Annotated in this window: 57 protein-coding genes (2 of these 57 running past the window's edge); 51 read left to right on the top strand and 6 right to left on the bottom strand. The window is 34.8% G+C overall.

Annotated elements, in window-relative coordinates; genetic code table 11:
- From D0817_RS11255 to D0817_RS11020, 48 genes are all read left to right on the top strand, one after another.
- Window positions 1–136: the 3' portion of a hypothetical protein gene (locus D0817_RS11255; RefSeq protein ID WP_127338494.1), read on the top strand. Its footprint begins 1148 nt before the window's first position; 136 of the gene's 1284 nt are visible here — the last part of the coding sequence; its start codon lies beyond the left edge, outside the window; it ends in the stop codon at window positions 134–136.
- 4 nt (window positions 137–140) lie between these two features.
- Window positions 141–1565, top strand: coding sequence for a lipopolysaccharide biosynthesis protein (locus tag D0817_RS11250; protein ID WP_127338493.1), 1425 nt, complete (start codon window positions 141–143; stop codon window positions 1563–1565).
- A gap of 7 nt (window positions 1566–1572) precedes the next feature.
- A complete protein-coding gene (locus D0817_RS11245; RefSeq protein WP_127338492.1) occupies window positions 1573–2670 on the top strand; it encodes a glycosyltransferase WbsX family protein in 1098 nt (365 codons plus the stop codon).
- Between the two features lie 4 nt (window positions 2671–2674).
- Window positions 2675–3793: a non-hydrolyzing UDP-N-acetylglucosamine 2-epimerase gene (gene wecB, locus D0817_RS11240; RefSeq protein WP_127338491.1), complete on the top strand. Its 1119-nt coding sequence runs from the start codon at window positions 2675–2677 to the stop codon at window positions 3791–3793.
- Complete coding sequence (locus D0817_RS11235) at window positions 3783–4862, top strand: glycosyltransferase family protein (RefSeq protein WP_127338490.1); 1080 nt, start codon at window positions 3783–3785, stop codon at window positions 4860–4862. Before wecB ends, D0817_RS11235 begins: the two co-directional genes overlap by 11 nt.
- A 47-nt stretch (window positions 4863–4909) precedes the next feature.
- Window positions 4910–5899, top strand: a complete 990-nt coding sequence (locus D0817_RS11230) for an EpsG family protein (protein WP_193555359.1) — start codon at window positions 4910–4912, stop codon at window positions 5897–5899.
- Between the two features lie 36 nt (window positions 5900–5935).
- On the top strand, window positions 5936–6775 hold the full coding sequence (locus D0817_RS11225; RefSeq protein ID WP_127338488.1) for a glycosyltransferase family 2 protein: 840 nt from the start codon (window positions 5936–5938) through the stop codon (window positions 6773–6775).
- A 40-nt stretch (window positions 6776–6815) separates the two neighbouring features.
- A complete protein-coding gene (locus tag D0817_RS11220) occupies window positions 6816–7523 on the top strand; it encodes a glycosyltransferase family 2 protein (protein WP_127338487.1) in 708 nt (235 codons plus the stop codon).
- A 10-nt stretch (window positions 7524–7533) separates the two neighbouring features.
- Complete coding sequence (locus D0817_RS11215) at window positions 7534–8106, top strand: acyltransferase (RefSeq protein WP_127338486.1); 573 nt, start codon at window positions 7534–7536, stop codon at window positions 8104–8106.
- A 13-nt stretch (window positions 8107–8119) separates the two neighbouring features.
- Window positions 8120–9253: an NAD-dependent epimerase/dehydratase family protein gene (locus tag D0817_RS11210; protein ID WP_127338485.1), complete on the top strand. Its 1134-nt coding sequence runs from the start codon at window positions 8120–8122 to the stop codon at window positions 9251–9253.
- Complete coding sequence (locus D0817_RS11205) at window positions 9253–10278, top strand: WaaS/CpsH family glycosyltransferase (RefSeq protein WP_127338484.1); 1026 nt, start codon at window positions 9253–9255, stop codon at window positions 10276–10278. Before D0817_RS11210 ends, D0817_RS11205 begins: the two co-directional genes overlap by 1 nt.
- A gap of 12 nt (window positions 10279–10290) precedes the next feature.
- Window positions 10291–11181: an NAD-dependent epimerase/dehydratase family protein gene (locus tag D0817_RS11200; protein ID WP_127338483.1), complete on the top strand. Its 891-nt coding sequence runs from the start codon at window positions 10291–10293 to the stop codon at window positions 11179–11181.
- 23 nt (window positions 11182–11204) lie between these two features.
- Window positions 11205–11753, top strand: coding sequence for a dTDP-4-dehydrorhamnose 3,5-epimerase (rfbC, locus tag D0817_RS11195; RefSeq protein WP_127338482.1), 549 nt, complete (start codon window positions 11205–11207; stop codon window positions 11751–11753).
- Window positions 11753–12601 (top strand): dTDP-4-dehydrorhamnose reductase, encoded by an 849-nt coding sequence (gene rfbD, locus D0817_RS11190; protein WP_127338481.1) that lies wholly within the window; start codon window positions 11753–11755, stop codon window positions 12599–12601. The genes rfbC and rfbD overlap by 1 nt, the downstream gene beginning before the upstream one ends.
- Window positions 12602–12634: 33 nt before the next feature.
- Window positions 12635–13504, top strand: coding sequence for a glucose-1-phosphate thymidylyltransferase RfbA (gene rfbA, locus D0817_RS11185; protein WP_127338480.1), 870 nt, complete (start codon window positions 12635–12637; stop codon window positions 13502–13504).
- Window positions 13505–13600: 96 nt separating this feature from the next.
- A complete protein-coding gene (locus D0817_RS11180; RefSeq protein WP_238160853.1) occupies window positions 13601–14506 on the top strand; it encodes an MraY family glycosyltransferase in 906 nt (301 codons plus the stop codon).
- A complete protein-coding gene (locus D0817_RS11175; RefSeq protein ID WP_127338478.1) occupies window positions 14506–14931 on the top strand; it encodes a cupin domain-containing protein in 426 nt (141 codons plus the stop codon). The genes D0817_RS11180 and D0817_RS11175 overlap by 1 nt, the downstream gene beginning before the upstream one ends.
- The gene (locus D0817_RS11170; protein WP_127338477.1) at window positions 14924–16060 is read left to right on the top strand and encodes a DegT/DnrJ/EryC1/StrS family aminotransferase; all 1137 of its coding nucleotides are present in this window, start codon (window positions 14924–14926) and stop codon (window positions 16058–16060) included. Before D0817_RS11175 ends, D0817_RS11170 begins: the two co-directional genes overlap by 8 nt.
- A gap of 191 nt (window positions 16061–16251) precedes the next feature.
- Entirely contained in the window at window positions 16252–18219 is a 1968-nt protein-coding gene (locus tag D0817_RS11165; RefSeq protein ID WP_127338476.1) for a polysaccharide biosynthesis protein, read from the top strand.
- Between the two features lie 178 nt (window positions 18220–18397).
- Window positions 18398–19264, top strand: a complete 867-nt coding sequence (locus D0817_RS11160; protein WP_127338475.1) for an ABC transporter permease — start codon at window positions 18398–18400, stop codon at window positions 19262–19264.
- Between the two features lie 33 nt (window positions 19265–19297).
- Entirely contained in the window at window positions 19298–20572 is a 1275-nt protein-coding gene (locus tag D0817_RS11155) for an ABC transporter ATP-binding protein (RefSeq protein ID WP_202866475.1), read from the top strand.
- Window positions 20573–20629: 57 nt separating this feature from the next.
- Window positions 20630–21574 carry a glycosyltransferase family 2 protein gene (locus tag D0817_RS11150; RefSeq protein WP_127338473.1) on the top strand — a complete coding sequence of 315 codons (945 nt, stop codon included), beginning with the start codon at window positions 20630–20632 and terminating at the stop codon, window positions 21572–21574.
- Window positions 21575–22426, top strand: a complete 852-nt coding sequence (locus D0817_RS11145; protein WP_127338472.1) for a glycosyltransferase — start codon at window positions 21575–21577, stop codon at window positions 22424–22426. It begins immediately after the preceding gene.
- A gap of 1 nt (window position 22427) precedes the next feature.
- Window positions 22428–23369 carry a glycosyltransferase family 2 protein gene (locus D0817_RS11140; protein ID WP_127338471.1) on the top strand — a complete coding sequence of 314 codons (942 nt, stop codon included), beginning with the start codon at window positions 22428–22430 and terminating at the stop codon, window positions 23367–23369.
- Entirely contained in the window at window positions 23345–24400 is a 1056-nt protein-coding gene (locus D0817_RS11135) for a hypothetical protein (protein WP_127338470.1), read from the top strand. Before D0817_RS11140 ends, D0817_RS11135 begins: the two co-directional genes overlap by 25 nt.
- Window positions 24397–25314, top strand: coding sequence for a glycosyltransferase family 2 protein (locus D0817_RS11130; protein WP_127338469.1), 918 nt, complete (start codon window positions 24397–24399; stop codon window positions 25312–25314). The genes D0817_RS11135 and D0817_RS11130 overlap by 4 nt, the downstream gene beginning before the upstream one ends.
- Entirely contained in the window at window positions 25315–26238 is a 924-nt protein-coding gene (locus D0817_RS11125) for a glycosyltransferase family 2 protein (protein ID WP_127338468.1), read from the top strand. It begins immediately after the preceding gene.
- Window positions 26235–27110, top strand: coding sequence for a glycosyltransferase family 2 protein (locus D0817_RS11120; RefSeq protein WP_127338467.1), 876 nt, complete (start codon window positions 26235–26237; stop codon window positions 27108–27110). The genes D0817_RS11125 and D0817_RS11120 overlap by 4 nt, the downstream gene beginning before the upstream one ends.
- Window positions 27103–27786, top strand: coding sequence for an acyltransferase (locus tag D0817_RS11115; protein ID WP_127338466.1), 684 nt, complete (start codon window positions 27103–27105; stop codon window positions 27784–27786). Before D0817_RS11120 ends, D0817_RS11115 begins: the two co-directional genes overlap by 8 nt.
- A gap of 26 nt (window positions 27787–27812) precedes the next feature.
- Complete coding sequence (locus D0817_RS11110) at window positions 27813–28847, top strand: glycosyltransferase family A protein (protein ID WP_127338465.1); 1035 nt, start codon at window positions 27813–27815, stop codon at window positions 28845–28847.
- A complete protein-coding gene (locus D0817_RS11105) occupies window positions 28840–29952 on the top strand; it encodes a glycosyltransferase family 4 protein (protein ID WP_127338464.1) in 1113 nt (370 codons plus the stop codon). The genes D0817_RS11110 and D0817_RS11105 overlap by 8 nt, the downstream gene beginning before the upstream one ends.
- A 3-nt stretch (window positions 29953–29955) precedes the next feature.
- A complete protein-coding gene (locus tag D0817_RS11100) occupies window positions 29956–31011 on the top strand; it encodes an acyltransferase family protein (RefSeq protein WP_127338463.1) in 1056 nt (351 codons plus the stop codon).
- Between the two features lie 35 nt (window positions 31012–31046).
- The gene (locus D0817_RS11095; protein ID WP_127338462.1) at window positions 31047–32114 is read left to right on the top strand and encodes an acyltransferase family protein; all 1068 of its coding nucleotides are present in this window, start codon (window positions 31047–31049) and stop codon (window positions 32112–32114) included.
- An 11-nt stretch (window positions 32115–32125) separates the two neighbouring features.
- Window positions 32126–32791, top strand: a complete 666-nt coding sequence (locus tag D0817_RS11090; protein ID WP_127338461.1) for an acylneuraminate cytidylyltransferase family protein — start codon at window positions 32126–32128, stop codon at window positions 32789–32791.
- A 20-nt stretch (window positions 32792–32811) separates the two neighbouring features.
- Entirely contained in the window at window positions 32812–33852 is a 1041-nt protein-coding gene (neuB, locus tag D0817_RS11085; protein WP_127338460.1) for an N-acetylneuraminate synthase, read from the top strand.
- Complete coding sequence (locus tag D0817_RS11080) at window positions 33845–34636, top strand: glycosyltransferase family 2 protein (protein ID WP_127338459.1); 792 nt, start codon at window positions 33845–33847, stop codon at window positions 34634–34636. The genes neuB and D0817_RS11080 overlap by 8 nt, the downstream gene beginning before the upstream one ends.
- A 42-nt stretch (window positions 34637–34678) precedes the next feature.
- Entirely contained in the window at window positions 34679–35800 is a 1122-nt protein-coding gene (gene neuC, locus D0817_RS11075; RefSeq protein WP_127338458.1) for a UDP-N-acetylglucosamine 2-epimerase, read from the top strand.
- A gap of 65 nt (window positions 35801–35865) precedes the next feature.
- Window positions 35866–36507: a CatB-related O-acetyltransferase gene (locus D0817_RS11070; RefSeq protein WP_127338457.1), complete on the top strand. Its 642-nt coding sequence runs from the start codon at window positions 35866–35868 to the stop codon at window positions 36505–36507.
- A gap of 57 nt (window positions 36508–36564) precedes the next feature.
- Window positions 36565–37998, top strand: a complete 1434-nt coding sequence (locus tag D0817_RS11065; RefSeq protein ID WP_127338456.1) for an MBOAT family O-acyltransferase — start codon at window positions 36565–36567, stop codon at window positions 37996–37998.
- Entirely contained in the window at window positions 37998–38882 is an 885-nt protein-coding gene (locus D0817_RS11060; RefSeq protein ID WP_127338455.1) for a hypothetical protein, read from the top strand. Before D0817_RS11065 ends, D0817_RS11060 begins: the two co-directional genes overlap by 1 nt.
- A 69-nt stretch (window positions 38883–38951) precedes the next feature.
- Complete coding sequence (locus tag D0817_RS11055; RefSeq protein WP_127338454.1) at window positions 38952–40331, top strand: CDP-glycerol glycerophosphotransferase family protein; 1380 nt, start codon at window positions 38952–38954, stop codon at window positions 40329–40331.
- 16 nt (window positions 40332–40347) lie between these two features.
- Entirely contained in the window at window positions 40348–41493 is a 1146-nt protein-coding gene (locus tag D0817_RS11050; RefSeq protein ID WP_238160852.1) for a glycosyltransferase family 4 protein, read from the top strand.
- A 79-nt stretch (window positions 41494–41572) separates the two neighbouring features.
- Window positions 41573–42577 carry a hypothetical protein gene (locus tag D0817_RS11045; RefSeq protein WP_127338452.1) on the top strand — a complete coding sequence of 335 codons (1005 nt, stop codon included), beginning with the start codon at window positions 41573–41575 and terminating at the stop codon, window positions 42575–42577.
- A gap of 11 nt (window positions 42578–42588) precedes the next feature.
- Complete coding sequence (locus D0817_RS11040) at window positions 42589–43713, top strand: glycosyltransferase (RefSeq protein WP_127338451.1); 1125 nt, start codon at window positions 42589–42591, stop codon at window positions 43711–43713.
- On the top strand, window positions 43703–44566 hold the full coding sequence (locus tag D0817_RS11035) for a class I SAM-dependent methyltransferase (RefSeq protein WP_127338450.1): 864 nt from the start codon (window positions 43703–43705) through the stop codon (window positions 44564–44566). Before D0817_RS11040 ends, D0817_RS11035 begins: the two co-directional genes overlap by 11 nt.
- Entirely contained in the window at window positions 44567–45637 is a 1071-nt protein-coding gene (locus D0817_RS11030) for a glycosyltransferase (protein ID WP_127338449.1), read from the top strand.
- Between the two features lie 3 nt (window positions 45638–45640).
- Window positions 45641–46990, top strand: coding sequence for an O-antigen ligase family protein (locus tag D0817_RS11025; protein WP_127338448.1), 1350 nt, complete (start codon window positions 45641–45643; stop codon window positions 46988–46990).
- Between the two features lie 61 nt (window positions 46991–47051).
- A complete protein-coding gene (locus tag D0817_RS11020) occupies window positions 47052–48446 on the top strand; it encodes a sugar transferase (protein WP_127338447.1) in 1395 nt (464 codons plus the stop codon).
- Window positions 48447–48448: 2 nt separating this feature from the next.
- Here D0817_RS11020 and D0817_RS11015 read toward each other — a convergent pair whose 3' ends face one another.
- Complete coding sequence (locus D0817_RS11015) at window positions 48449–49582, bottom strand: lipoprotein N-acyltransferase Lnb domain-containing protein (protein WP_127338446.1); 1134 nt, start codon at window positions 49580–49582, stop codon at window positions 48449–48451.
- A gap of 37 nt (window positions 49583–49619) precedes the next feature.
- On the bottom strand, window positions 49620–50687 hold the full coding sequence (locus tag D0817_RS11010; protein ID WP_497756095.1) for a putative type IX sorting system protein PorV2: 1068 nt from the start codon (window positions 50685–50687) through the stop codon (window positions 49620–49622).
- A gap of 191 nt (window positions 50688–50878) precedes the next feature.
- Here D0817_RS11010 and D0817_RS11005 point away from each other — a divergent pair, with 191 nt between their 5' ends.
- On the top strand, window positions 50879–51589 hold the full coding sequence (locus D0817_RS11005) for a CDP-alcohol phosphatidyltransferase family protein (protein ID WP_127338445.1): 711 nt from the start codon (window positions 50879–50881) through the stop codon (window positions 51587–51589).
- A gap of 11 nt (window positions 51590–51600) precedes the next feature.
- Window positions 51601–52458, top strand: a complete 858-nt coding sequence (locus D0817_RS11000) for a glycoside hydrolase family 25 protein (protein WP_127338444.1) — start codon at window positions 51601–51603, stop codon at window positions 52456–52458.
- An 85-nt stretch (window positions 52459–52543) separates the two neighbouring features.
- On the opposite strand, the gene lptB is transcribed toward D0817_RS11000, so the two are convergent.
- The 4 genes from lptB to D0817_RS10980 form a co-directional block, all read right to left on the bottom strand.
- Window positions 52544–53284, bottom strand: coding sequence for an LPS export ABC transporter ATP-binding protein (gene lptB / locus D0817_RS10995; RefSeq protein ID WP_026982881.1), 741 nt, complete (start codon window positions 53282–53284; stop codon window positions 52544–52546).
- Between the two features lie 227 nt (window positions 53285–53511).
- Window positions 53512–53862, bottom strand: coding sequence for a carboxymuconolactone decarboxylase family protein (locus tag D0817_RS10990; RefSeq protein ID WP_113676464.1), 351 nt, complete (start codon window positions 53860–53862; stop codon window positions 53512–53514).
- Window positions 53855–54670 carry a twin-arginine translocase subunit TatC gene (gene tatC, locus D0817_RS10985; RefSeq protein ID WP_127338443.1) on the bottom strand — a complete coding sequence of 272 codons (816 nt, stop codon included), beginning with the start codon at window positions 54668–54670 and terminating at the stop codon, window positions 53855–53857. The genes D0817_RS10990 and tatC overlap by 8 nt, the downstream gene beginning before the upstream one ends.
- Entirely contained in the window at window positions 54670–55635 is a 966-nt protein-coding gene (locus D0817_RS10980; RefSeq protein ID WP_167470940.1) for a KpsF/GutQ family sugar-phosphate isomerase, read from the bottom strand. The genes tatC and D0817_RS10980 overlap by 1 nt, the downstream gene beginning before the upstream one ends.
- An 86-nt stretch (window positions 55636–55721) precedes the next feature.
- Here D0817_RS10980 and recQ point away from each other — a divergent pair, with 86 nt between their 5' ends.
- Window positions 55722–57671 carry the 5' portion of a DNA helicase RecQ gene (gene recQ, locus D0817_RS10975; RefSeq protein ID WP_127338442.1) on the top strand. 246 nt of this gene lie beyond the right edge of the window, so 1950 of the gene's 2196 nt are visible here — the first part of the coding sequence; its start codon is at window positions 55722–55724; its stop codon lies off the right edge, out of view.

Below are 57671 nucleotides of genomic sequence, written 5' to 3'. Positions count from 1 at the left end.
AAAAAAGATAATGCAGGCAAATGATGAAGGGGAATTGATAAAATTGCTAAAATTTAATGCTGTAACAGAGTACGGTCTGTTACATGATTACATACAAGAATTTGATTTATCAATTTTAAAGGAATTGATAAAATAATGACATGAAAGAGAATAAACAGTTAATTAAAAATACTACAATTTACGCTTTAGGAGACATCGTTCCCCGATTACTTGGATTTATAAGTTTCCCTATCCTTACCCGATATTTATCTCCTGCAGATTATGGTATTGTAAATTACGTAGGCACACTAACAACTTTTATGTTAGCCTTAGGTTTTTTATGTATAAATACTTATTATTTAGTTTTTTATTATAGATGTGAAGATGACATAACAAGGAAAAAGTTATTAGGAAACCTTACTTCTTTTGTCATTTTATTTAATGTGTTCATTGTAGTGCTGTTTGTGCTATTTGGACCCTATTTTTTTTCATTGCTTGGAAGTAATATTTCTTTTTATCCTTTTATATTAATAGGTGTTTTTACCAATTTTTTTAATATTTTTTCGATACTTCCTTCAGCACTGTATAGACTTTTGGAAAAGCCTTTAATGCTTACAATAATAAATATTTCAAGAGGAGTAATAACACTTGTACTAACACTAGTATTGGTAGTCTATTTTAAGTATTCTGCATTAGGAGTTTTATTGGCGGGACTGTTGGTTAATTTTATATATGCATTTGTTTTTCTCTATATTTCCAGAAAACATATCATATGGAATCTTTGCCTTAAACAAATAAAGGAAGTTCTGTTATTTTCTTTACCACTTGTCCCGGGTACTTTAGCTTATTATGTTACAACAATTTCTGACAGGATTTTGATAGACAAATATCTTAGTTTAAATGATTTGGGTATTTATAGTACAGCATCTACATTGGCATTGATCCTTAATATTTTCGCCTATGGAGCTTATAAGGCGTTTGAGCCTTTTATATTTAAAACCTGGGGGACTGACGGATTTATTAAAACATTTGAAAATATAAGGAATGGCTTTGTCTACGTTTTACTTATTGGCGTATTATGTTTAAGTGTGTTTTCAAAAGAGTTTTTTCAAATAATGTCAAATCCGCAATTTCATGGAGCATATTGGTATGTTCCAATGATAATAATTGGAGTGTACAGTTCTTCTTTGAGTATGTTATACGGCACTATTATTACAGCACAATCCAAAACCAAGATAAATTCCCTTATTAATATTATTGGTGCTGGTATCAGTATTGTTTTAAATATATTTTTATTGCCTTTGTATGGCCTTGTGGTTGCAGCTCTTGTCTCTAGTTTTTCTATGACTGTAATGTTATCCATCTCAATGTGGTATTCACGATTACAAATTAGTCATATCAGGCCATTCATTAGCATCCTGGTGATCTCAACTGCTATATTTATTTTGGTATATATTATCGATATTGATAATATACTACTTTCTATATTAATTAAATCTATTGCGATATTAATAGTAATCGCAATTTTATCATTAACTCTTGCCATTAATCCGATTAAGAGCATTATTGGATTCTATAAAAAATAATTAATTTATGATAACAAAAGCCCGTTTAATTGCATTTTATTTACCACAATTTCATCCAATACCCGAGAATGATGAGTGGTGGGGAAAAGGGTTTACAGAATGGACAAATGTAGGAAAAGCCAAGCGTTTGTTTCGAGGACACGAACAGCCTAAAATTCCTGCAGATTTAGGCTATTATGATTTACGTTTAAAGGAAACCAGAAAAGCTCAGGCAGATTTAGCAAGAGAACATGGTGTTGAAGGATTTTGTTACTGGCATTATTGGTTTGGTAACGGCAAAAGATTAATTGAGCAGCCCTTTAATGAAGTCGTAAATTCAGGAGAACCGGATTTTCCATTTTGTCTGGCTTGGGCAAATGACTCATGGATGGCTAAATTATGGAATAGTGAAGGCACATGTGTAAAAGAAACACTGCAGGAACAACTTTATTTAGGAGACGAAGATTATATTGAACATTTTAATGCGCTTTTGCCTGCATTTAAAGATAAAAGATACATACGTGTAGAGGATAAACCACTCTTTATGATTTATAAACCGTTAGAGTTTCCTGATGTTACCCGCTTTATTGAATTGTGGCAGGAGCTGGCCAAACAAAATGGACTTAAAGGAATTTATTTTGTCGGACAAACTCCAAACATAAAAAAACGGGAAAAGATCTTATCAAAAGGATTTGATGCTGTTAATGTTGTAAGATTATTTGAATATGTAAGGTATGGCAGAAGCCTGACAAGAAGAGCTTTTGATAAAATTAAAAGAAAGGTATTTAGGCTTCCATTTGTTTTTCAATACAAAGACGCAATGAAAAATTTCGTTGGAACAGAAGATTCTGATTTAAATGTAATGCCTTCGATCGTACCCAATTGGGATCACACACCGCGTAGTGGCCTAGGAGGACATGTTTATCTTAATTCTACACCTGAACTTTTTGGAAAACATGTTGAGCAGGTATTAGAAAAAATAAAAGATAAACCGGATGACAAGCGTATCGCTTTTATCAAATCATGGAATGAATGGGGAGAAGGTAATTATCTTGAGCCAGATTTGAAATATGGCTTGTCTCATCTTGAAGAATTGAAAAAAACCTTAAATGCCTTTGAAAAATAGACGTATGAAAAAAATACTCATCGTTTTTGGAACCAGACCAGAAGCTATAAAAATGGCACCATTGGTAAAAGAGTTTCAAAATCATAAGGATAAATTTGAGACAAAGGTTTGTGTTACTGCTCAGCATAGAGAAATGCTGGATCAGGTTTTAGATTTTTTTGAGATTGTTCCGGATTTTGATCTCAATCTCATGAGACCAGGTCAAAATTTATCTCAATTAACATCTGATGTAATTTTAGGATTAAAACCAATACTGGAAAGTTTTACGCCCGATTTTGTTTTTGTTCATGGAGATACTACAACATCTACTGCTGCTGCTTTGGCATCATTTTATGCAAATACAAAAGTTTGTCATATAGAAGCAGGTTTGAGAACTCATAATAAGTTGTCTCCGTTTCCGGAAGAAATGAACAGACAGTTAACCGGTCGTTTGGCTGATTTGCATTTTGCTCCGACGCAACAAGCGAAAAAGAACCTGCTGGATGAAGGAATTAGTGAAAAAGCAATCTTTGTAACAGGTAATACCGTAATTGACGCTCTTTTATTGGCAAAAGATAAGGTTGAAAATATTGAGGATAGTCAAATAAGTTTTTTAAAATCAATAATTGACCCTTCAAAGGAATTAATTGTTGTCACAGGGCATAGAAGAGAAAATTTTGGTGAAGGTTTTATAAATATTTGTCACGCTTTAAGACAACTTGCATTAGAACAGAATGTACAAATAGTGTATCCTGTTCACTTAAATCCAAATGTTAAGGAACCTGTATTTTCAATTCTGGGTAATATACCAACTATAAACCTAATAGACCCTTTAGCTTATCCGGGATTTGTTTGGTTAATGAAACAATCTAAAATAATAATTACTGATAGTGGAGGCGTTCAGGAAGAAGCGCCAAGCCTTGGAAAACCGGTACTTGTGATGAGGGATACCACAGAAAGACCAGAGGCAGTAGCTGCCGGAACTGTCATTCTTGTAGGTACTAATACCGAAGAAATTGTTAAACAGGCTACCGCTTTACTGACAGATGAGAATTTATACGAAAAGATGAGCAAAGCACATAATCCGTACGGCGATGGTTTAGCAAGCTATAATTGTGTTAAAATATTTTTGGATGGAAAGTAAACTGCTGATTTTAGCACCATATCCGACACCCGAGAATAGTAAGGACGGAATGATTAGCCGCGTAAAAGCTATTGATACTTTACTCGAAAACATACCACGGACATACTTATATGTTTCATTAAGGAATTTTAAACAAAGTAAAAATTATAAGGAAGGAATAGTAGATGTATATTCCCTGAACCTTTTGTCAGATTTCAGGACAATATTAAAATTAATAAAAGGTCATAAATATATCTATTCGCATTCTATTTACATGTTGAGTTTTTTATGGATTCTGATTTCTAAAAAAAATAATTCTTTGACTCTTGATTTACATGGAGTTGTTCCGGAAGAAGAAAAATATTTTAATAAAAGTAAAATTAGAGCTTCGTACTATAAATTTGTAGAATCTCAGGTTTTTAATCGGTTGGAGAATGCGATTTGTGTTACAGATACTATGAAAATTCATTACCAAAAAAAGTACAAATCGTTTAAAGGTGCTTTTTTGGTTTATAGTATTGTGCCAGATAATTTACAGGTAAACGATCCGTATATAACAAGTGGTATAAAAGAGAAAAATAAAGAGAAAATTCAGGTTGTATACAGCGGCGGTGCGCAAGCGTGGCAAAATGTTGATTTAATGATTGAATTTATTAAAAGAAATCAATCACCACGCATTCATTATACAATTCTTACTGGTGATAAAAAGACTTTTGAGGATAAATTAACGGTAAACAATATAAATTTAGATTCTATTACAATCACTAGCAGGAATCCTTCTGATTTATGGAAAGATTACATAGCTGCAGATTACGCTTTAATATTAAGAGATGAAAATATAGTGAATAAGGTAGCCTGTCCCACTAAATTAATAGAATACTTATATTATGGTTTAATACCAATTGTTTTATCCGAAGAAATAGGAGATTATAAAAAAATGGGATATGACTTTATTAAAATAAATGATTTTGATAAAAATACCATTGAAAAGCCATTAGAAGCGAGTTCAAATAATATTAATATAGCTAAAAAACTTATAGAAATAAACCAGTCTGTTGATTTGTGTAATTTTATATTGAAACAACTTTAAGTCGTCAGATGATTTTAATACTGCTTTTTACATTTTTTACATTTTTAATGATTTCTCTCTTTCCTCCGGAAGATAGAATGGTAAAAAATGCAATGTTCATATGTCTGGGCCTGATTTTAATTTTCATTGCAGGTTTTCGGGGAGAAGGCGTTGATAGGGATTATAATAATTATGTAGAAATGTTTCATCAGCGGGAGTTTATTGTGATGGAACCTTCTTTTGTAGCTATCTCAATGGTTATTGAGACTGTTTTTGGAGACAACCCTTTATTTTTGTTTTTAATTTTTGCCATACTGGGGGTCTCAATTAAATTAATTGCCATAAAGAAATTGACTAGTTTATGGTTTTTATCCGTATTGGTATACCTAAGCAATTTTTTCATATTGCATGAAATGACTCAGATTAGGGCAGGGATAGCCTCTTCTTTTTTACTGTTGTGTATTAAACCAATATATGACCGTAATCTGAAGCTTTTTTTGCTGTTTGCAATGCTTGGACTTTCCTTCCACTATTCTGCTTTAGTAATTTTGCCCTTATGGTTTTTAGGAAATGAACCTCGTAAAAAATGGATGTTTTTTTCAATGCCTTTTGTCTATTTAATCTATTTTTCCGGAATAAATTTGATAGGTATTATTCCGATACCGGGAGTACAGGAGAAAATTCAAATGTATCAGAAATTGCAGGAAATTGGTGATCAGGAATCAACAGCAATCAATGTTTTTAATCTTGTTTTTTTATCTAAAACTGCAATATTTTATTTCTTGTTATTTAAATACGATCTAATACTTTATTACAATAAGTATTTTACAATTTTAATGAAAATTTATTGCATAGCCTTAATGGTGTACCCTTTGCTTTCAAGTGTCCCGGCAATTGCAGTTCGTATAAATGAATTATATGCCATTGTGGATATTATATTGATTCCATTATTATACTATGCATTTAAGCCAATTTACTTTTCAAGGATGATAGTGATTTCTATAGGATTTACGCTTTTACTTGTTGTACTGTTTTACGTAAAATTGATTACAAATTAATATCTAGAAATCTTTTTAATCCATAATTTTAATAATATGCTTGCTGCAGTTGTAGTCTTATATAACCCTGACGATACCATTCTAGAAAATATTGATAGCTATTTTAATCGGGTAAACTTTATTTATATTATTGATAATTCAGATAAGCCAAATGGCCATAAATTTTCTGGTTTAGGTCCCAAAATTGAATATGTTTTTAATAACGGAAATCTTGGTATTGCCCAGGCTCTTAATATAGGCTGTAAGAAGGCCCTGGCAAGTGGTTTTGAATGGATTATTACAATGGATCAGGATAGTAAGTTCCTCAATTTCACGGATAATGTAAAGGATTTGATTTCAAATAATACAAATAGAAATATTGCGCTCTATTATCCGGATTACATAATTGATGGTAAATTATATGATAAATCTATAAAAGAAGACAATGAGCCTATCATTGTAATGACATCGGGAAACATTGTAAACCTAAAAATTCATGAAAAAATAGGTGGATTTGAAGAGAAATTATTTATAGATTATGTTGATATAGAGTATTGTTTGAAACTTAAAAAAGAAGGATATAGCATTGCCAATTTACCAAATGTATTGTTACAGCATGAACTTGGAGATTCAAAACGCACTTCTTTTCTTTTTGTAAAAGCAATTGTGACAAATCACTCGAGTATTAGGAGATATTATATAACAAGAAATAGATTATATGTTAGAAATAAGTATAAAGATGTCTCAAATACCTTTGCAAAGATAGAAACAAGAGTTTTTATAAATGATATTTTGAAAATTCTGATGTTTGAGAGCCATAAGATGTCAAAAATCAAAAGTATAATTAAAGGTTACCTTGATTATCGTAACAATTGTTTTGGGATTTACAATAAATAATTAAGGGTATTACTACTAACTATACTAAATTTAAGATGAAATGATATCAGTATGTATTGCAACATATAACGGAGAAAAATACATTAGAGAGCAGCTTTTATCTATACTATTTCAATTAGAATCAGATGATGAAATTATAATTTCAGATGATCATTCAACTGATGAGACGATTTCAATTATTAAATCGTTAAATGATAACAGGATTAAAATCTTTTTCAATGTAAAAAAAGGATATACAAATAATTTTCAAAATGCTATAATGCAAGCCTCGGGAGATCATATTTTTTTATCTGATCAGGACGATGTCTGGGAAAAAAATAAAGTTAAGATAGTATCAGGATTTTTAAAGAATCATGATTTTGTTGTGAGCAATGCAAAAATTGTTGATGAAAATTTAGTACCGACCGGCTTGACTTTTTTTGAAATGCGGGGTGGCGGTAAGAAGGGTTTCTGGAGTAATTTAATTAAGGCAAAATATTTGGGCTGTTGCATGGCTTTTAATAAAAACATACTTCCTAAATTGATACCATTTCCTGAAAAAGTCAAATTATGTCCGCATGATTTATGGCTGTCTTTGATTTCGGAATTTTACTATAAAACGTATGTAATTAGTGAACCTCTGGTTTTATATAGAAGACACAATCAAAATGTATCAACAGGAGCTGCAAAAAGTACAAGTTCTTTTTTGTTTAAGGTTAAGTTCAGAGTGTATTCCTTTTTTAAAGTAATTTGTAGAGCTAAAGCATAATTTTAATAACATGATTTTTAAAATATTTTGGATTATCAGAGCTTTGATTTATAAAGCTTTCATAGGAAAAATTGGTTTTCCGTCATACATAGGGAAACCTGTTTATCTGGGAAGAATTAATCGGGTTTTTATCGGTAAGAAGGTGCGTATTTTTCCAGGTGCAAGAATTGAAGTAATTGATAATTTATCTTCAATTGTTTTTGAAGATGATATTTCTGTTGGCCAAAATCTTCATATCATTTCTGGTGGGAACCTTATTATCAAAACCAGGACAACGATATCAGCGAATGTTTTTATAAGTAATCTTGACCATGATTATAAAGCAATAGAGGTGCATATCTTAGAGCAGCCCAATATAATCAGGGAGACCTTAATTGGCGAGAATTGTTTTATTGGTTATGGTGCAGTAATTCAGGCAGGCACTATATTGGGAAATCACTGCATTGTTGGATCAAACTCTGTTGTTCGGGGAAGTTTTCCAGATTATTCTGTAATAGTAGGAGCGCCGGCAAAAGTTGTTAAAAGATATAATGCAGATAAAAAACAATGGGAAAAAACAAATCCCGAAGGAACATTTATATAAATAAGTATTAAATATGAAAAATATTTTGATTACTGGAGGTGCTGGATTTATAGGCAGCAATCTTTCTTTAGAATTAATTAATAAAGGTTATTCAATAACAGTTTTAGATAATTTATCAACACAAATACATGGCGAAAACCCTAAAGTCACTTCTCCTCTTTACAAAAGCATAAAAGATAAAGTTACGTTTATTGAAGGAACAGTAACTTCTCGCGCAGATTGGGAAAAAGCCTTAAAAAATCAAGATGTTGTGGTACATTTTGCAGCCGAAACAGGAACCGGACAATCAATGTATTGTATTGAAAAATATACAGAAGTTAATATTCAGGGTACGGCCATTATGTTAGATATTCTGGCAAATACTCCCCATCAGGTAAAAAAAATTGTAATAGCTTCATCCAGATCAATCTATGGAGAAGGAAAGTATATCCATCCTGAATTGGGAGCGATTTATCCAGGCTACAGAAATGAAAAGGATATGCTGGAAGGAAAATTTGAATTGAATTATGAAGGCAGTTCAGATTTAGTATTAGTAGCAACAGATGAAGAATCAAAAATTCATCCATCATCTGTTTATGGTATTACAAAACAGAATCAGGAACAAATGATTATGACGGTTTGCCCCACTATAGGAATTGCTCCGGTGGCGTTTAGATATCAAAATGTATATGGTCCTGGACAATCACTTTCTAATCCTTATACTGGGATACTATCCATATTTTCGACCCAGATTAGAAATAATAATCCTATTCAAATATTTGAAGACGGAAAAGAATCAAGAGATTTTGTTTTTATCGACGATGTAATTCAGGCTACTGTATTAGGGATTGAAAAAGAAGAAGCAAATGGTCATGTATTTAACGTCGGGACAGGAATACCAACAGATGTTGTTGAAGTGGCTAATTCGTTGATAGAGGCGTATGCTATTAATGTTCCTGTAACTATTACAGGGAGATTCAGACTAGGTGACATTCGCCATAATTATGCTGATTTAACGAAAATTAAAACAAAACTGGGATTTGAACCCAAATTTACTTTTAAGGAAGGTATTAAGAAATTTTCGGCGTGGGTATTAGAGCAGGAAATTCAGGAAGATAAATTAAGTAAATCTCTGGACGAGATGGTAAAAAAAGGTTTGTTGAAATAATGGAGGATAAATATTTTGATAATAAAAAGATACTTTTTCTTTCTGTAAAATTATTCAATTATGAGAATATTATTGCTGAAAAACTAAGATTCCTTGGTGCGGAAGTAGATTATTATGATGAAAGACCAAATAATTCAATTTTTAGTAAGGGTATAATCCGATTAAAAAGAAGTCTTTATAACCGGATAATAACTAAGTACTACCATGAGATTTTAGAAAAAATTCGCAAAAAAAAATATGACTATTTCTTTTTGATAAAAGGAGAAGTAGTTCCTCAGTTTTTTATCGACAGGGTAATTGAATTAAATCCCAAAATTATATTACTTTATTATACGTTTGATTCATTTGAAAATAACCCTAACGGTATTGCCATTTTAAAAAACTTCGATAGGAAGTATACATTTGATCCCAAGGATTCTGCAGTTTATAATTTAAAATTTAGGCCATTATTCTTTTCGGATGATTATTACAAACTGGATAGTCAGCAGAATCCTGTATACGATTTGTTATTTATTGGTACAGCACATTCTGACAGGTATATTATTAGCGAAAAAGCCAGTGTATGGTGTCTGAAAAATAAACTTAAAAGTTTTGCATTTTATTACTCACCCAGTAGAATTGTGTTCTTGTTTTTTAAATTGTTTGATTCTTCTTTCAAAAAATTCAATTACAATAAAATTTCTTTTTCCAGTTTAAAACATGAGCAAATAATAGAATTATACAAACAATCAAAAGTTGTTTTAGATATAAATCATCCAAATCAGATAGGTTTGACAATGAGAGTATTTGAAGCACTGGGCAGTGGAAAAAAAATAATTACAACAAACGCTGATATAAAAAGATATCCATTTTATAATGAAAACAATATTTATATCATTGATAGAAATAATATTGAATTGAATTATGAATTTTTCAATTTAAAATTTGAAGAGATAGACGAACAAGTTTACGAAAAAATGTTTATTTCCGGATGGCTTAAAGAATTATTTTTTGATGATTTTTCTTTTAATTGGTTGCAAAAATAGATATACAATTTAATGAATATACTTTTAACGGGTGCAAATGGTTTTTTAGGTTCAGCTATAAAAAAAGAATTAGCGGAGAATTATAATATTATTACTTTATCCAGATCAAATTCTTTCTATAACGTTTCATTAGAAAAAGAAATTCCTGATTTTAATCAGGAATTTGATTTAATTATTCATGCAGCGGGTAAAGCACATAGTATTCCAAAAACAGAGCCCGAAAAAAAACAATTTGAAGATGTAAATTTTTCAGGAACATTAAATATTTTAAAAGGTTTAGAGAAATCCGGTATACCAAAGCAATTTATTTTTATTAGTTCCGTTGCTGTTTATGGCCAGGAGAAAGGTTATGATATTAATGAAGAACATGCTTTGCTCGCCTCTGATCCCTATGGATTAAGTAAGATTAAAGCAGAAAATCTGGTGATTGAATGGTGTGAGAAAAATAATGTTACTCATACAATTTTGAGATTGCCGCTTTTAGTAGGGGAAAACCCTCCCGGTAATTTAGGAGCTATGATAAAAGCGATTAAAAAAGGATACTATTTTAATATTGGAAAAGGACAGGCCAGAAAAAGTATGGTCTTGTGTAAAGATGTTGCAGTATTACTTCCTATTGTAGCACCAATAGGTGGGATTTATAATCTTACTGATGGTTTTCATCCTAATTTTAATGAACTAAGTCTGGCTATTTCAAAAGGTAAAAAACAAATTTCTTTACCAATGGCTCTAGCCAAAATTATTGGAAAAACTGGAGATATAATTGGAGATAAAGCTCCTGTTAATTCGTTAAAAATAAAAAAAATAATTTCAGATCTGGTTTTTGACGACTCGAAAGCCAGAAAATTACTGAATTGGAATCCGGAACCAGTTTTGGTTTTTTTTAAAAATGAAAAGTTATAAAGTGATAAAAAATAATATTTAATATGAACATAGAAAAAACATTTATAAAAGATTTAGTAGTAGTAGAACCAATTGTTTTTGGAGATGAGAGAGGTTACTTTTTTGAATCTTACAGCAAAACTAAATTTTCAGACTTAGGGATTGAAATTGAATTTGTTCAGGACAATCAGTCTTTTTCTAAGAAAGGTACTTTACGCGGACTTCATTATCAAAATCCACCCTTTGCCCAGACTAAATTAGTTCGTGTTTTAGAAGGAGAGATTATTGATGTTGCTGTAGATTTGAGAAAAGATTCACCAACTTATGGTAAAGCGTTTAGTGTTTTGTTATCGGCAGAAAATAAAAAGCAGTTATTAGTACCGCAAGGTTTTGCACATGGTTTCTCAGTAATAAGCGAAACGGCTTCTGTAATGTATAAATGTGATCAGTTTTATAATAAAGCCTCTGAGGGCGGAATTAAATTTGATGATCCGTCTCTAAGTATTGATTGGGGAATGGATTTGGAGAATGCCATTGTTTCTGAAAAAGATAAGATACTTCCTTTTATTGAGAACTGTAATAGCTTATTCTAATGGAAAAAATTTTAGTAACGGGCTCAAATGGTCAATTAGGTTCAGAATTAAGAATTTTATCAGAAAAGTATCCCCAGTTTGAATGGATTTTTGCTGACAGAACACAACTTTCTTTAGACAATTTGTCTATTCTTGAGGATCAGCTAGATGCAGACAGTCCGGATATAATTGTTAATTGTGCTGCTTACACAGCGGTAGATAAAGCTGAATCTGAAGAGGAACTAGCAGATACAATTAACCATTTAGCGGTTGGTATTCTGGCAGACTGGTCTTCAAAAAACAATTCTAAGTTAATACATGTATCTACTGATTATGTGTTTGATGGAACATCATCTACTGCTTTGACAGAGAATGCACCAACAAATCCAATAAATGTTTACGGAGCAACCAAACTGGCAGGGGAACAGTTATGTCTGCAAAAAAATCCGGAAGCAATAATCCTTCGAACATCGTGGGTGTATTCAGGTTTTGGAAACAATTTTGTAAAAACCATGTCACGATTAATGATCGAAAGAGATACGCTTAGTGTGGTAAATGATCAGATAGGAAGCCCTACTTATGCTGCTGATCTCGCACAAGCTATTATAACAATAATTACACATTCGAATTGGACGGGTGGAATTTATAATTTTTCTAATGAAGGAGAAATTAGCTGGTACGAATTTGCATTAGCTATAAAAGAAATTGGAGGTTATACTTGTGAAGTAAGCGGAATTCCTTCTTCTTCATATCCTACTCCTGCAAAAAGACCGGCGTATTCTTTATTGGATAAATCTAAAATTAAAAAAGAATTTCAAGTTGCTGTTCCAAATTACAAAGAGAGTTTAAAAGTAATGATGAGTTTATAAAATTTAAATATCATTTGATTTAATAAAAAAAATATGAAAGGAATTATATTAGCAGGAGGTTCAGGAACAAGATTACATCCTTTAACATTAGCTGTAAGTAAACAGTTAATGCCAGTTTATGATAAACCGATGATTTATTACCCGCTCTCCACTTTGATGATGGCAGGTATTAATGAAATATTAATTATATCTACACCGCATGATTTACCTCATTTTAAGAAACTATTAGGGGACGGAAGTGCTATTGGATGTAAATTCAGCTATGCGGAACAACCCAATCCAAATGGGTTAGCACAGGCTTTTGTAATTGGTGAAGAGTTTATTGGTAACGATAAAGTAGCATTAGTTTTAGGAGATAATATCTTTTTCGGAACCCATATGCAGCAATTATTAAAAGAAAATGCGAATCCGGAAGGAGGAGTAGTTTTTGCCTACCACGTTTCAGATCCTGAACGTTACGGAGTTGTAGAGTTTGATGATGATAGAAAAGCAATTTCAATTGAAGAAAAGCCAATAGCCCCTAAATCGAACTTTGCTGTTCCGGGATTGTATTTCTACGATAATTCAGTTGTTGAAATTGCTAAAAATATCAAGCCAAGCGCAAGAGGTGAATATGAGATTACCGATGTAAATAAAGTATATCTCGAACAGGGAAAATTAAAAGTTGGAATCCTGAGCAGAGGAACAGCGTGGCTGGATACCGGAACTTTTAACAGCTTAATGCAGGCCGGACAATTTGTTCAGGTGTTAGAAGAACGCCAGGGACTAAAAGTAGGCTGTATCGAGGAAATTGCCTGGAGACAAGGTTTTATTACTTCTGAACAGTTAAGAAATTTGGCAGAACCTTTAAAGAAATCCGGGTACGGTGAATACCTTTTGAATATTTTAAAATTTAAAATTTAACCTGCGAAATTCATTCTTTTTGAAGTTCTTATTTAGCTTATGATTTACACCATAATATTTCTTATCTTATTTATAATTGAGTTGTTATATTTTAAAGTGGCCGATCGCTTTAATATTATTGATAAACCAAACTTAAGAAGTTCTCATACCGAAATTACATTAAGAGGCGGTGGCATCATTTTTTGGTTCGCAGCATTGCTCTATTTCGCTCAAAATATACCGTACAATTATTTTTTCTTTACAGGAATTACACTCGTTACCTTGGTAAGCTTTTGGGATGATATTCAGAGTTTGTCCACTAAAATCAGAATATCGGTTCACTTTCTGGCTATTAGTTTAATTTTTTATGATTTAGGGGTGTTTGTTAATTTACATCCGATCGCCATTGTTTTGGCCTATATTTTTGCTATCGGAATTATCAATGCATATAATTTCATGGATGGTATCAATGGCATAACCGGTTTGTATACCTTAGTGGTTATGGGATCTTTATGGTATGTAAATAAAAATGTGCAGCTTTTTACCGATGCAAGTTTCATAATTTATGCCATGCTGGCTAGTATGGTTTTTCTGTTTTTTAATTATAGAAAAAAGGCAAAATGTTTTGCAGGTGATGTTGGGAGTATTGCCATCGCTTTTTGGGTTATTTTTCTCATTCTGAAATTGATTTTACTCACCAATTCGATTATCTGGCTTTTGTTTTTAGCAGTCTATGGAGTTGATGCAATTTGTACAATCTTGCATAGGTTGTACCTGAAACAAAATATTTTTGAGGCGCACAGGCTTCATTTCTACCAGATATTAAGCAACGAATATAAAATCCAGCATCGTATTGTATCCTTAATTTATGCCATAACGCAAAGTATTATTTCAGGCATAGTTGTATTCTTCTACGATAAACTGGAAACAGTTACACTTTTTGTTGTAATTATCTCGCCACTCATTTTGGTATATTCATTGAAATTTTACCTGATTCGTAAAGCAAGTTTAAAAATAAGCTAATGGAACCCACAATAACTCAGGGAGGAAATTTTTCAGACCATAGGGGAACTATTTCATATGTCAATGATTTTAGTTTTAAAGACATTGAAAGATTTTATATCATAAGTAATTCTGATGCAAATCCGATCAGGGCCTGGCAGGGACATAAACTGGACGCTAAAAATTTTTATTGTTTAAGCGGATCTTTTAAAATTCATTTTGTGAAAATTGATGACTGGGAACAGCCCTCAAAGGATTTGGTTATTGAAACGGTATTTGCAAGTGCTTCAGACAGTAAAATTATCCACATTCCTGCCGGATATGCCAATGCTATAGAGTCTTTGGAAAGCGACTCAAAATTAATTTCATTTTCGACTTTACCTTTATCAAATGTAAGTGAGGATGATGTTAGGTATGATTCAAATTATTGGAAAATTAATGACTGATAAAAGAATTTTTTTGTCATTGCCACAATTAAGCGGCGAAGAACAAAAGTATATTCAGAAAGCTTTAGATGATAATTGGATTACCTCCGGTGGCCCAAATGTGAATGATTTTGAAAATGATTTACAGGAATTTTTGCAGGATGATGTTTCGGTAGCGGCTTTAAATTCAGGTACGTCTGCAATTCACTTGGCATTAATCTTACTCGGTGTTAAAGCCGAAGATGAGGTAATCTGTCAAAGCATGACATTTTCTGCATCTGCGAATCCTATTTTATATCAGAAAGCAATTCCTGTTTTTGTGGACAGTGAAGGGGAAACGTGGAATATTTGTCCGCAAAACCTCGAAATTGCAATAAAAGACAGAATAGCCAAAGGCAAAAAACCAAAAGCAATTATAGCAGTACATTTATACGGAATGCCTTATAAAGTGGATGAGGTTCATGCCGTGGCAAATAAATATGAAATCCCTGTTATTGAAGACAGTGCCGAAGCACTGGGAAGTCATTACAAAGGTAAAAAATGCGGTACTTTCGGAACCTTTGGAATTTTCTCCTTTAATGGGAATAAAATCATTACAACCTCCAGCGGCGGAGCCCTTATTTCGCACGCTAAAAATCTCAAAGAAAAAGCGATTTTTTATGCAACCCAGTCCAGAGATGAGGCGATTCACTACCAGCATAGCGAAATAGGATACAACTACAGAATGAGTAATGTTTGTGCCGGAATTGGAAGAGGACAAATGAAAATTCTGGACGCTAATTTAAAAGTTAAAAAACAAATTCACGATTTTTACGTTAGCGTATTTAAAGATATAAAGGGAATAACTGTTTTCGAAAATTTAAATACCGACTATGATTCAAACTATTGGCTGACAACAATCTTAATAGAACCCGGTCAAAATAGGAACAGGACTATTTTGCTCCAGGCTTTTGAAGAAAAGAACATAGAATCCAGGCCATTGTGGAAACCCATGCATTTACAACCTTTGTTTTCTCAATATCCTTACTATGGCAGTACTGTTTCTGAAAATTTATTTGAAAAGGGTTTGTGTCTGCCATCCGGTACCAGCTTAAGTAGTTCGGAAAAAGCAAGAATTAAAGAGGTAGTAAATCAATTATTTCAGATTTAAGAATATAATGAAGGAATTTTACAGGATATATAATACTATTTACTTTTAATTATAAAAACACGCTTTAATGCAATTTTTTATAACATATAGTAAGAACTACACATGTTATTTTTAAATGAAAAGAAAATTTTAATATCTTTAATTTGTATTTTTGTAATAATTACAATTAAGATTATCAAAGCAAAACCAAATTGAATACAGATAAACAAACCAAAGTCACGGATTTCCTGCATACTTTTCTTTCGCCAAGAAATTTAAGAGCCAATATAAATAACCTTAGCTATTTGCCAAGGTGGATTATTGTTGGAATAGATGTAATGGTCCTGATTTTTTCTTTTACTTTTACCTATATGCTGTTTGAAGGTACTGCATTAGGCTATATTATAACTTCACATCATTTTTATTTCGTAGGCAGCCTCATTTTTGTAAATGTATTTTTCTTTTGGTTGTTCAGGACCTATTCCGGTATTATAAGGCATTCCTCTTATATTGATGCGATAAAGCTACTGTTTTCGCAGATGTCCGTTTTAGTGTTTTTCTTGTTTTTAAATTTAGTTTTTGAATTATATTTCGGGCACAAAGCCTTCTTAAATACAGCCCTTTTTATTAATCTGGTGCTGTCTTTTTGCGGATTGTTTCTATATCGCGTAATTGTAAAACAAACTTTCGAATTATATTTCTCAGAGAAAACAAATTCTAAGCTAATCAGGACTGTTATTTACGGAACGGACGCCAATGCTATATCAGTAGCCAATGCTTTAAAATTTGAAACACCGTCAAGATTTAAGATTGTTGGTTTTGTTGATAAAAACAATCAGAATGCCTCTAAGCGAATGCTTGATCTTCCAATTTTGATTCTAAGAAAAAAATTACCGGCCTTAATGCGGTCTGTAGCGGCAGAAGGTGTCATTATAGCCGATAAAAGTTTGTCTAAAGAGGAACAATTAATTATTGTTGACCAATGTCTTGAGTTTAACTACAGAGTTTATACAGTACCACTGATCTCCGACTGGGAAAACCAGAAAGAGATTTCCCAAAAAGTAAAAAACATACAAATTGAAGATTTACTGGAAAGAAAACCAATTGTACTGGACAGTAAATCGATTTCGAAACAATTAAAAGATAAAACCGTATTAATTACAGGCGCAGCAGGATCAATAGGAAGTGAAATAGTAAGACAGGTACTAGGGTTTAGCCCTAAAAGAATTATTATTTTAGATCATGCCGAAACACCACTCCATAATTTATGCTTAGAAATTTTAAGTGTTGATTCTGAAACTAAAATTGTAGCGGTAATTGCTGATGTGAGAAGTAAGAAATCACTTGAAAAAGTTTTCAAAACATACAACCCTCATGTTGTTTATCATGCAGCTGCTTACAAACATGTTCCATTAATGGAAGAAAACCCGGCACAGGCGATATTAACAAACATTAAAGGGACCAGAAACCTAGCCGATTTATCCTGCAAATACAATGTTCGAAAATTTGTGATGGTTTCTACTGACAAAGCAGTTAATCCCAGCAATGTAATGGGGGCCAGTAAAAGAATTGCAGAGAAATACGTTCAGTCTTTATTTTTAAAAAACCAGCAGGAGAATTTCGAAGTAGTAACCAAATTTATTACCACCCGTTTCGGTAATGTTTTAGGTTCGAACGGATCAGTGGTGCCTTTGTTTACCAAGCAAATTGCTGCAGGTGGACCTGTTACCATAACACATCAGGACATTATCCGTTATTTTATGACGATCCCGGAAGCATGCCAGTTGGTACTGGAAGCCGGAGCAATGGGTAACGGAGGGGAGATTTACATCTTCGATATGGGAAAACCGGTGAAAATTATTGACTTAGCCAAAAAGATGATCAAACTGGCAGGTTTTATTCCTGACAAGGAAATAAAAATAAAAATTGTCGGATTGAGACCCGGAGAAAAATTATATGAAGAATTATTAAATGATACTTCCAAAACATTGCCGACCTATCATAATAAAATCATGATCGCTCAGGAAATACAGGACGAATATGAAAACCTCCATATTGAGATTGATGAACTGATCGGGATTGCAGATTTCTATGACAATGATGATATTGTTGCTAAAATGAAAAAAATTGTTCCGGAATTCAAAAGTATGAATTCGGCTTTTGAAGTTTTGGATAATTAATTTAAAAATTAAATTTTGATTGAAATGAGATATAAAAAGGGTGTTTTTTTTAAAACGCCTTTTTGCTTTTTTAATAATTTTTAAAAGACTAAAAATCTTGTTAATTGCGTGTATAGTAAGGAAGCCCCCTGTCTATCTTAAATAATATTATTGCAATTTAATTGTAATACAACTGAAAATGAACAATACAAATACTACTAATGACTGGTTGTTTGAAATAACACCCAAAAACAAATTCTTCTCACTAAATCTTAAAGAAGTCTGGCAATATCGCGATTTACTGTTTCTTTTTGTAAAACGAGATGTTATTACTGTTTATAAACAAACTGTATTGGGTCCTTTATGGTATCTGATTCAGCCTCTTTTTACTGCAATAACTTTTACCATAATATTTAACAACGTTGCCGGAATCAACACCGGTAATGTACCTCCGTTTCTTTTCAATCTGGCAGGTATAACGGTTTGGAATTATTTCACAGCCTGTCTAAACGGCACTTCTGATACTTTTAAAGCCAATGCCGGAATATTTGGTAAAGTCTATTTTCCCAGAATTATAACGCCTCTTTCAGTCGTCATTTCGAATCTGATTAAATTCGGGATACAATTTTTTATTTTCATTGCCTTTTATTGTTACTATTACATTCAGGGGAAAGACCTGAGCTTAAATGGTTCTGTATTTCTTTTCCCGGTGCTAATTCTGGTCATGGGATTTTTGGGTTTGGGACTGGGAATGTTTATTTCTTCACTGGTTACAAAATACCGTGATTTTAGCTACCTTATTGGTTTCGGAATACAATTACTTATGTACTTATCAGCAGTAATGTATCCAATGGAATTAATTAAACAAAAACTGCCGGGTTATGGCTGGATTGTAGAATATAATCCTCTGGCCTATATTATAGAAACCTCCAGATATATGCTTTTAAATGTGGGCGAAATATCAATTTTGGGACTGTGTTACACTACGATTATTACCATAGCAGTATTTTTTCTTGGTCTTTTAGTTTTCAATAAAACGGAAAAAAGCTTTATTGACACTGTTTAAATTTTTAAAAATACAAAACTTATAATTTTTCAATTGGAAAAAGATATCATATTAAAGGCCGAAAATATTTCTAAACAATACCGGTTAGGTCAGGTCGGTACGGGAACATTAAGTCACGATTTAAACAGATGGTGGCATCAGGTGCGCGGAAAAGAAGATCCTTATCTTAAAATTGGGGATACAAATGACCGTTCTACTAAAGCAGTTTCCGAATATGTCTGGGCTTTGCAGGATATAAATTTTGAGGTGGAGCGCGGACAGGTATTAGGCATTATTGGTAAAAACGGAGCAGGAAAGTCCACACTTCTAAAGATATTATCAAAAGTAACCGCTCCAACCACGGGGAGTATAAAATCACGCGGTCGAATTGCTTCACTTCTCGAAGTGGGTACAGGTTTTCATGGCGAAATGACCGGTCGTGAAAATATTTTCCTAAACGGTGCCATTTTAGGTATGACCAAAAAGGAAATTGCTTCAAAACTGGATGAAATCATAGAATTCTCCGGTTGCGAACGTTATATAGACACGCCTGTAAAAAGATACAGTTCCGGAATGACGGTTCGGCTGGCCTTTGCAGTCGCGGCTTTTTTAGAACCTGAAATTTTAGTAATTGATGAGGTTTTAGCGGTAGGTGATGCAGAATTCCAAAAGAAAGCGATCGGAAAAATGCAGGACATTTCGAAAGGACAGGGACGCACCGTTTTGTTTGTGAGTCATAATATGGCAGCGGTGAAGAGCTTATGTAATAAAGGAATTATTTTAGAGCATGGAAAGGTGGTTTTTGAAGGGGATATAGAAAATGCCGTAAGTTATTATCTTGGAGGTGATCCTGAAGCAATGAATTTAAAAACGTTTGGAAAAGAGCATGATTTTCCCATCTTTAAGCTAGATGAAATTTCATTAAATAATCCAGGCAGAACTTCACATGAACTACTGCAGGAAAAAGAGGTCATTACCCTTACGACGAAATTAGACTTAAAAGTAAAAGATGCAGAACGCTATCATATCACCTACCATTTATACAATGAAATGGGTGAGGCGATGTTTTCCTTTTCGAATGCCGGATCATTTTCTCTGGAAACCGGAGTAAACAATATTAGCTGCGATTTTCCGGCCTCGTTTTTTCAATCGGGGCAATATTTTTTATCGCTCTTTATCATTGAAGATTCAAGACAATTGCTTTTTACCGAAAGTGATATCATTTCTTTTACAGTGGTCGATTCCGGAAGAGAGTTAGGAACCTACATGGGCAGGGAACCGGGTTATATTAAACCACAATTTCAGTGGAAAAATAATATCGAAAAATAAGCTTTGTCTTATTAGGGTCTAATTTCAGTATTATGATAAAATTTAACTCTTGCAGCAATGGAAAATAAGGAATTGACTGTTTCGGTCAATATGATAACGTTTAAGCATGAACTTTATATAAAGCAAGCTATAGAAGGAGTTTTAATGCAGCAGACGAATTTTGATTTTGAATTAATTATTGCTGATGACTGCTCACCTGACAGTACACCGGAAATAATTAACGACATCATCAAAAACCATTCTCAGGGTCATAGAATCAAATATTTCAGGCAGGATAAAAACATCGGAATGCAGGAAAATGGCATTTTTGCCTTTAGTCAATGTTTAGGAAAATACATTGCCCTTTGTGAAGGAGATGATTATTGGACAGACCCGTTAAAACTACAAAAACAGGTTGATTTTTTAGAAGCAAATCCGGACTATGTTTTATGCTTTCATCCCATAAAAATTTTAAGACCGGATGGAACAATTGATGATGATTTTATTACAAAGGTTCCGGAAAACCATGAAACCATTGAAACTTTAGCAAGACTTGGAAATTATATACATACCCCTTCTGTCGTTTTTAGAAATGTAACCAGAAGTCTTCCTTTTGAGTTTCGATTATCTCCTATAGGGGATTATTTTCTTTATATTATTCTTGCCGGCTACGGGAAACTGAAATATTTAGAGGATAAAATGGCAGTCTACAGATATAACGTTGGGGTAATTTCAAGAATGTCAGCTTTAGATATTGCCAATAATAACGTCAAAATGTATTCCTGCATGATCGGTTACCTTACGGATGAAAATATCAAGAGAATTATTTTAGATAAACAAATACGCGTGGTAACGGAGCATTACAATATGATGGAGTCCTATTATGAAGAAAAAATGGAAGCACATTACAAAGATGCTTTTGTTTCCCGTCATTTTATTTTTATTAAAATTAAAATGTTAGGTTTTTATTATAAAAATCCAAAGCTGTTTGTAAAAAAAATAAAGAAGATACTCTCAAAATAAATGCTGTCAATAATCATTTGTTCCCGGACAAAACAAATCGTTCAGGAGTTTCAGGAGAATATAAAAAATACAATTGATTCTGAATATGAATTACTTGTAATCGATAACTCGCAAAATGAATATTCGATTTTTGAAGCTTATAATTTAGGAATCCAAAAAAGTACCGGAACTTATCTGTGTTTTATTCATGACGATATTGTATTCCATACTCCGGGGTGGGGAAAGGTTATTGAGTCAATTTTTGCAGCTGACGAAAAAATTGGACTAATTGGTATTGCAGGAGCGACAGTAAAAACCAAAATGCCTTCCGCATGGTGGGATTGTCCTGAAGAAAACAGGATCATCAATATAAGGCAGCATCTTACTAGCGGGGAGATTGAAAACTGGCATGTGGGCTGGAAAGATAAAGCCGTAGAAGAAGTGGTAGCTATTGATGGTGTTTTTATGGCGATGCGCAAAGCCGATGCATTTTTGTTTCATGAAAAGCTGGGCGGTTTCCATAACTATGATTTAGATCTTTCCTTTAATGTGAAACGGAACAATAAAAAGATTGTCGTAACAAACCAATTTTTAGTAGAACATTTATCCGAAGGACAATTAAGCGGCGACTGGGTACAATCAACTTTGAAAATACATCGTTTATATAACAGTATATTGCCTCTTGGAGTAAATAAAATGCAAAAGGAAGAACTTAAGGTTCTGGAGATTGAAAATGCTAAGAAAATAATTTATCTGTCGTTTACTTATAAAAGGCCTTTTCTTGCCTTAAGAATCTGGCTTAAACTATTTTTAATAGCTCCCAAAAATAAATATCACACCGTTTTTTGGAAAGAATTCCTAAACTTAAAATAGTATGCTGGCCATAATCATTCCGTATTACAAACTTACTTTTTTTGAGGCTGCCTTAGAATCACTGGCCAATCAAACAGATAAGCGGTTTAGGGTTTATATCGGTGATGACGCCAGCACGGAAGATTGTTCGGTTTTATTAGCGCGATACAAAAAAAAAATTGATTTTGTTTATCATCGTTTTGAGGATAACCTGGGCAGTATTTCATTAACGCGACAATGGGAGCGCTGTATTGCGCTTTCTACAGCAGAAAAATGGCTGATGCTCTTAGGAGATGATGATGTTTTGGGGAGTAATGTAGTAGAGGAATTTTATGGATTCTTAGATTCAAAAAAAGAAAAAGTCGATTTAATCCGGTTTAATCTTAGCATTATAGACAAGGAAGGACAATTGCAGGGGTCAAATTTTGAGCATGAAGTTCACGAAAAAGCAGAACAACTACTAGATCAGATGCTCCTGATGAAAGAAACGATCACAGCAAGCGAATTTATCTTTAGCAGAGCTATTTATAGTGCTAATAAGGGCTTTGTAGACTTTCCGCTCGCCTGGTTCTCGGATTATGCGACCTGGCTCGTTTTTAGTAAAAATAACGGAATTCATTATATCAAATCGGCAAGTGTTTACTGGAGACTAAGCGGAATCAATATCTCTTCTGAACCTTCGAATCTAAAAAACATCCGGCTAAAAGTAAAGAGCCTCTTTTTATTCCTGTATTTCGTGCAGGTTAATTTTAAGGTTGAAAATAAAAGACTAAAACAATACGCCCATTCGCAGCTAATCAATATTTTTGGCAATATTTCGGACTTTACCAAAATAAAATTTTTGTGTAAGGAATGTTTTAAATTCAAATTTAGATTGACAGAAATAATTACAATTGAGTTTCTTTACCGAAGAATCAAAAGAAAAAAAATGAAGAATTTATGGAAGTATTTGTTCCCCATCTAAAGGATAGAAATATTTACCTGGATGAAATTATTTTTTTTTCGGATTGTAATTTTATTTTTGGTGATTTTAAGAAGTATAAAAGTTCCTATGAAATTGTAAATATCCAATTTCCGGAAGCGATCTTTAATTGGGTTATTCCAACAGCCGAAGAACTGAGAGATTTCGAAAAGAAGATTTTAGAATGGAAACAACATTCGAAAATTGTTTTCACTTTAAATGACATAGAATCACATTATGACGAAGAGAATCAATTTATCGATTTGTTCAGACTGATTCAAAAACATGCCGATGGCGTTATTCATTTAGGGAATTATTCATTAGAAAAATACGCACCTCTTTTTTCTGATAATTGCCAGCATACTGTAATATATCATCCCTTATACGAGAGTCTGACGGGAGATTACCAAAAGGCAGATTTCAAGGAAAGATTTCAGTTAAATTTAGAAGATAAATATATAGTTTCGGTTATTGGAGCCATCAGATCTGATGAAGAAGCCAAATTGATTTTAAAAATTTTCAGGAAAATCCCTTTAAAAAATAAATTCCTGATCGTTCCGAATATGTTTCAATTTATAAACAGGCCGTCTTATTTCCCCTATCGTTTCCGGAAAATATACAAAAAGATTGCAGAAAAAATATATTGTTTCCCGCTTCGTAAAAATCAGTACTTTTTTGGATACAAATTTTTAGATTACGATTATATGGTCGATCTGGTAAAAGACTCCTCGCTGATTGTAATACCCAGAATCAGAAATCTGAATTCGGGAAATTTATATCTTGGACTTACTTTTGATAAACCGATGATCATTCCAAAAGTGGGCAATCTAACCGAAGTGGCGCGTTTTTTCGATTTTCCACTATTAGATCTGGAGAAAAAAAATTACGATGAGGTGATTAAAAGTGTTTTAGATTCCAAAAAAACAGCCTTCTTTACAACCAAAGAATATACAGAAAAGAAGAATTTATACCAACCGGAAAAGATTGCCAATCAATACGATCTTTTCTTTAATCAATTGACAACTAATCAATGAATCCATTAGTTTCCATTATTGTACCATGCTATAACCAGGGGCAGTATCTGGGTGAAGCGCTAGAGTCCGTCAGTAATCAGACTTTCTCCAATTGGGAATGTTTAATCATTGACGACGGAAGTGTCGATAATACTGCAGCAGTCGCACAAAGCTTTGCGGCCAGGGATTCCCGTTTTGTTTATTTGTTTAAAGAAAACGGAGGGGTCAGCAGTACCAGAAATTTCGGTATTGAAGCGGCAAAAGGAGCCTTTATCCAATTTCTGGATTCAGATGATATTTTAGAGAAAACCAAACTGGAGTTGTCATTACTTCAATTAGAATTGCCGGAGAACAAAGAGGTAAAAATAGTTATTTCCAATTTCAGGATGATTGCTGACCATAAGGAAGCTTCATTGCCGCCATTTTGTGTTTTGGATGAATCCCTTTTTAATGTGGAAGGCTTTTTATTTCAGTGGAATGTTTCTTTTTCGCTTCAGATGCAGTGCGGCTTTTTTGATGCAGCCTTATTTAAAACCATTCGTTTTCCCGAAAATCTGTCAGCACAAGAGGATTGGGTAGTTTGGGTCAGTCTTTTTAAAATGACAAACAAGGCCGTTTTTATTGATAAACCTTTAGCCTTTTACAGAATTAACCCCTCCAGCAGAATGATGACGCTTGGTATTGACGATAACAAGATAAAGGTTCTGGAATCTTTTAAAGCCATACTAAGCTACGACGAATATTACAGGTTTTCTTTCGATTTAATTTCCAGATGTTATGATTCAAATGAAAATTTCAGGATTAAATTAAAGGAACTCAAAAAGTCAAACAGCTACCAAACCGGCCTGATGATAAAAAAAGGATTAAAGAAAACAGGTCTTTTAAGACCCGCCAGATCTTTTTTTAAACTACTAGTACGACTTAAGGCAAGATAAATGGCAAAGCTTTCCATCATACTACCGAGTTATAATCACAGTGCGTTTTTAACGGACCGGTTAGAAAGTATCTCTAATCAAACCTATAAAGACTGGGAAGCGATTATAATTGACGATAAATCGACCGATAACAGTGTCCAGATCATCACTGATTTCCTGAACAGCAATCCGGATTTTAACGTCAGGTACTTTATTGTAAATGAATCAAACTCGGGCAGCGGTTATTTTTCCTGGCAAAAAGGAATTGAACTGGCCGAAACAGAATTCATCTGGATTGCCGAAACAGACGATTATTCAGAACCCTCTTTTCTGGAAGAATTAGTGAACATTTTAGAGTTGAATGATACTGCTTCACTGGCCTTTTGCGGCAGTAAATATGTTGAGAATGGTACTGTTATTTACGATTCAGCAAACAGGACAAAAGATCTCAACACACCCGAGGGCGAATATAGAATTATACACAAGGAAGTTTTTTTAAACTCAATGCCTTTTGATACTTTTATTACCAACGGAAGTTCGGTTGTTTTCAGAAAGCCTGAAACTGAAATTCCGGCTGTACTTTTTCAGAACAAATTGTGTTCGGATATTTTTCTATGGTCCTATTTAGTGCAAAACAATTCTTTTGCGTTTTTAAATAAGAATTTAAATTTTTTCAGAAGGCATGAAGGTTCAACCTCGTCTTACCTGCAAAAAAATAAATTAGAAAACGTTTACCACGAAAAAGCCGGTTATTTAAATTATTTCGGGCAGACGGAAAAGTATGGCCAGTTTATCGACCATTATATAAAAAACTATGTCTGGACCAATAAGAAAGAATTTTTAAATACGTCAAGTATTCAGGAGATTCAGTCGGACAAAAAATTAACAGGGCTATATTTTTATAAATTGGTTCAGTTTATCATTTCAAAAATTTTAAACAAATGAGGCCTTTAGTAACTGTTATTATCCCCACCTACAATCGTAGTGAATATCTTAAAAATGCGATTCAGTCGGTAGTGGGGCAGTCTTATAAAAATATTGAAATACTGGTAATTGATGATGGATCTTCTATAAATTATGCTGAATCAATCTGCGCAGAATTCCCGAATTGCAGGTATCATTTCAAAGAAAACGGGGGATTGTCATCAGCAAGAAATTATGGGATCAAGCTATCCAAAGGCGAATATATAGCCTTTCTGGACGATGATGATTTTTGGGAAACTTCTAAAATCGAAAAGCAGGTCAGCGTATTATTAGAAAACACTTCCGTTGATTGTGTTCATTCTTCTGTTGCTGTCGTAGATAAAGAAGGAAAAGTAACCGGAAAATATTTTGGGGCTTCACAGAACAAAATCCATAAACGTTCCGGTGATGTTTTCTGGAATGCTCTGGGAGTCTGGGTGGTTAAATCGCCAACTCCTTTAATCAGAAAGGAAGTATTTCAGGCTGATTTATTATTTGACGAGAGCATAAAAATAGGAGAAGATGTTGATTTCTATCAGCGCATGTTTTACAGACATAAAGTGCATTACATCAACGAGCCATTAGCCTATTACAGAGAATATGATAATGCGGACAGGCTTTCCCTTCAACGAAAAAAATACATCGGTCTTCACAAAAAAATGTTTTTCAATTTTAAAAAAATGGGAATCACAAACCCGTTTTTGCTTCATAAAATTGCAAGGAGATTATTGCTAAGTGCCACCAATATGTGGAATGAGATTTATCCTCAAAATCAAGTCAAGATAAATAAGATCGATTTATATCTCAGACCGGTTTATTGTCTGTGTAACTTTTTTGCTGAAAAAGATGAATAATTTTATTAACAAATCTATTTTTTTGTCCAAACGTCTGGTTAAGGAAAATTTTAAAACCATTTATTTTAATTTTAAATATTTTCCCTTTAGTGAGGCCATTATGTTTCCGGTGCTCATTTCTAAAAATGTGCTTTTTAATGAATTGAAAGGAAGCATCAGGTTCGAATGCCCTTTACGGTACGGTTTGGTAAAAATAGGTTATGGAAAAGTCGGTATATTTGATAAAAAATTTTCACGATCGATCTTACAAATATCAGGAGAGCTTGTTTTTAGAGGAAGTGCCGGTTTTGGGCAAGGTACCAAAATCAGTGTAGCTAAAAATGCAAAAGTAATTTTCGGAAATAAATTTACCATCACCGCAGAAAGCGAGATTGTTTGTTCTAAAGGAATTGAATTTGGTACGAACTGTTTGTTATCATGGGATATCCTGATTATGGATTCCGATCATCATACCATTTGGAATGAAAAGGGCAGTGTTGTCAATCCTCCGGAAGAAATAGTTATAGAAGATAATGTATGGGTTGGATGTCGTGGATTAATATTAAAGGGCTCCCAAATACCGTCCAATTCAGTAATTGCTGCTAATAGCGTAGTCACTAAAAAACTGGAAGAGCCGAACGCTGTGTATGCCGGGAACCCGGCCAGAAAGATCAAGGAAAATGTAACATGGGGATAATTTGCGCTTAAAATACACCTAATACTATGCGAATCGGGTTCAATCCAAATAAAGATAAAATAAAACACACCAATGACTTCTTTCATCAGGTTGTCATTCCCGTGTACATACCGGATCAGGAAGGGTATTTTAAAGACAGTTTTAAGATTCTGGACTATTGTCTTGAATCCCTGTTTAAAACAATCCATCCCAAAACCTATATCACTATTGTCAATAACGGAAGTCATATTATAATAAGCGAATACCTCAACCGGCTTCAGAAGAAAGGGAAAATTCACGAAGTGATCCATAGTACCAATATCGGAAAACCTAATTCGATTATAAAAGGTATTGCCGGGCATAACTTTACTTTTATTACCATTGCAGATTCCGATGTGCTTTTCCTGAATGACTGGCAAAAAGAAAGTTATAACGTTTTTGAGCAATTTCCAAAAACAGGAGCAGTTTGTCCGACTCCTTCCTCCAGATCATTAAAAAATCATACTTTCAATATTTGGTTCGAATTACTGTTTTCGAAATCACTTTTTTTTACAAAAGTCAAAAATCCGGAAGCCTTAAAAGCCTTTGCGGCGAGCGTTGGAAATCCGAAAATCTATAATGAGATTCACCTTCAAAAATACCTGACCGTTTCTAATCAGGATTTTAAAGCAGTTGTGGGCGCCGGACACTTTATTACAACGTACAGAAAAGAAGTCTTTGAAAAAAGCGATATGAAACATTCCGGTTTTATGCTGGGTGGTGAAACCGAAGGAAAACTATTGGATTTTCCCGTAGTAAAAAAAGGAATGTGGCGACTTTCTACAGCAGATAATTATGCGTACCACTTAGGAAATGTCGAAGAAGACTGGATGCGTGAAACCTTCGAACAAATAAAACCAAATGATTTTTTTCCTCAGGAACCGATTGTTTTAAGGAAAATAAAATCGTCAAAGTTGGCCTTTTTATTAAAATATAAATTATTCGCCAGGATAATAACACAAAAAAAAATATGGTATTATTGCCTCAAATTAAAAGGGCTTTCTAAGACAGAGGCAATACAATACGATCAAAAACATGGATAATACCATAAAAGTAATCCTTATTTCGCAGGCACCGCTTCCTTTTTCAAAGATTGGAAGCTGGACTACGCTTTATAAAAATTATCTGGAAGGGAAACATAAAATTGATTGTATCGTTTGCCCGAAACCAGAAAACTCATACAAGACAATACAATATAGTTTTGTCAATTTTACTTTCTGGCACAAATTACAGCGTAAATTTTTAAAGAAAAAAAATCAGGAATATTTTCAGGCTCTTAACAAACTCATCCTTCCTAATGAGAAATACATCATTCAGATTGTAGACAATTACGGAATGGTAAAACCGCTTAAAAATTATCTTGTTTCCAAAGGAATTGAGGATCGGTGCTATATTCAGTTTTTCTATCACGGCTATTTGCCCTATACCAAAAAAGATTCGCAGGAGGATTTTTATGAAGCACTCGATGAGATGGTTCTGCTTACTCATGATAGTTATACAGCGCATAAAAATCAGCTTACTATTGTACTGGGTTCTTTTTCTGTTTTACACAATGCCATCGATACGCAAAAATTCAGTAAAGTTTCCGAATTAGAAAAAACAGCCCTAAAAACACAGTTGGGCTTCAACGATAAAAAAGTCTTTATCTGGTGTTCTCAGGACAGGCCCAAAAAAGGATTGAATTTAATTTTAAATGTCTGGAAGGAAATTTACGGGCTGCACAAAAATATTATTTTAGTAGTGATAGGCTGCGATCCGCGCGAAGCAACCGAAGGCGTCCTGTTTTTAGGGAGAATTCCCAATGATGAACTTCCTAAATATTACCAGGCCTCCGATTGTTATCTTTTCCCAACCTTATGTGAGGAAGGTTTTGGACTTAGTCTGACAGAAGCCCTGCATTGTGGTAATTACTGCATTGCATCTGCCCTGGGTGGCGTTCCTGAAGTTTTGCAATATGGCAAACTCGGAAAATTAATCAAAAATCCTCATTCCGTTTCTGAATGGAAAACCGCCATAAACGAATTTCTGGATGGAAACCTCGAGTCCCCTAAATTTCCGGCTGATTTGTATGCAATGGAAAACTGGAAGGAAGGGATGAATGAAATTATTGAAAAAGCTAAAAACAAATTAAGAAATAAAGAAAATTAAAGAATGAGATTAGAACAGTTAACTTTTACAAGATTCCTTGCCGCCATTTCGATTGTTGCCTACCATTATGGGACAAAAAGTTTTGTTTTTAATAATGACTATGTGAGTTTCATCTTCAATAATGCGGATGTATGTGTCAGTTACTTTTTTATCTTATCCGGTTTTGTAATGATGATTGCGTACGGAAACAAATCAGTTATTTCTGCCAGGGATTATTTCAGAAACAGGTTTGCCAGAATCTACCCGTTGTATTTTTTGGCGCTGCTAATGATGCTTTTCCTGCAAATCCGAATAAACAATCTCGATGTACCAGCTTTCTTTTTAAATCTTTTTATGATCCAGTCCTGGGTTCCGGGTAAAGTTTTGACGGGCAATCCTCCCGGATGGTCATTATCTGTCGAATTGATATTCTATCTGGTCTTTCCTTTTGTTTTGAACTGGCTTTTTAATAAATTCTCCTTTAAAAAGATTTCAATATACATCATCTCTTTTTGGATTTTAAGTCAGGTTGTTTTCAATATCTTTTTCGCCCTTTACGGACACGGTGAATCTGAAAGCATATCGAGGTTTTTAAGATTCAATCCCGTAATGCACCTGAATGAATTTTTAATCGGGAATCTTGCCGGTTTCTTCTTTGTCAAAAAAATGCAATACAAAGAAAAAAATTATGATTTCCACATTTTGGCTTTAGTGGCACTGATCATTCTGGCCCTGAAGTTTCCGTTAAATTTAAATTTTCATAACGGATTACTGGCCGTATTTTTTATTCCTCTTATATTTTGCATCGCGTTAAACAACGGATTTATAACGCAACTGTTCAAAAAAAGAGCCTGTGTTTTTTTAGGTGAGATCAGTTTTGGAATTTATATTTTCCAGCATCCGATCTATTGTTTAATAAGCGCCTATACCGTAAATAAATATTTGCATCTCACAGATCCGACAATCGTCTTTTTTATCAGATTTTTTATTTTAATTATTTTCTCTGCAGTAGTTTATATTTATATCGAGAAACCCATTCAGAATAAAATAAAAATTAAAAAGAAACCCGTACTGGCCTAAATCGAAGAAGGGCTATAAAAGAATGTAAACAGAATATGAGAATCGACCAATTAACCTTTACCAGATTTCTGGCCGCAGTTTCAATTGTTATCTTTCATTATGGTGGCGGAAGCATTTTTACAGAGAATCCGAAGCTGGCTTTTATTTTTCAGAATGCAAACATCAGTGTAAGCTATTTTTTTATACTATCGGGGTTTGTGATGATTATAGCGTACGGGAATAAACCTTTTGTTCCCATCATCACGTATTTTAAAAACAGGTGGGCAAGAATTTACCCGTTGTATTTTCTGGCCATACTCCTCGTCATTTTTGTACAGTTAAATATCAAATTTGATTTCTCCGGATTTTTTCTAAATATCTTCATGATACAGGCATGGGTTCCGGGGAAAGCGCTTTCGTTTAATTTTCCGGCCTGGTCCTTATCAGTCGAAGTGTTATTTTATGCCATTTTTCCTTTTGTGTTTAATGAAGTGTATAAAAAAATGTCCTTGAAACGCATTTCAATTGGTATTGTTTTATTTTGGATTTTTACTCAAATCATTACAAATGTGCTGTTTCATTCTTTTGGAGAAAGTGATTCCGTGTATGCAAAAGACTTTCTACTCTACAATCCGTTATTACATCTTCATCAGTTTTTAGTGGGGAATCTGGCCGGACTGCTTTTTATAAAGTACCTGAGTGAAAAGAAAAGAAATTATGATTTGTTAATCCTTGTGTTTGTCTGCTTGGTGATTTTTGCCTTAAAATTTCCATTTGGACTCAGTCTGCACAGTGCCTCGGCTTTGCTTTTTGTACCTTTGATCCTTTTAATTTCGCTTAATACAGGAGTAATTACTCAATTATTTCAAAAGAAACTATTTGTATTCTTAGGGGAGATTAGTTTTGGGGTCTACATCCTGCAATACCCGGTTTGTTTTTTTATAAGCAATTACAGGATTAAAAAATACCTTCATATTGAGGATCTGACCCTTTCCCTCTTAATAAGAGTGGCGATACTGATTTTGGTTTCTTCAATAACGTATATTTATATTGAAAAACCGATTTTGGAGAAAGTGAAAGGAACCAAAAAAAGGCTGACACTTTCGGGAAATCCAGTGGGATAAAAACAGAAAAAATGAAAACGATTGCAATTATACCGGCTCGCGGAGGCTCTAAAAGAATTCCCGATAAAAATATCCAGATGTTGGGAGGGCTGCCTTTGCTGGCACATTCTATTTTATATGCGCAGCAAAACAGCAACATAATTGATGAGGTCTATGTTTCGACAGATAATGAAGAAATAAAAAAAACAGCACTGCAATTCGGGGCAAAAGTAATTGACAGGCCAGCTGCTATTTCGGGTGATTTGGAGCCTACGGTTTCTGCCCTGAGACATGCTTTGGAAGCTATTGAAAGTAATACTGTCGAAAACGTAATCTTACTTCAGGCTACCAATCCGTTACGGCCAGAGAATCTGATTGTGGATACTTTTGAGGCCTATCAAAAAGGAAACTGTGACAGTTTATTTACCGTTACCCGAAATCATCAGAAATTCGGAAAAATCACAGACCGGAAATTTATTCCGTTTAATTATGCCATCGGCCAGCGAAGTCAGGATTTAGAGCCGCTTTTCTTTGAAAACGGATTAGTATACATTACCAAAGCGTCGTTAATCCGGAATGATATTATTATTTCGGAAAATGCTTTTCCGTTCGAAGTAAATCATATTTTTGCACAAGTTGATATAGATACCCCGGAAGATTTGGATTACGCGGCATATCTGTTTCAAAAACAATTATAATATAAAAATACCACTCCTTTATGAACCCATTTATAGAAATTGCCGGTAGAAAAATCGGACCCGATTTTCCACCCTTAGTTATTGCCGAAATAGGAATTAATCACGAAGGTTCTCTTGTCGTTGCCAAAGAAATGGTTGATGCAGCACACAGAGCGGGCGTTGAGGTGGTAAAACACCAGACGCACATTGTGGAAGACGAAATGAGTGGCGCCGCAAAAAAAGTAATTCCCGGTAATGCAGATGTTTCTATTTATGAAATCATGGAACGTTGTTCCCTTAATGAAGCGGACGAGTTAGAACTAAAAGAATATGTGGAAAGTAAAGGAATGATCTTTATTTCGACACCATTTTCACGCGCAGCAGCAGAACGATTAAAGAAATTTGATATACCGGCTTATAAAATTGGTTCCGGAGAATGTAACAATTACCCTTTATTAGAGCATATCGCTTCTTTTGGCAAACCTGTCATTTTAAGTACCGGTATGAATACCATAGAAAGTATTCAGAAAGCCGTAGCGATTTTCGATAAGCATCAAATTCCTGTTGCTTTACTGCACACCACAAACCTGTATCCAACGCCAATACATTTGGTTCGTTTTGGTGCCATGACCGAGCTGCATCAGGCCTTTCCGGATAAAGTATTCGGATTGAGCGATCATACCTTAAATAACAATGCCTGTTTGGGAGCTGTGGCGCTTGGCGCCAGTATTTTAGAGCGGCATTTTACAGATCATATGCAACGAACCGGTCCGGATATTGTTTGCAGCATGGATGAAAAAGCCTGCGGGGAATTAATTGTATCCAGTGCCGAAATGGCCCTAATGCGTGGCGGGACAAAAAAACCGGCATTAGAAGAACAAGTTACCATTGATTTTGCCTTTGCAACAGTTTGCGCCATAGCATCCATCAAAAAAGGAGAAATATTATCGAAAGAAAATATTTGGGTAAAACGTCCGGGAACCGGTAAAATCCTCGCAGAACACTTTAATGATCTAATTGGAAAAGTAGCCTCAAGGGATATCGAAAACGATGAGCAATTAGACTTTAGTGACTATGAGTAAAAAAATATCAGTTGTTATCAGGAATAAAAACCAGGCTGATGCTTTAGATTTTCTATTAAAAAACCTTACCAGCAGATATACAGACGATATTGAGGAGATTATTGTTATCGACAATTTGTCTACAGACAATAGTCATGGTATTATAAAAAAGTACAACGGTGTTAAGAAAGTTACTATTGAAAAATTCTCTTATGGAGAAAGTGCAAATTTAGCCGCCAAAAGTGCTGAGAGTGATATTGTCGTGATTTTCAGTGCGCATGCATTTCCCGTAAGTCACGATTTTTTCAAACTTATAAAAAGCAGTTTCGAAAAGAACGACAATCTGGCCGGTTTGCGATGTCTGCATAACAATAATGATTTCACGCTTTACATCAACGGAGTTTCTGCAAAAGAAGAACCTAATGGTGCAGCAGTAATTTTTTGCGGATCTGCATTCAATAAAAAAATCTGGGAAGAACTGAAATTTAAAGGAGATATTCAGACCATGGAAGATAAAGAATGGTCAAAAAGAGTTTTAGAAAAAGGATACGATATTGAATTTGTGCCATCGATTTTTTGCTATCATATAAAACGAACTCCGCAACAGCTTTTTTTCAGGTATAAAAATGAAGTTATAGGAGGGTATCAGTTATGGCACGAAGAATATAATTTCAAAACAGCACTAAGAATGCTTGCCGGATCTCTAAAAAAAGCGTTCTTACTTTTTGTGAGCAGTTTTTATTACGCTTTCAGAAAATTCTTTTTCCTTTTAAAATTTATAAACCATAAACCGGAAAAATTTTAGTGCACTCAGACCTTGCTTTATTTTAATGCGTAATTATTTTAAATGAAAAAAATTCTTTTCCTAACCGGAACACGTGCCGATTTTGGCAAAATAAAATCTTTGATTTCAATTCTGGAACAACAACCGGATTTTGAAGTCTTTGTATTTGTAACCGGAATGCATCTTCAGGAAATTTATGGTTATACATTGATAGAAATTGAGCGTTGCCATTTTAAAAACGTATTTACTTTCGAAAATCACACACACGAAACCACAATGGATCTGACTCTGGCAAAAACCATCGAAGGATTATCCCATTACTGTAAAACTATCAATCCCGATATGATTGTCGTGCATGGTGATCGTGTAGAAACACTCGCAGGAGCTATTGTGGGATCTTTGAACAATATTCTGGTAGCCCATATTGAAGGAGGAGAAGTTTCAGGCACCGTAGATGAATTAATCCGCCACAGCGTTAGCAAATTAAGCCACATTCATTTTGTATCGAATCAAGAGGCGGCGAAAAGGCTGATTCAGATGGGCGAAATAAAAGAATCTGTATTTACCATCGGTTCACCCGATATCGATATTATGTTTTCGGATAAACTTCCTGATTTAGAAACGGCCAAAAAGTATTATGAGGTCCCGTTTGACGCATTTGCGATCGTAATGTTTCATCCTGTGACCACCGAATTTCAGGCCATGCAGGAATACACAACAGCTTTTGTCGATTGTTTACTGCAGGACAGCCATAACTATCTGGTTATTTTTCCCAATAATGATTTGGGAAGCCAGTTTATTCTGGATTCTTATGAAAGATTAAAACAAAATACCAGATTCAGGGTTTTTCCATCGCTTCGTTTTGAATATTTTCTGACCTTACTAAAAAACAGTCAGTTCATTATTGGTAACAGCAGCGCCGGAATTCGGGAAGCGCCCTATTACGGCATTCCCATAATCAATATCGGAACCCGTCAGCAGAACAGAGCGGTTCATGCCGATATTATCAATACCGATTATTCGCACGAAAGCATAAAAGAAGCCCTTAAAGTTATAGACTCGCACAAAGTTCAGCTGGCAACCAATGATTTTGGACAGGGAAATAGCAGCGAATTATTTTTGGATTCACTAAAGAAAAACGATATTTGGCAGCTGAATCACCAAAAGCAGTTTAAAGATTTTTAATGAAGGCAACGATACTTTTAGGGTAGTGGCTTTCCCTTAAAAGAACAAAATAAACGAAAAGTAAAATGAGACATTTTTTGCGAAAAATAGCATGGATATTTTTGGGAAAAGGATATTTTGACTTTCTGAAAGGTCAGCATAAAACCTACCTGCATCAGGCAAAGAATGTAGCAATGGGATACAAATCGTATCATAATGGTGCATTTGTCTGGCAGTGGCATCAGAATTCACAATTAGAGATTGGAAAATACTGTTCTATAGCAAACGATGTTCATTTTATATTAGATTCAGGCCATCACACGCTAAGTGAGGTGACAAGCTTTCCTCATTTTAATCATCTGGTCGATAAAGATTTGCTCATTGGTAACCAAACACAGTCTGATTTTAGAAAAAATATAAAAACAGAGGAAAGTAAAACGATCATCGGCAATGCTGTTTGGATTGGAATGAATGCCATAATTTTGCCCAACGTAAAAATAGGGGATGGCGTTACCATTTTGGCAGGTTCAGTGATCACAAAAGATGTTCCTGATTATGCCGTTGTCGGAGGGATTCCGGCAGCAATTGTAAAAATGAAATACGATCTCGATACGATCGATAAAATGAAAAAAATACAGTGGTGGAACTGGCCCCCGGAAAAAGTGGAAGAAAATGTGGGGGATTTTTATATCCCGATTCATGATTTTATTGCCAAATGGCTTAGGTAATAATCTGATTGTGGCAATAAACAGATTGCCGTTGTACTTTACTAATTAATTTAATTTATGTTTTTTAACTCCTTAGCGTTTGCTGTTTTTTTACCAATCGTTTTTTTTCTCTATTGGTTTGTTTTCAATAAAACCAAAAGCACGCAAAATGCCTTACTGATTATTGCAAGTTATTATTTCTATTCCTGCTGGGACTGGAGATTTCTTTTCCTATTGGTTTTTTCTACTTTTCTGGATTATTATACCGGTATTCAGATTGAAAAAGGGAAGTCTGAAAAAAGCCGTAAATTTTGGTTCTGGCTTAGCATTATAGTCAATTTGGGATTTTTGGGAATTTTTAAATATTATAACTTTTTTGCCGCTTCTTTCTCAGAATTATTAGGATCGGCAGGAATTCAGGCAAGTCCGATTTTACTGAACGTGATTCTTCCGGTTGGAATTTCATTTTATACGTTCCACGGATTATCGTATGTGATTGATATTTATTACAAGCGAATAAAAGCCGAATACAATTTTGTAGATTATTCACTCTTTGTCAGCTATTTTCCTCTTCTGGTGGCAGGCCCGATCGAAAGAGCCACACATTTATTGCCACAGGTAAAAGTAAAACGGGAGTTTGACTTTCAGGTGGCTAAAGAAGGAATTTACCAAATCATCTGGGGATTGGTCAAGAAAGTGGTTATTGCAGATACCTGCGCGATTTATGCCAATGCTATTTTTGATCATTATACTTCCATGAATTCGTTCTCTCTTATTTTAGGAGCCATCTATTTTGCCTTTCAGATTTACGGAGATTTTTCAGGGTATTCAGATATTGCCTTAGGCGTTTCAAAACTGTTTGGTTTAGACCTGTTGCGAAATTTCAATTACCCCTATTTTTCAAGGGATATTGCCGAGTTCTGGCGTCGCTGGCATATTTCATTATCGTCCTGGTTTCGGGATTATCTCTACATTCCGCTAGGAGGAAGCAAAGGCGGCCTTTGGATGAAGATCAGAAATACGTTTATCATTTTTGTGGTCAGCGGATTCTGGCACGGCGCCAACTGGACGTATGTAGTCTGGGGATTTATAAACGCCGTTTATTTTCTTCCGTTGCTTTTATCCAACAGCAACCGAAATAATATGGATGCGATTCAGCTGAAATTTAATTTTGATTCGGTAAAAGTACTGCTGAGTATTCTCTATACCTTTTCCCTGACCTGTATAGCCTGGGTCTTTTTTAGGGCTAAATCGATAACAGATGCTGTGCAGTATTTAAAACGTATGATTACCAGCAAGGATTTTAGTTTCCAGTATTTGGACAATGAACGTTACAGTTATGAACTTCTGCTAATGATTGGTCTGTTTGTTCTGGTGGAATGGAACAACAGAAATAAAATCGAACCGCTTTCAGGAAAAAGCAGCCTGCTGAAACTGGCATTGGCAATAGCAGCAATACTGGCTCTCGGAACCTATTCAGATTATAAAGAATTTATATATTTTCAGTTTTAATGAATAAATTTTTAATTTATACGGTCAAAATTATAGTCATAACCGCTTTGGTAGCCGTTGTACTGGACGGTTTGTATACAGCCGTTTTTATGCAATCCCGAAACCGTGGTAAAGTGGAGACGGTTTTCAATTCAGAAGCTAAAAAATACGATGTGGTAATTCTGGGCTCGTCTCGTGCCAATAACCATTTTGTGGCACAAATGTTTGAAGATAAAGGGTTGAAAGCATTTAATTACGGAATGAGCGGCGGCCATTTATTTGAGGCGTCACTGATGCTGAAATTAATGATTGAAAGGAAATACGTTATTAAAAATGTCATTCTGGAAGCCGATTTAAATCTTTCGGGTGAAAAAAAAGCAGAAGGAATCGCAGCCCTGTTTTTGCCATACATCCACAATTCCGAAACGATAAAGAAACATTTTGAAAACGAAAAGGATTTCTACGAGTTGTATTATATCCCGTTTTACAGGTATATAAAGTATGATGGAAAAATTGGATTTAGAGAGACGTTCTTCACAGCCATTCATAAAAAGACCTCCATGCTGGATAATTTAGGATATTACCCGCTTTTAAAAACGAAAGGCGCAAATATGAAAAATGACATTGTAAACCTGAATCCGCTGCCGCATAACAAATACTATGAAGAAATTAAAAGTCTCTGTAAGGCCAATAATATTAATTTTATAGCGGTAATGACTCCAATGTGCGAGAATGTAAAAGGAATGGACTATTTTGACAAAGTAAAAAAAGCCTATCCTGAAATTCTTAACTATGAAAATGCAGTGGTTGAAGATAAATATTTCTCATCCTGCGGGCATATGAACGATACCGGAGCCAAGCTTTTTACGGCGAGAATTATAAATGACTTTTTTGTCAAAAAATAAACTGGCGCGCCCGTTTTAGGAATTATAAGTCAATGATCGAATTAATATTGTTTTTTAGTAAATTTTTGAATGGAGAAAGATAAAATTTTATTGCTCTTTCCAGATGGAGTCGGAATTAGAAATTACCTGTATGCTGATGTTTTTAAAGACATGAAGGAGGATTTGGTATTGTTTCATAATTTTGATCCCGAAACGGTAACTGCCATTAAAGACAATGTCCTCATTGATGACGAAATTACAATTCCGGCTTACAAAGAATCCGCCAAAGAGAAATTTTTAAGAGAATTGATTTGTCTTTGCAGGTTGTACCACAACACACAAAAAGTAAAAAACACCTCCCTGCTGACCAATTGGAACTGGAACCAAAATACATTTTCGAAGAAGGTTTTTTATAAATTGATTGAGGCAGCAGCCCCGTTTTTTAAGAAATATTCGAATATTCTCAAATTAGAAAAACACTATCAGAAAGCAATTCGTCAGAATGTTTTTTATGATGAGGTCAAAGAGATTTTAAAGAAAGTACAGCCCAGTGTTGTTTTCTGTTCCCATCAGCGGGCTTTAAAAGTAGCCGGTATATTTGCAGCTGCAACTGACCTGGGAATTAAAACGGCAACAGTAATTTATTCCTGGGACAATTTGCCTAAAGCCCGAATGGCGCTAAGGGCAGATCATTATCTGGTCTGGTCGGATTATATGAAAGCGGAATTACAATTGTATTATCCGGAAATTCCGGTAAAGAGCATTGCCGTTACGGGAACGCCTCAGTTTGAGTTTTATGCAGATGAAAAAAACAGAATCGATAAAGGAACGTTCTACAAAAGATACAACCTGGATCCAAATAAAAAAATCATTTGTTTCTCAGGAGATGATACTAAAACCTCTCCCGATGATCCGGCTTACCTGAATGATATTGCAGAAGAGCTCACAAAAGCCAGTCTGCAGGATGAATATCAGATTTTGTTTAGAAGATGTCCGGTAGATTTTTCGGGCAGATATGATGCTGTGGTAAAAAAATATAAAGATCTTATAAAAGAAGCCGCGCCGTTGTGGTATTTTAATATCGCAAACGAATGGAACACAGTGTACCCTTCAATTGAAGATGTAAAACTGCTGATTAGCAGTGCTTTTTACTCGGATATTGTTGTAAATGTCGGATCGACCATGGCCTTTGATTTTGCCATGTTTGATAAACCCTGCGTGTTTATCAATTATGATCAGCAGGAGAAAAAGGTAAAAGACTGGTCGGTAAACATGATTTATCAGTTTCAGCATTTTAAAAGTATGCCTGATAAAAGCGCTGTTATCTGGCTAAATAGTAAACAGGAAATTGTAGAAAAGGTAACGCTTCAAAAGAATTGTAGTCCGGCTATGATCGAATGGAAGAATATTGTGCTGGAAGAGTATCAAAATGCCTCGCTAAAAATAAAGCAAATCCTTAAAGCCCATTAAAATGCATATTTGCTTCTTGACAAACGAATATCCAAAAGAAGGATTTCCGCATGGCGGAATAGGGAGCTTTGTGAAAACTTTAGCGGTAGCCCTGGTTAAAAATGGAATCAGAGTTTCTGTAGTTGGCCTGAACTATACCTCAAATAATGAAGAGGAAACTACAGACGGAGTTCATATCTATCGTCTGAAAAGAAGCAGCGTAAAAATAATTTCCTGGTATTTTAATTTTAAGGCCATCAATAAAAAGATAAAGGAAATTCATAAAGAGAATCCCATCGATATTGTTGAAGCTTCCGAACTGGGCCTTGCGTTTATAAAAAAAATAAAAGGGATTAAATACATCATCCGGCTTCATGGAGGACATCATTTCTTCGCAGAAGGTGAAAACAGGAAAATCAATAGATGGAAAGGATTTCAGGAAAAAAGGTCTTTCGGTAAAAGTGATGCTTTTATTGCCGTTTCACAGTACGTAAAAAAGCATACCGAAAAATATCTAAGCTATCACAATAAGCCATTGGCCTATATCAATAATCCGATAAATACAGAATTATTTCAACCCATTAAAACAGAAGTGCCCGATAACAGAATTGTTTTTGTGGGTACAGTTTGCGAAAAGAAAGGTGTCCGCCAGTTAATACAAAGCTTTCCTTTCGTAAAAAAAGCTTTTCCTGAAGCGACATTACATATTTATGGGAGGGATTGGTTTTTTCCGGATGGAAGTTCTTATGTGGAAATGCTTAGAGAAAAAGAGCTGCCTCTTTTAGGTGATGCGATACTAAAAGCTATTTATTTTCATGGCGCTATACCTTTTGCCAATATTCCTCAGGTATATGCAAATGCTTCGGTATGTGTATTTCCATCGCACATAGAAACACAGGGTTTGGTGGCCCCGGAAGCTATGGCAATGGAAAAAGCAGTCGTTTTTACAAAATTAGGTCCTGGGCCGGAAACCATACAAGAATATCAGACAGGACTATTATGCGACCCGCATAGCCCTGAAGATATTGCCGACAAAATTAGCTGGATTTTTTCCAATAAAGAAAAAGCAAAAGCAATAGGTCAGGCAGCAAGGCAATCTGTTCTTGTAAAATACGGATTGGCGAATATAGTACATCAGAATATAGATTTTTTTAAGTCTTTGCTTCCTAAATCAAATGTTTAGGGCAGTGGAAAAAAGATTAGAAAGACGAATGCAGGCAGGACCAGTACAAAGGTTTACCTATAATATTAATTAGCTTCAAATGAAACTGGAATTACCATACTGGACTTCTCATCACAATATGATACTGTATTCATTACTACACTATTGTGAAGAAAATAATGAGGTTTTTGATGTTTCTTTTAATGCAAAAATTGCTACGGGCGGCGCTATACTGCACAGCAACAATCAGATGATTTTTTTAGATTATTCAGATAATAGTGTATTCCTTGATAATCCGGAAAAATATGATTTTTATTTTAAAAGATCATTGCTGTTGGAGAGTTATAAAGGAAATGTGCATCCGTTGAATCTTCAGGTAAACTTCTCGTATAAAGCGGTAAAACTTTTAATGAAGTTGAATTTTAAAGACCTGATAAGTAAAACAAACAGAACAGAAATTGTCCGTGCCATGGATTACTTTAATCTGGTTACCAATTTGTCGCATAATGCGATGGATGTTAGGAATTTTCCAAAAAAGGCTGCAGACCATAACGGCAAAATCATTTTTCATTCGAGACTATGGAACCCGGATAATAATGCTGACCCGGATGAAAAAATTAGAAGAGCGAGCCAGAACGAATTTCGTATTGAAGCCTGCAGGATTATAAAAAAGAATTTCAAAAATGTTTCAGTGGGTCTGTTTCCTGATGAATTGTCAAAGAAAATTGCCCCGGAACTGCTATTAGATATAAAACATACCTCTAAAAAAGAATATTTTAAATCCCTGAGAAATGCAGATATTGGGATTGCAGATGACGGCTTGAAAGATACTCCGGGTTGGAAAATAGGAGAGTACCTGCTGTTTGGAAAAGCAGTTGTGACCACTCCTCTTCGTACAGTGGTAGAAGATTTTAGAGAACATACTAACTTTGAAAAGCTTCAAAATCGCAGTGCCTATTTAGAATTACCGGAAAAAATCGAATACTTACTGGAAGGTAAAAGATATTTGGAAGTAGGAGAAAATAATTTAAAATGGAGTGAAAACTACTTACACCCAAAAAATTATATCACGAGAATATTAAATAGTACAAAAAATACGCTTTAGTGCCAAAACCAATGAAATTTGCTGTAATCACACATGTAAGCCATACCCAAAAGGACAACCAGTATTATGGTTATGCTCCCTACGTGAGAGAAATGAACGTTTGGCTGAAAAATATTGATGAATTGATTCTGGTCGCACCGCTAAGTCCTAAAAGTCCAACTTTAATAGATTTGCCTTATAAACATGGTAAAATCGACTTTAAAGAAGTTCCCGATTTTAGTCTTACGAGTTTTAAAGAGATCTTAAAAACCGTATTCAGATTGCCCATTATTTTCTGGAGGGTCTTTTGGGCGATGAAAAAAGCCGATCATATTCATTTGCGATGTCCCGGAAATATGGGGCTGATTGGCTGTATCGTTCAGGTTTTATTCCCACACAAAGAAAAAACAGCAAAATATGCCGGCAATTGGGATCCGCAAAGCAAACAGCCCTGGACTTACAAATTGCAAAAGTATATTGTAAGCAATGTTTTTTTGACCCGAAACATGAAGGTTTTGGTGTATGGCGACTGGAAAAATAAAACTAAAAACATAGTGCCGTTTTTTACAGCCACGTATTTAGAATCAGAGAAAACTGTGGTCCAGAAAGAACCTTTTAGTGCAGGAATAGAATTTGCTTTCGTCGGAAGTCTCGTGGAAGGTAAAAATCCTTTATATGCGATACAGCTGGTGGAGCAATTGGAGATAAAAGGATTTAATATAGTTCTAAATGTATACGGCGATGGTATTCAACGAAATAGTTTAGAAGCATACATTAAAAACAAGCAATTGGAAAATATTGTCTTTTTGCATGGAAATCAAAATCAGGATACGATAAAACAGGCCCTTCAGAAAAGCCATTTTGTGATGCTGCCCTCTAAAAGTGAAGGCTGGCCCAAAGCCATTGCCGAAGGAATGTTCTGGGGATGTTTTCCCGTTGCAACCAAAGTTTCCTGTGTTCCCTTTATGCTCGCTGATGAAGAACGCGGCCTGTTGTTGGAAATGAAAATAGAGCAGGATGTTATTAAACTCGAAAAAGCACTAAAAAACGAATCGGATTATACACTTAAAATTCAAAAAGCCCTCGTTTGGTCACGGGAATATACTTTAGAGGTTTTTGAAAAAGAAATAAATAAAATACTACATCATGAAGCATAGCTTAAAAACCAATATCTTTAAAGTTCTTTCCGTGTTGCCTGATCGTCTGGGCTATGCGGTATATCATTTTTTGCAAAATATTGGAGGTAAATTAACCCTGGAAGATAAAATCCGTTCTACAAACGATAGCTACCAAACCATAGTAAGAATTTTGCATGATAATAATGTTAGTATCGAAGGCACAAAAATCGCCGAATTAGGTTCGGGCTGGGTGCCTATTTTTCCGTATCAGTTAATTTTGGATGGAAAAGCCAGACAGGTAGATACGTACGATATAAACGAGCACTACAGCACAAAAGAAGTAGCGAAACTGAACAGCTATTATAGCTCAAAATATACGGTAGAAACGGATAGCAAAAGCAAATATCCCCTTCTTAAAAACATTTTTTATTATCCTAAAACCGATATTTGTAACGGGGATCTTAAAGATATAGATTTGATCGTGTCAAGATTTGTTCTGGAACATGTGCCTCCGGGTGAAATTGCCAGAATGCATCAGTTTATGCTGGCTAATTTAAAATCAGGCAGCCATATATTGCACCTGATTTCTCCCAGCGATCACAGGGCTTATCAGGATTCTTCGTTGTCATTGCAGGATTTCCTGAAATACAGTGAAGCAGAATGGAATCAGATACAAACTAAATTCGATTACCACAACAGATTAAGGCTCCCGCAGTATTTAGCGCTTTTTCAAAACGAGTTTGAAATAACCTTTTTTGAACACAGTACCATCAATATGGAATCTGAAAGCTTTAAGAAATTCAGCAAATTAAAAATCCATGACGATTTTAATAATTTTACGGATGAAGAATTAATGGCAGGAAATATCAATATTTTACTGAAAAAGAAATAAATGAGGATTGTTCAGATTATAGATTCACTCGAAGCTGGCGGTGCTGAACGCATGGCAGTCAACTATGCCAATATTCTGGCCGGTAAAATTGAATTCTCCGGGTTAGTGACGACCAGGAAAGAAGGGCAATTAGTAAATCTTATCAATGAAAAAGTGTCGTATCTCTTTTTAAAAAAAGAAAAGAAAATCGATTTTAAAGCTATTTTCAAATTGAGAAAATACCTGAAAAAAAACAAAATTGATATTATTCATGCCCACAGTTCTTCTTTTTTTACAGCCGTTTTGGTGAAATTTACGATGCCGGGAATCAAGATAATATGGCATGATCATTACGGAAGCCGTGCAAAGGAATCAAAAAAACAAAACCGGATTTTGATTTTTGCATCATTCTTTTTTCATTCTGTTTTTGTGGTGAACCTGCAATTGCAGGAATGGAGCAGAAAGAACATGAATTGTAAAAAGGTGATTTTTGTTCCTAATTTTCTTGTAGAGCAAAATGAAAACCCGGAAATTACACAACTGAAAGGCGAAAATGGAAAACGAATTGTTTTTTTGGCAAATTTAAAAAAGCCAAAAAATCATATTTCTATTCTTAGCGCTTTCAGTGATTTAAATTTAAAGGAATCCGGCTGGACCTTACATTTGATTGGAAAAGATTATGCTGATCCGTATTCGCAGGAATTAAAAGACTTTATAAAATCTAATGCATTAGAAAATCATATACATTTGTGCGGAGAAAAAAGTGACATCAAATATATTCTCTCGCAAGCGTCAGTGGGTGTTCTGGCTTCCACTCAGGAAGGATTTCCTGTGACATTACTGGAATATGCTGCCGCTAAACTGGCAGTAGTTTCTACCAATGTGGGATATTGCCCTGAGCTTATTCAGGATGAATTTAACGGATTGTTATTTCATCCATTAAGAGATGCTGAAATAAAGCAACAGTTGGAAAAAATAACCAAAACTGAAGCATTAAGAGAAGTTTTAGCCAGCAATCTGCATGAAATACTGGTTAAGGACTATTCACAAGAAACGATAGTTGAAAAGCTTATACAGGCTTATAAAAAATAATTCATGAAAAAAACCTCATTATCTTATGTTCATTTAATTGCATTTCATGCCTTTATAGGAGTGTTGGTTTTTATTTTGCCTTTTATTACAAAAATTTACACCCTCTCTATTTTTGTTTTTGGACTTTTCTACATTATTAAAAACAGGAACAGGAATAATGAAGTTCTCATCATGTCGGCTTATGTAGTAGGGGCAGAGGTACTTTTAAGGATGACAAACGGAGTGATTCTGAATGAATTTGGTAAATATGCCGTTATGATTTTTATGTTTACCGGCATTATTTATTCCGGTTTTTCCAGGAAAGCATTAGTATACTGGATCTTCTTTTTACTTCTTATTCCGGGAATTATAATATCGGTTTTCTCTTTAAACTTTGACACTGATATCAGGAAAGCAATTGCTTTTAATATTTCCGGACCGGTTTGTCTGGGAATTTCAGCCATTTATTGTTATCAGAGAAAAATAACTTTTGAGAGACTGAAGACAGTTATAGCTGCTTTGTGCTTTCCATTGATTTCTATTACAGTTTATCTTTTTTTGTATTCCCCAAGTGTGAGGGACGTTGTTACAAGTACAGAATCTAATTTCGCCACTTCAGGAGGGTTTGGCCCCAATCAGGTATCTACAATTTTGGGATTGGGAATTTTTGTCTTTTTTGTACAATTATTACTAAATTCAAAAAGCAAATTTCTAATCGCGTTGAATGCTGTCCTTGTGATGGTTTTTGCTTTTAGGGGAATTGTTACTTTTTCAAGAGGAGGAGTAATGACAGGTGTCGTAATGATTATCCTGCTTTTAATGATATTGTACTATCAGGGAAATGCGGTAGCTAAGTCAAAAATTGGACTGATTATGTTAATGACATTTTTGGCAGGAATCGGGGTTTGGGGTTATTCTTCATTTCAAACCAGCGGACTGATCAATAAAAGATACTCCAATCAGGATGCTTTGGGAAGGGTTAAAAAAAGTAAACTATCAGGCCGGGAAACCCTTATCGCTTCAGAACTTCAAATGTTTGTGGAAAACCCTGTTTTTGGTGTAGGTGTCGGCAGAAACAAAGAGATTAGAAAAGAAGAAACGGGAATTGAAGCGGCATCGCACAATGAAATTACAAGGATGGTAGCCGAACATGGCAGTCTGGGCTTAATTGATCTGATGATTTTATTATTTACGCCATTATTGTTATTTGTGAATAACCGTCAAAATATATTTGCCCTTTCTTTTCTGGCTTTCTGGCTGTTAACAATTAATCATGCCGCTATGAGGATGGCTGCTCCCGCATTTGTCTACGCTTTGGCACTTCTCTCTGTCCAGATTAAGATTCCTGAAAAACCTGAGAATTCAGACGATTAATTCCTTTTTTTTATAATACATTTGCTTCGAGTTAATTACCCCAAATTAAACCGTAGAATAGATGTTATTAAATAAAAAAATTCATTTCGAGATATCGGAACGCAAAGTACTGCTCCATATTTTAGATGCAGTATTTGTCTTAGGTACACTTTTTTTGCTGAGTGTAACTACTGATTTTAAATACTTTGTGTTTTCAAGTGCCAATTATTATTGGGAGATCGTATTGATCTTTTACATCTATATGTTTGGATCTATTTTCGAAATGTATAATTTACAGGTGGCCAGCAATCAGTTTCAAATCCTCAGAAGCACCATCTTTACAGTAAGCACAACAGTAATTGTTTATTTACTGACTCCTGTTTTATCCCCCGAATTGCCCAAACACAGAATCGCAATTGTGATCTTTTATTTTGCAGTTCTTTCTTCTCTGTTGATCTGGCGATACTTGTATGTATACTTTCTGGCTTCTCACCGGTTTATCCAAAATGTTGTTTTAATATGTGATCAGAATCAGGTGGAAGAATTGGTTTTGGGACTTGAAAATGTAGATCCTCATTATAAAATAGCCGGATTTGTAAATTCAGATTCCGTTTCTAATGAAAACTTAGATTTTCATTATGTCAAAGAAATCAAAAAGGAAGATTTAGAAGCCTTTGTTTCAGGTCACAGCATCTCTGAAATTGTAATTGCTTCTCAGAACACTGATGGAATCACCACAGATTTGTATCAGACCATACTGCATTTATTAGAGTCCGGAAACGTAATTAGAGAATATACGCAGGTTTACGAAAGTAAAACACAACGTATTCCGGTACACTATATCTCACGCGATTTTTATCGCTTTTTCCCTTTCAGCCGAAGTAATAATAATAAATTATACCTCTTCTTAGTTCGCTTTCTGGAACTGCTGTTTTCAGTTATCGGCTTATTGATTTGCTTTGTTTTTATTCCTTTTATTTTTCTTGGAAATAGTATTGGCAATAAGGGAAGCCTGTTTTACACCCAGGAGAGAGTAGGTAAAAACGGGATTGTTTTTAAAATTTATAAATTTAGAACAATGGTCGAAAACTCGGAATCCGGCGGAGTTGTTTTTGCCACTTCAAATGATAAACGTATTACGCCATTTGGAAAATTTATGCGTAAATCCAGAATAGACGAACTGCCCCAGTTTTTCAATGTTCTTATTGGAGATATGGCCGTGATCGGACCAAGACCTGAACGTCCTTTTTTCGTTGCCGAAATTGCCCAGAGAATGCCTTTTTATGAAACAAGACATGTTATAAAGCCGGGTCTTACAGGTTGGGCACAAGTCAATTATTCGTATGGTGAATCTATCGAAGAGAGTCTCATAAAATTGCAGTACGATTTGTATTACATCAAGCACAGAAGTATTTTTCTGGACGTCAGTATTACTTTTAAAACCATCACAACAATTGTTTTCTACCGCGGACAATAATTTTAGATGATAATCGGAATACGTTTTTTGTTTCGAATCGCAACCCTTACCAAAACAAAACCACTTGTAATTATGAGAGGCAGGACAATCAAAAAGTGTGCTTTATTGATCATGAAAATGGCATAAACAATCAGGAAAATTAAATGCAAAACAGAAAATCGGTACGTCCATCTTTTGTTTTTTGCAAGGGACAGGAAAAGTAAGATCAGCAAAAGCGGACTGAATAAAAGTGTGTTGTAATTCATCGCCAGTTCCAGGTGAAGAGAATAAAATCCGACAACAATAAAAAAGATTCCGGTTAAGGAAAGAATCAAAAGGTAAATCTTGTCGACTACTTTATTGTGTGCTATGACAACAAAAGCCAGAATAAAAAGATACGTATACACATTATTCCACCAAGAGGATGGCGTTTCTTTTTCGAAACTTAAAAGAGTTTTGCTTTTGCTTACCAGAGGCTGGTTCTGAAAAGTCGTTTTTTCTAAACTGTTTTTTAATTCAAAAGGCAGGAATATTTTGGTTCCTAACTGATCGACTTTTGTCCCGAAAATAATGCTGGTTCCCAATTTTTCATAAAAATGCCCGTCAAAATAAGGGTATAAAATAGATCTGTATGTAATGTCTGTATCTCCTTTTTTGACAAGAACATTTTGGCCCAAAGTAGCATTAATGATGTCCACTACCATCGATGTACAGTTCTTGTCGATAAATTTATAAGTATAATAACGATCTTCAGAAAACAGTGTGGCGTTTAATTTATCAAAAAGAGTTTGTTTCAATTCAGGAGAAAGAAGCAATTCCTGCTCGTAAACACTTCTTCTTTCAGAAGTATAATCACTTAGGAATTCAGGAAACGGGCGGGCACTAACAAAATATTGCAAGTCCCCTTTTGCGAATTTTGCCACGAAATTGGGAGTCCTGAAATCAAAATTGCCATAATTATAAACCACATCAATAGTATTTAGCGGATCAGTGACGCGAATAGCAGTATGTCCAAAAAAGGAATAGCTTTCGTTGCCCAGACCACAGGTAATGACGCTTATTTTTGCTTCCTTGGATAAAGGCAGGTTTTGGCTGAAACCACTGGTAAAACTTAATAATAAAGTAAAAAGTGTTATTTTGAAAATGACTTTTTTCATGATTTAAAATTTTAAGAAGTTCAATGGTTTGTAATTATTATCTAAAGATACCTAAATCTACTTTTAATGAAAAAATATTGGAGTACAAAGCAGTACTCTGATTGCCCAGATCGGTCAAAGCATAATCGACCTGAATGCCTTTGTATTTGAAACCCAAACCAATATTCGGTTGAAAATTTATTTTTTCAGTATTGTCCAATTGCGTCACATTCTGAAAATTTCCTGCTCCGGCCCTTAAAAATACCAAATCAGTATAACCAAATTCAAAACCCACTGCAGGATCTATACTCACCACTTTTGACGAAATAATATCGTTCGTCTGTTCAAAACGCATGTTCAGAGTCGTGGCAATCAAAAGGCTGTAATCATTATGAAATTCAATTTTTCTGGATACGCCCAGCTGTGCTTTTGGTAAAGTAATCTCCGTACTTTCAGGCAATTCATTATTTTCTCCCGGAATAGCATTGGATATTTTTTTATATTCCTCCTCATCAATATTCCACACATTATAAGTGGTGGTAATGTCGCGGAGCATCAAACCAAATTTCCAGTCGTTTTTTTCGAATTGTAACCCAAAATCAAAACCAAATCCCCAGGAATTGGCAAACTTTCCGATAATACGACGAATCACTTTCGCATTGACACCATATTGAAATCCTTCTACAGGTAATTTTCTGGCGTATGAAAAGGTAAAACCATAATCGGCAGTTGAAAAGAGACTAATTCGGTTGTAATCAATGTTTCCCTGACTGTCGATTAATTCGGTGGTGTCCATAATATCATCAACCCCAAAACGAATCATCGAAATCCCCCAGGCACTTCTGTCATCGATCGGACTGGCGTAGCCTATGTAGTCATACTGTGCGATGTTGGCAAAATAATTGGCATGCATCAATGAAATCTGATGATCTTCAAGGTGCGTCAGACCTGCCGGATTCCAGTAAACGGAGTTCACATCACTGGTCGAGGCTACGACAGCGCTCGACATTCCAAGGGCAGCAGCATCAACGCCAATATTCATAAACTCATTCGAATATTTTCGAACAGTCTGCGCATATTGTATGGTACAATTCCCTAATAATAAAAGCACGAAAAGTTTCTTCAACGGATATTTTTTTGTAAACCGGGGTCTGTTTTAATTTTTATCAAAAATATAATATTTTACGCATCTAAATTTATGGATTTTGATAAATATTGCGAAAGTCAGGATTTACGATAAAAAACTCCCTGAAAAAGCTGTTTTAGATTCAGTTATTGTGCTAAATTTGTTGCTCACCATTATCAAAATTTATAAAGATGAATATTAAAAAACACATTCCTAATTTAATTACATTAATCAATCTTTTTTGCGGTTGCATAGCAGTTGTTTATGTTTCTGAAGCCAATTATTTAATGGCTTTTTACATGGTTTGTTTAGGTATCTTTTTTGATTTTTTTGATGGATTTTTTGCCAGATTGTTTAAAGTTTCCAGTCCCCTTGGGCTGCAACTCGACTCTTTGGCTGATATGGTGACCAGCGGGGTAGTGCCGGGTTATGTGATGTTTAGCTTGTATGCGAACAGCGCACATGAATTGGGTACAAATCCTTTCATTCCCTTTTTAGGGTTCATCGTTACCCTGGGTTCCTGCTACAGACTGGCAAATTTTAATATCGATACGCGTCAGACTGATTCTTTTATTGGCTTGCCGACACCGGCAAATGCCCTGTTTATTTTAAGTCTGCCTTTGGTGATAGAATTTTCGGATTCTTTAATGATGCTTGAAATTTTAACCAACCAATGGGTTTTACTTCTTATTACGTTGGTTAGCGCTTATATACTAAACGCTGAAATTCCTCTGTTTTCATTAAAAATTAAGAAGTTTAATCTAAAAGACAATGTACTTCAGATCGTGTTTTTAGTAATTTGTTTGTTGTTAGTAGTATTGCTTCAATACATGGCAATTCCGTTAATTATCATTTTTTATGTAGTATTATCGGTAGTAAATAATATGTTTCTGAAAAAGTAGTTTTTTGCGGAATGAAAAGAAAACCTGTTACAAGAAAACAAAGCTATAATCGAAAAACGAGTTCACGCTCTTCGATTGGTAAATTTTTTCGATACCTGACTCTTATTGTTTTTATTGGCCTTTTTCTGGGTGGTGTTTATCATTATCGCAGAGGACTGGCGTATTATCTGGGCTTTAAAAAGGAAAAACTTTCCGAAAAGGAAATAGAAGACAAACGACTTTCGGATGTGCGAAATTTTCAGGTTCTCGCAAAACATGAAGGAAAATCAATTGGCCTGGATGTTTCCGAATATCAGGGAAAAATAAGTTGGTCTTATGTAGATACCCTCGAGCAAAAGTACCCGCTGGATTTTGTATTTATCAGGGCAACCGTGGGCAGGGACAGAAAAGATTTTCAGTTTAAGCGAAACTGGATAGGTGCCAAAGAAAATAAAATGATCCGTGGTGCTTATCACTATTATCGCCCAAACGAAAATTCTATCGAACAGGCGGATCTTTTTATCAAAACAGTAAAATTGGAAAAAGGCGATTTGCCACCGGTGCTGGATATTGAAAAATTACCCAAAAATCAATCGCTGGACAGTCTTAAGAAAGGATTGAAACGCTGGTTGCTAAAAGTAGAAAATCACTATAAAGTACGGCCAATAATCTACACAGGCGAAAGATATTATGCTGATTTCCTTAAGGATGAATTCGGAGAATATTTGTTCTGGATCGCCAATTATAATTTCTACAGAGAAAGAATCGAAGACGACTGGTTATTCTGGCAGTTTACAGAAAAAGCAACAGTGCCCGGAATTGAGCGCACAGTCGATGTGAATATTTATAACGGGGATTTACAGCAATTGCAGTTTATAACCGTTGATTGAGTTTTTAGTCGTAGTATCTAGTCGCAGTCTCAGTTCTCACACTGTGACTGAATACTGCGACTGAGACTAAATACTGTGACTTATTTTAAAATTCCAGTTTCTTCTTACGTAGTTCGAAGTTTTGCCCAAGATACACACGGCGAACCATTTCATCTTCAACCAGCTCTTCGGGAATTCCGGCTTTCAGGATACCTCCTTCAAACATTAGGTAGGTTTTATCAGTGATTGCTAAAGTTTCCTGTACGTTGTGATCGGTAATAAGAATCCCGATGTTTTTGTTTTTCAGCTGTGCTACAATTCGCTGGATATCTTCAACGGCAACCGGGTCAACTCCGGCAAAAGGCTCATCCAGTAAGATAAACTTCGGATCGGTAGCCAGTGCACGTGCGATTTCGGTACGACGGCGCTCTCCTCCTGAAAGTAAATCACCCCGGTTGGTTCGAATATGTTCCAAGCTGAATTCTTCAATTAAACTTTCCATTTTGGCAATCTGCTCTTCTTTAGAAAGTTTCGTTAATTGCAGCACACTTAGGATATTATCTTCAATGCTTAATTTTCTAAAAACAGAAGCTTCCTGTGCCAGATAACCAATGCCCTGTTGGGCACGCTTGTACATCGGATAATCAGTAATGTTTAAATCATCGAGGTAAATATTTCCCTGATTTGGTTTTACCAATCCTACAATCATGTAAAAAGAAGTTGTTTTTCCGGCACCGTTCGGACCCAGAAGACCAACGATTTCTCCCTGGTTTACTTCAACAGAAATTCCTTTTACAACACTCCGGCCTTTGTAGGTTTTGATTAAATTATCGGCTCTTAGCTTCATTTAGTTCAATTAGATAATTAGGTAATTAGAAAATGAGATAATTGAAAAACTAACTCACTATTCAATTTTATAATTTGATTTGAAAGGCAAAATAAATGTAAAATAATCAATCCGATAAATCAATTAACAAATTATTGCGTTTTCAAAATTTAGATTTTGTGATTAAGAATTAAATAATTAGAGCATTTCGGGAAACTATCTAATTATCTAATTGACACATTTTCTAATTATTTTCCAGCTTCTTCCAAAGCTTCCCAGAATTCATAGGCTCTGCGTAAATGCGGGATAACAATTGTTCCGCCAACCAAAGTTGCGATTCCCATTGCTTCCATCATTTCTTCTTTACTAACTCCTTCTTTATGGCTGGTTTCCAAATGGTATTTGACACAGTCATCACAGCGTAAAACAGCAGAGGCGACTAATCCTAAAAGTTCTTTTGTTTTTACATCAAGAGCTCCCGGCGCGTACGCATTAGTGTCAAGGTTAAAGATTCTCTTTACAATTTTATTGTTGTCAGCTAATAATTTTTCGTTCATTTTAGAACGATAGTCGTTAAATTCTTGAATGATATCAGACATTTTCTTTCATTTTATTTTTATAAACAATCCTTGAAATCAGGATACTAACCTCGTAAATAAGCAACATGGGTATCGCTACAATAGTCTGGCTCACCACATCCGGAGGGGTAACAATTGCGGCGATAATCAAAATGATGATTACGGCATATTTCCAGTATTTCCTTAAGAAAAGAGGTGTTACAAGGCCTAGTTTCGTTAAGAAATAAATAATAATCGGTAATTCAAAAAATAATCCGCTGGCCAGGACACTGGTTTTTACCATTCCCATATAAGATTCAATTGTAAATTGATTAATAACCACTTTGCTAATCGAGAACGTGGCCACAAAATTTACGGACATTGGGATTACAATGTAATAGCCAAATATGACTCCCAAAAAGAAAAGTAATGATGAAGTAAAAATAAATAGTTTGGCATTTTTTCTTTCTTTTTCATACAAAGCCGGACTAATAAATTTCCAAAGTTCCCATAAAATATAAGGGAAGCTTAAAATAAATCCCGCAAGGATACACATCCAGACAAAAATATTTACCTGTCCTTCCATTTCTGTGTTCTGAATAATAAAATTCAGTTCAGTAATGCAAATGCTGTCTGCAAATCCCAGTTGATGTGATAAGTCACAAAACCACTGATATGTAAAAAAACTGGGTTTTGTAGGAGCAAGTATTATTTCGTCAAATAAATAATCACTAAAAAAATAAGTCACAACTCCCATTAAGATTACTGCGATGGTGCTTCTGACCAAAAGCCATCTTAATTCTTCAAGATGGTCCAAAAATGACATCTCGCCAAGGTTTTTCTTTGCCATTATACGATTCCTTCTTTTAAAATGTCATGTAAATGTAATACTCCTTTGTACTCTCCGTTATCAGAAACGATTAACTGGGTAATCGAAAAATCTTCTAATATATTCAATGCATCAACAGCCATTGTTTCTGATGACACTAATTTAGGGTTTTTACTCATAATATCTTTAGCGGTTAAATCAGCGATGGTATCACGGTCGTTTAGCATTCTTCTGATATCTCCATCGGTAATAATTCCGATAATTTTATCATTATCAATAACAGCAGTAACTCCCAGTCTTTTTTCTGATATCTCAAAAATAACTTTTTTAACTGAAGTTTCAGGTGCAACCATCGGTTTTAACGAATGTTCAATCATGTCTTTTACGCGAAGCAATAGTTTTTTTCCTAAAGCTCCACCCGGATGATATACAGCAAAATCTTCGGGTTTAAAGTCACGCATCTCCATTAAACAAACGGCAAGAGCGTCGCCCATAACAAGTTGTGCGGTAGTACTGTTGGTTGGTGCAAGATTTATGGGACAGGCTTCCGTGTCAACAGTAGTGTTTAAAACATAATCCGAACCTTTGGCTAGGAAGGAAGTTATGTTACCGGTGATGGCAATTAAAGTATTTCCAAAACGTTTTAAGAGCGGAACCAAGACCTTTATTTCAGGACTGTTCCCGCTTTTGGAAATGCAAATAATAATATCTTCGTTTTGTATCATTCCCAAATCACCATGAATCGCTTCTGAAGCATGCAAAAACATAGAAGGTGTTCCGGTTGAGTTAAAAGTAGCGACCATTTTTTGCGCAATAATGGCGCTTTTTCCGATGCCGGTTACGATCAGTCGGCCTTTAGTTTCGTATATGCGTTGGGTGGCTTCGTAAAAATTTTCATCCAAAAAATCAATTAGCTTTGTAATTGCTTCACTTTCAGAGAGTATTGTTTTTTTTGCTATGGCTAATATATTTTCTTTTGTGATCAAAACAGAATATTTAAAATTTGTATGTATAAAAGAAAGTTGTATCTTTATGTGTTGCAAATTTATACAAATTACCATTAATATAAAGAATGAATTCAAACGAAATTGAAATACACAAGGAATTAAAGAAGTATTTCGGCTTTAGCCAATTTAAGGGCTTGCAGGAGCAAGTCATTACAAGTATCCTAGGTAAGACGAACACTTTTGTCATTATGCCTACAGGCGGTGGAAAGTCTCTTTGTTATCAATTACCCGCTTTAATTCAGGAAGGAACTGCTATCGTTGTTTCTCCTTTAATTGCTTTGATGAAAAATCAGGTTGATGCGATTCGAAGCCTTTCTTCAGAAAACGGAATTGCACACGTATTAAATTCATCCCTCACCAAAACAGAAATTGCACAGGTTAAAAAAGACATAACTTCCGGACTGACCAAACTTCTTTACGTGGCACCGGAATCTTTAACAAAAGAAGAATATGTCGCCTTTTTGCAAAGTGTGCCCATTTCATTTGTGGCAATTGATGAAGCACACTGTATCTCGGAATGGGGACATGATTTCAGGCCGGAATACCGAAATCTGAAAAATATAATCAAACAATTAGGGCAGGTGCCTATTATTGGTCTAACCGCCACTGCAACACCAAAAGTTCAGGAAGATATTCTTAAAAATCTGGACATGTCTGATGCAAATACCTTCAAAGCATCATTTAACAGACCCAATTTATACTACGAAGTTCGTACAAAAACTAAAAACATAGAATCGGATATTATTCGGTTCATCAAACAACACAAAGGCAAGTCAGGAATTATTTACTGCCTGAGCCGTAAAAAAGTAGAATCTATTGCCGAAGTTTTACAGGTTAACGGAATAAGTGCCGTTCCGTATCACGCAGGTTTAGATGCCAAGACCAGAGCCAAACACCAGGACATGTTCCTGATGGAAGATGTAGATGTAGTAGTGGCAACCATCGCTTTCGGAATGGGAATTGACAAGCCGGACGTTCGTTTTGTTATTCATCATGATATTCCAAAATCATTAGAAAGTTATTATCAGGAAACAGGCCGTGCAGGCCGTGACGGGGGTGAAGGGCATTGCCTGGCCTATTACTCCTATAAAGATGTAGAAAAGCTGGAGAAATTCATGTCCGGAAAACCGGTGGCAGAACAGGAAATTGGTTTTGCACTTTTACAGGAAGTGGTGGCTTACGCCGAAACCTCAATGTCTCGTAGAAAATTCCTGCTCCATTATTTTGGTGAAGAATTTGACAGCGAAACAGGCGAAGGTGCAGACATGGATGACAACGTCCGTAATCCGAAAAATAAAATCGAAGCCAAGGAACAAGTTGTTAAATTGTTGGAAATTGTTCGCGATACCAAACATATTTATAAATCAAAAGAAATTGTATTTACTTTAATCGGCCGTATAAACGCTGTCATTAAAGCACATAAAACAGATACACAATCTTTCTTCGGTAAAGGTTCTGACCATGACGAAAAATATTGGATGGCGCTATTAAGACAGGTGCTGGTAACCGGTTATTTGTCTAAAGATATTGAAACATACGGAATCATAAAAATTACAGAAGCCGGACTGGATTTTATTAAAAACCCGGTTTCCTTTATGATGTCTGAAGACCACGAATACAATGAGTCTGAAGACGAGGCAATCGTAACAGCTTCTAAATCATCCGGTACAGCCGATGAAGTCCTGATGGGAATGTTGCGTGAGCTGCGAAAAAAAGTAGCCAAAAAACTCGGGGTTCCTCCTTTTGTTGTATTTCAGGATCCTTCTCTTGAAGATATGGCCCTGAAATACCCGATTAGCCTGACTGAGTTATATAACATTCACGGTGTTGGTGAAGGAAAAGCAAAAAAATACGGTGCTGATTTTATTACCCTGATTAATCGTTATGTAGAAGATAATGATATCATTCGCCCGGATGACTTAGTCGTAAAATCTACCGGAGTAAACTCTGCCAATAAATTATACATCATTCAGAACATAGATCGAAAATTATCCCTGAAAGATATCGCTTCCGCC

The sequence above is a fragment of the Flavobacterium cupreum genome, assembly GCF_003996965.1.
In the GTDB taxonomy this organism is placed as follows: Bacteria; Bacteroidota; Bacteroidia; order Flavobacteriales; family Flavobacteriaceae; genus Flavobacterium; species Flavobacterium cupreum.
This window is presented reverse-complemented; position numbering and strand designations above follow the sequence as displayed.

Excerpts from the sequence above, each read along its gene's own strand:
- D0817_RS11205 (WP_127338484.1), top strand. The coding sequence starts at position 9,253 with ATGGAGGATAAATATTTTGATAATAAAAAGATACTTTTTCTTTCTGTA.
- D0817_RS11140 (WP_127338471.1), top strand. The coding sequence starts at position 22,428 with ATGCTGGCCATAATCATTCCGTATTACAAACTTACTTTTTTTGAGGCT.
- D0817_RS11040 (WP_127338451.1), top strand. The coding sequence starts at position 42,589 with ATGAAATTTGCTGTAATCACACATGTAAGCCATACCCAAAAGGACAAC.
- D0817_RS11090 (WP_127338461.1), top strand. The coding sequence starts at position 32,126 with ATGAAAACGATTGCAATTATACCGGCTCGCGGAGGCTCTAAAAGAATT.
- D0817_RS11015 (WP_127338446.1), bottom strand. The coding sequence starts at position 49,582 with ATGAAAAAAGTCATTTTCAAAATAACACTTTTTACTTTATTATTAAGT.
- D0817_RS11145 (WP_127338472.1), top strand. The coding sequence starts at position 21,575 with ATGCTGTCAATAATCATTTGTTCCCGGACAAAACAAATCGTTCAGGAG.
- tatC (WP_127338443.1), bottom strand. The coding sequence starts at position 54,670 with ATGGCAAAGAAAAACCTTGGCGAGATGTCATTTTTGGACCATCTTGAA.
- D0817_RS11245 (WP_127338492.1), top strand. The coding sequence starts at position 1,573 with ATGATAACAAAAGCCCGTTTAATTGCATTTTATTTACCACAATTTCAT.
- D0817_RS11100 (WP_127338463.1), top strand. The coding sequence starts at position 29,956 with ATGAGATTAGAACAGTTAACTTTTACAAGATTCCTTGCCGCCATTTCG.
- D0817_RS11170 (WP_127338477.1), top strand. The coding sequence starts at position 14,924 with ATGACTGATAAAAGAATTTTTTTGTCATTGCCACAATTAAGCGGCGAA.
- D0817_RS11045 (WP_127338452.1), top strand. The coding sequence starts at position 41,573 with ATGAAACTGGAATTACCATACTGGACTTCTCATCACAATATGATACTG.
- D0817_RS11150 (WP_127338473.1), top strand. The coding sequence starts at position 20,630 with ATGGAAAATAAGGAATTGACTGTTTCGGTCAATATGATAACGTTTAAG.
- D0817_RS11210 (WP_127338485.1), top strand. The coding sequence starts at position 8,120 with ATGAAAAATATTTTGATTACTGGAGGTGCTGGATTTATAGGCAGCAAT.
- D0817_RS11160 (WP_127338475.1), top strand. The coding sequence starts at position 18,398 with ATGAACAATACAAATACTACTAATGACTGGTTGTTTGAAATAACACCC.
- D0817_RS11025 (WP_127338448.1), top strand. The coding sequence starts at position 45,641 with ATGAAAAAAACCTCATTATCTTATGTTCATTTAATTGCATTTCATGCC.
- D0817_RS11215 (WP_127338486.1), top strand. The coding sequence starts at position 7,534 with ATGATTTTTAAAATATTTTGGATTATCAGAGCTTTGATTTATAAAGCT.
- D0817_RS11250 (WP_127338493.1), top strand. The coding sequence starts at position 141 with ATGAAAGAGAATAAACAGTTAATTAAAAATACTACAATTTACGCTTTA.
- D0817_RS11200 (WP_127338483.1), top strand. The coding sequence starts at position 10,291 with ATGAATATACTTTTAACGGGTGCAAATGGTTTTTTAGGTTCAGCTATA.
- D0817_RS11120 (WP_127338467.1), top strand. The coding sequence starts at position 26,235 with ATGAGGCCTTTAGTAACTGTTATTATCCCCACCTACAATCGTAGTGAA.
- neuB (WP_127338460.1), top strand. The coding sequence starts at position 32,812 with ATGAACCCATTTATAGAAATTGCCGGTAGAAAAATCGGACCCGATTTT.
- D0817_RS11225 (WP_127338488.1), top strand. The coding sequence starts at position 5,936 with ATGCTTGCTGCAGTTGTAGTCTTATATAACCCTGACGATACCATTCTA.
- neuC (WP_127338458.1), top strand. The coding sequence starts at position 34,679 with ATGAAAAAAATTCTTTTCCTAACCGGAACACGTGCCGATTTTGGCAAA.
- rfbA (WP_127338480.1), top strand. The coding sequence starts at position 12,635 with ATGAAAGGAATTATATTAGCAGGAGGTTCAGGAACAAGATTACATCCT.
- D0817_RS11005 (WP_127338445.1), top strand. The coding sequence starts at position 50,879 with ATGAATATTAAAAAACACATTCCTAATTTAATTACATTAATCAATCTT.
- lptB (WP_026982881.1), bottom strand. The coding sequence starts at position 53,284 with ATGAAGCTAAGAGCCGATAATTTAATCAAAACCTACAAAGGCCGGAGT.
- D0817_RS11230 (WP_193555359.1), top strand. The coding sequence starts at position 4,910 with ATGATTTCTCTCTTTCCTCCGGAAGATAGAATGGTAAAAAATGCAATG.
- D0817_RS11105 (WP_127338464.1), top strand. The coding sequence starts at position 28,840 with ATGGATAATACCATAAAAGTAATCCTTATTTCGCAGGCACCGCTTCCT.
- D0817_RS11030 (WP_127338449.1), top strand. The coding sequence starts at position 44,567 with ATGAGGATTGTTCAGATTATAGATTCACTCGAAGCTGGCGGTGCTGAA.
- D0817_RS11235 (WP_127338490.1), top strand. The coding sequence starts at position 3,783 with ATGGAAAGTAAACTGCTGATTTTAGCACCATATCCGACACCCGAGAAT.
- D0817_RS11220 (WP_127338487.1), top strand. The coding sequence starts at position 6,816 with ATGATATCAGTATGTATTGCAACATATAACGGAGAAAAATACATTAGA.
- D0817_RS11080 (WP_127338459.1), top strand. The coding sequence starts at position 33,845 with ATGAGTAAAAAAATATCAGTTGTTATCAGGAATAAAAACCAGGCTGAT.
- rfbD (WP_127338481.1), top strand. The coding sequence starts at position 11,753 with ATGGAAAAAATTTTAGTAACGGGCTCAAATGGTCAATTAGGTTCAGAA.
- D0817_RS11055 (WP_127338454.1), top strand. The coding sequence starts at position 38,952 with ATGGAGAAAGATAAAATTTTATTGCTCTTTCCAGATGGAGTCGGAATT.
- D0817_RS10990 (WP_113676464.1), bottom strand. The coding sequence starts at position 53,862 with ATGTCTGATATCATTCAAGAATTTAACGACTATCGTTCTAAAATGAAC.
- D0817_RS11175 (WP_127338478.1), top strand. The coding sequence starts at position 14,506 with ATGGAACCCACAATAACTCAGGGAGGAAATTTTTCAGACCATAGGGGA.
- D0817_RS11000 (WP_127338444.1), top strand. The coding sequence starts at position 51,601 with ATGAAAAGAAAACCTGTTACAAGAAAACAAAGCTATAATCGAAAAACG.
- D0817_RS11115 (WP_127338466.1), top strand. The coding sequence starts at position 27,103 with ATGAATAATTTTATTAACAAATCTATTTTTTTGTCCAAACGTCTGGTT.
- wecB (WP_127338491.1), top strand. The coding sequence starts at position 2,675 with ATGAAAAAAATACTCATCGTTTTTGGAACCAGACCAGAAGCTATAAAA.
- D0817_RS11125 (WP_127338468.1), top strand. The coding sequence starts at position 25,315 with ATGGCAAAGCTTTCCATCATACTACCGAGTTATAATCACAGTGCGTTT.
- D0817_RS11060 (WP_127338455.1), top strand. The coding sequence starts at position 37,998 with ATGAATAAATTTTTAATTTATACGGTCAAAATTATAGTCATAACCGCT.
- rfbC (WP_127338482.1), top strand. The coding sequence starts at position 11,205 with ATGAACATAGAAAAAACATTTATAAAAGATTTAGTAGTAGTAGAACCA.
- D0817_RS11130 (WP_127338469.1), top strand. The coding sequence starts at position 24,397 with ATGAATCCATTAGTTTCCATTATTGTACCATGCTATAACCAGGGGCAG.
- D0817_RS11135 (WP_127338470.1), top strand. The coding sequence starts at position 23,345 with ATGGAAGTATTTGTTCCCCATCTAAAGGATAGAAATATTTACCTGGAT.
- D0817_RS11035 (WP_127338450.1), top strand. The coding sequence starts at position 43,703 with ATGAAGCATAGCTTAAAAACCAATATCTTTAAAGTTCTTTCCGTGTTG.
- D0817_RS11020 (WP_127338447.1), top strand. The coding sequence starts at position 47,052 with ATGTTATTAAATAAAAAAATTCATTTCGAGATATCGGAACGCAAAGTA.
- D0817_RS11070 (WP_127338457.1), top strand. The coding sequence starts at position 35,866 with ATGAGACATTTTTTGCGAAAAATAGCATGGATATTTTTGGGAAAAGGA.
- D0817_RS11065 (WP_127338456.1), top strand. The coding sequence starts at position 36,565 with ATGTTTTTTAACTCCTTAGCGTTTGCTGTTTTTTTACCAATCGTTTTT.
- D0817_RS11110 (WP_127338465.1), top strand. The coding sequence starts at position 27,813 with ATGCGAATCGGGTTCAATCCAAATAAAGATAAAATAAAACACACCAAT.
- D0817_RS11095 (WP_127338462.1), top strand. The coding sequence starts at position 31,047 with ATGAGAATCGACCAATTAACCTTTACCAGATTTCTGGCCGCAGTTTCA.